The sequence below is a fragment of the Actinomycetota bacterium genome (assembly GCA_040754375.1).
In the GTDB taxonomy this organism is placed as follows: domain Bacteria; phylum Actinomycetota; class Acidimicrobiia; order Acidimicrobiales; family AC-14; genus JBFMCT01.
In genome coordinates this window covers 1-56333 of record JBFMCT010000020.1, presented here as the reverse complement: position 1 = coordinate 56333, position 56333 = coordinate 1, and the positions used below count along the sequence as shown (strand labels likewise).

58 protein-coding genes and 2 tRNA genes (1 of these 60 running past the window's edge) are annotated in these 56333 nt (G+C 71.9%); 46 read left to right on the top strand and 14 right to left on the bottom strand.

The features are described from left to right. The 4 genes from AB1673_10240 to AB1673_10225 all read right to left on the bottom strand — a co-directional run. Positions 1-68: the 5' end (the start) of an ATP-binding cassette domain-containing protein gene (locus AB1673_10240; GenBank protein ID MEW6154350.1), read on the bottom strand. Its footprint begins 871 nt before the window's first position; 68 of the gene's 939 nt are visible here — the first part of the coding sequence; it begins with the start codon at positions 66-68; the stop codon falls past the left edge of the window. A gap of 248 nt (positions 69-316) precedes the next feature. After that, positions 317-754, bottom strand: a complete 438-nt coding sequence (gene soxR / locus AB1673_10235; GenBank protein MEW6154349.1) for a redox-sensitive transcriptional activator SoxR — start codon at positions 752-754, stop codon at positions 317-319. 171 nt (positions 755-925) lie between these two features. Continuing rightward, the gene (locus AB1673_10230; protein MEW6154348.1) at positions 926-3691 is read right to left on the bottom strand and encodes a bifunctional [glutamine synthetase] adenylyltransferase/[glutamine synthetase]-adenylyl-L-tyrosine phosphorylase; all 2766 of its coding nucleotides are present in this window, start codon (positions 3689-3691) and stop codon (positions 926-928) included. Between the two features lie 42 nt (positions 3692-3733). Then, positions 3734-5263: a hypothetical protein gene (locus tag AB1673_10225; protein MEW6154347.1), complete on the bottom strand. Its 1530-nt coding sequence runs from the start codon at positions 5261-5263 to the stop codon at positions 3734-3736. Positions 5264-5337: 74 nt separating this feature from the next. On the opposite strand from AB1673_10225, the gene AB1673_10220 reads away from it, so the two are divergent. From AB1673_10220 to AB1673_10210, 3 genes are all read left to right on the top strand, one after another. Further along, positions 5338-7041: an NAD+ synthase gene (locus AB1673_10220; protein MEW6154346.1), complete on the top strand. Its 1704-nt coding sequence runs from the start codon at positions 5338-5340 to the stop codon at positions 7039-7041. 87 nt (positions 7042-7128) lie between these two features. Beyond that, positions 7129-7590 (top strand): hypothetical protein, encoded by a 462-nt coding sequence (locus tag AB1673_10215; GenBank protein MEW6154345.1) that lies wholly within the window; start codon positions 7129-7131, stop codon positions 7588-7590. 138 nt (positions 7591-7728) lie between these two features. Further along, entirely contained in the window at positions 7729-8664 is a 936-nt protein-coding gene (locus tag AB1673_10210) for a sigma-70 family RNA polymerase sigma factor (protein ID MEW6154344.1), read from the top strand. Positions 8665-8803: 139 nt separating this feature from the next. Here the strand turns inward: AB1673_10210 and AB1673_10205 are convergent. Then, a tRNA-Sec gene (locus tag AB1673_10205) sits at positions 8804-8896 on the bottom strand. A gap of 351 nt (positions 8897-9247) precedes the next feature. On the opposite strand from AB1673_10205, the gene AB1673_10200 reads away from it, so the two are divergent. The 11 genes from AB1673_10200 (at position 9248) to AB1673_10150 (ending at position 20186) form a co-directional block, all read left to right on the top strand. Further along, complete coding sequence (locus AB1673_10200) at positions 9248-9871, top strand: hypothetical protein (protein MEW6154343.1); 624 nt, start codon at positions 9248-9250, stop codon at positions 9869-9871. After that, on the top strand, positions 9871-11088 hold the full coding sequence (locus AB1673_10195) for a CpaF family protein (protein ID MEW6154342.1): 1218 nt from the start codon (positions 9871-9873) through the stop codon (positions 11086-11088). Before AB1673_10200 ends, AB1673_10195 begins: the two co-directional genes overlap by 1 nt. Next, positions 11085-11975 carry a type II secretion system F family protein gene (locus AB1673_10190; protein ID MEW6154341.1) on the top strand — a complete coding sequence of 297 codons (891 nt, stop codon included), beginning with the start codon at positions 11085-11087 and terminating at the stop codon, positions 11973-11975. The genes AB1673_10195 and AB1673_10190 overlap by 4 nt, the downstream gene beginning before the upstream one ends. Beyond that, positions 11972-12766 carry a type II secretion system F family protein gene (locus tag AB1673_10185; protein ID MEW6154340.1) on the top strand — a complete coding sequence of 265 codons (795 nt, stop codon included), beginning with the start codon at positions 11972-11974 and terminating at the stop codon, positions 12764-12766. The genes AB1673_10190 and AB1673_10185 overlap by 4 nt, the downstream gene beginning before the upstream one ends. 42 nt (positions 12767-12808) lie before the next feature. Then, a complete protein-coding gene (locus AB1673_10180) occupies positions 12809-13036 on the top strand; it encodes a DUF4244 domain-containing protein (GenBank protein ID MEW6154339.1) in 228 nt (75 codons plus the stop codon). Further along, complete coding sequence (locus AB1673_10175) at positions 13033-13458, top strand: TadE/TadG family type IV pilus assembly protein (protein ID MEW6154338.1); 426 nt, start codon at positions 13033-13035, stop codon at positions 13456-13458. The genes AB1673_10180 and AB1673_10175 overlap by 4 nt, the downstream gene beginning before the upstream one ends. Positions 13459-13594: 136 nt before the next feature. Next, positions 13595-14878, top strand: coding sequence for a hypothetical protein (locus tag AB1673_10170; protein ID MEW6154337.1), 1284 nt, complete (start codon positions 13595-13597; stop codon positions 14876-14878). Between the two features lie 130 nt (positions 14879-15008). After that, positions 15009-15617 carry a class E sortase gene (locus AB1673_10165; protein ID MEW6154336.1) on the top strand — a complete coding sequence of 203 codons (609 nt, stop codon included), beginning with the start codon at positions 15009-15011 and terminating at the stop codon, positions 15615-15617. Further along, positions 15614-16888, top strand: coding sequence for a fibronectin type III domain-containing protein (locus tag AB1673_10160; protein MEW6154335.1), 1275 nt, complete (start codon positions 15614-15616; stop codon positions 16886-16888). The genes AB1673_10165 and AB1673_10160 overlap by 4 nt, the downstream gene beginning before the upstream one ends. A gap of 26 nt (positions 16889-16914) precedes the next feature. Next, the gene (gene phoU / locus AB1673_10155; protein MEW6154334.1) at positions 16915-17574 is read left to right on the top strand and encodes a phosphate signaling complex protein PhoU; all 660 of its coding nucleotides are present in this window, start codon (positions 16915-16917) and stop codon (positions 17572-17574) included. A gap of 29 nt (positions 17575-17603) precedes the next feature. After that, entirely contained in the window at positions 17604-20186 is a 2583-nt protein-coding gene (locus AB1673_10150) for an ATP-binding protein (GenBank protein MEW6154333.1), read from the top strand. Here AB1673_10150 and AB1673_10145 read toward each other — a convergent pair. Then, positions 20171-20881: a response regulator transcription factor gene (locus tag AB1673_10145; GenBank protein ID MEW6154332.1), complete on the bottom strand. Its 711-nt coding sequence runs from the start codon at positions 20879-20881 to the stop codon at positions 20171-20173. The two genes, AB1673_10150 and AB1673_10145, sit on opposite strands and share 16 nt — an antisense overlap. Before the next feature lie 97 nt (positions 20882-20978). Between AB1673_10145 and AB1673_10140 the strand changes: the two genes are divergently transcribed. The 13 genes from AB1673_10140 to AB1673_10080 all read left to right on the top strand — a co-directional run bounded on the left by AB1673_10140 (position 20979) and on the right by AB1673_10080 (position 32752). After that, positions 20979-21515, top strand: coding sequence for a hypothetical protein (locus tag AB1673_10140; protein ID MEW6154331.1), 537 nt, complete (start codon positions 20979-20981; stop codon positions 21513-21515). Then, positions 21512-23335: an ATPase, T2SS/T4P/T4SS family gene (locus tag AB1673_10135; GenBank protein MEW6154330.1), complete on the top strand. Its 1824-nt coding sequence runs from the start codon at positions 21512-21514 to the stop codon at positions 23333-23335. Before AB1673_10140 ends, AB1673_10135 begins: the two co-directional genes overlap by 4 nt. Before the next feature lie 18 nt (positions 23336-23353). Continuing rightward, the gene (locus tag AB1673_10130) at positions 23354-24562 is read left to right on the top strand and encodes a type II secretion system F family protein (protein MEW6154329.1); all 1209 of its coding nucleotides are present in this window, start codon (positions 23354-23356) and stop codon (positions 24560-24562) included. After that, positions 24559-24993 (top strand): type II secretion system protein, encoded by a 435-nt coding sequence (locus AB1673_10125; GenBank protein ID MEW6154328.1) that lies wholly within the window; start codon positions 24559-24561, stop codon positions 24991-24993. Before AB1673_10130 ends, AB1673_10125 begins: the two co-directional genes overlap by 4 nt. Next, a complete protein-coding gene (locus tag AB1673_10120; GenBank protein ID MEW6154327.1) occupies positions 24990-25535 on the top strand; it encodes a prepilin-type N-terminal cleavage/methylation domain-containing protein in 546 nt (181 codons plus the stop codon). Before AB1673_10125 ends, AB1673_10120 begins: the two co-directional genes overlap by 4 nt. Then, positions 25532-26938 carry a hypothetical protein gene (locus tag AB1673_10115; GenBank protein MEW6154326.1) on the top strand — a complete coding sequence of 469 codons (1407 nt, stop codon included), beginning with the start codon at positions 25532-25534 and terminating at the stop codon, positions 26936-26938. The genes AB1673_10120 and AB1673_10115 overlap by 4 nt, the downstream gene beginning before the upstream one ends. Positions 26939-26966: 28 nt before the next feature. Further along, positions 26967-27302 carry a prepilin-type N-terminal cleavage/methylation domain-containing protein gene (locus AB1673_10110; protein ID MEW6154325.1) on the top strand — a complete coding sequence of 112 codons (336 nt, stop codon included), beginning with the start codon at positions 26967-26969 and terminating at the stop codon, positions 27300-27302. Positions 27303-27381: 79 nt separating this feature from the next. Continuing rightward, positions 27382-28500 (top strand): type IV pilus twitching motility protein PilT, encoded by a 1119-nt coding sequence (locus tag AB1673_10105; protein ID MEW6154324.1) that lies wholly within the window; start codon positions 27382-27384, stop codon positions 28498-28500. A 14-nt stretch (positions 28501-28514) separates the two neighbouring features. Continuing rightward, positions 28515-29549 carry a hypothetical protein gene (locus AB1673_10100; GenBank protein ID MEW6154323.1) on the top strand — a complete coding sequence of 345 codons (1035 nt, stop codon included), beginning with the start codon at positions 28515-28517 and terminating at the stop codon, positions 29547-29549. A 95-nt stretch (positions 29550-29644) separates the two neighbouring features. Next, positions 29645-29992: an STAS domain-containing protein gene (locus tag AB1673_10095; GenBank protein MEW6154322.1), complete on the top strand. Its 348-nt coding sequence runs from the start codon at positions 29645-29647 to the stop codon at positions 29990-29992. A gap of 7 nt (positions 29993-29999) precedes the next feature. Further along, on the top strand, positions 30000-30443 hold the full coding sequence (locus tag AB1673_10090; protein MEW6154321.1) for an ATP-binding protein: 444 nt from the start codon (positions 30000-30002) through the stop codon (positions 30441-30443). Positions 30444-30814: 371 nt separating this feature from the next. Then, the gene (locus AB1673_10085) at positions 30815-31204 is read left to right on the top strand and encodes a hypothetical protein (GenBank protein ID MEW6154320.1); all 390 of its coding nucleotides are present in this window, start codon (positions 30815-30817) and stop codon (positions 31202-31204) included. A gap of 123 nt (positions 31205-31327) precedes the next feature. Beyond that, the gene (locus AB1673_10080) at positions 31328-32752 is read left to right on the top strand and encodes a hypothetical protein (GenBank protein MEW6154319.1); all 1425 of its coding nucleotides are present in this window, start codon (positions 31328-31330) and stop codon (positions 32750-32752) included. A gap of 7 nt (positions 32753-32759) precedes the next feature. Here the strand turns inward: AB1673_10080 and AB1673_10075 are convergent, their stop codons facing one another. From AB1673_10075 to AB1673_10065, 3 genes are read right to left on the bottom strand one after another with little or no spacing between them, the layout of a single operon-like run. After that, a complete protein-coding gene (locus AB1673_10075) occupies positions 32760-33611 on the bottom strand; it encodes a hypothetical protein (GenBank protein ID MEW6154318.1) in 852 nt (283 codons plus the stop codon). Further along, entirely contained in the window at positions 33592-34110 is a 519-nt protein-coding gene (locus AB1673_10070) for a SigE family RNA polymerase sigma factor (protein MEW6154317.1), read from the bottom strand. Before AB1673_10070 ends, AB1673_10075 begins: the two co-directional genes overlap by 20 nt. A 32-nt stretch (positions 34111-34142) precedes the next feature. Continuing rightward, entirely contained in the window at positions 34143-34607 is a 465-nt protein-coding gene (locus tag AB1673_10065; GenBank protein ID MEW6154316.1) for a hypothetical protein, read from the bottom strand. 88 nt (positions 34608-34695) lie between these two features. Here AB1673_10065 and AB1673_10060 point away from each other — a divergent pair, with 88 nt between their 5' ends. The 12 genes from AB1673_10060 to AB1673_10005 all read left to right on the top strand — a co-directional run bounded on the left by AB1673_10060 (position 34696) and on the right by AB1673_10005 (position 46978). Then, on the top strand, positions 34696-35376 hold the full coding sequence (locus AB1673_10060) for a metal-dependent transcriptional regulator (protein MEW6154315.1): 681 nt from the start codon (positions 34696-34698) through the stop codon (positions 35374-35376). Then, entirely contained in the window at positions 35373-37685 is a 2313-nt protein-coding gene (locus tag AB1673_10055; GenBank protein MEW6154314.1) for a sodium-translocating pyrophosphatase, read from the top strand. The genes AB1673_10060 and AB1673_10055 overlap by 4 nt, the downstream gene beginning before the upstream one ends. 62 nt (positions 37686-37747) lie before the next feature. Continuing rightward, entirely contained in the window at positions 37748-40363 is a 2616-nt protein-coding gene (gene topA / locus AB1673_10050) for a type I DNA topoisomerase (protein ID MEW6154313.1), read from the top strand. A 191-nt stretch (positions 40364-40554) separates the two neighbouring features. Then, the gene (locus tag AB1673_10045) at positions 40555-41997 is read left to right on the top strand and encodes an MFS transporter (protein MEW6154312.1); all 1443 of its coding nucleotides are present in this window, start codon (positions 40555-40557) and stop codon (positions 41995-41997) included. Beyond that, a complete protein-coding gene (tmk, locus tag AB1673_10040; GenBank protein ID MEW6154311.1) occupies positions 41994-42602 on the top strand; it encodes a dTMP kinase in 609 nt (202 codons plus the stop codon). Before AB1673_10045 ends, tmk begins: the two co-directional genes overlap by 4 nt. Beyond that, a complete protein-coding gene (locus AB1673_10035; GenBank protein ID MEW6154310.1) occupies positions 42599-43702 on the top strand; it encodes a DNA polymerase III subunit delta' in 1104 nt (367 codons plus the stop codon). The genes tmk and AB1673_10035 overlap by 4 nt, the downstream gene beginning before the upstream one ends. A 167-nt stretch (positions 43703-43869) precedes the next feature. Then, positions 43870-43943, top strand: a tRNA-Thr gene (locus AB1673_10030). Positions 43944-44038: 95 nt separating this feature from the next. Then, on the top strand, positions 44039-44203 hold the full coding sequence (locus AB1673_10025) for a hypothetical protein (GenBank protein ID MEW6154309.1): 165 nt from the start codon (positions 44039-44041) through the stop codon (positions 44201-44203). Between the two features lie 453 nt (positions 44204-44656). After that, on the top strand, positions 44657-45460 hold the full coding sequence (locus AB1673_10020; protein MEW6154308.1) for a class I SAM-dependent methyltransferase: 804 nt from the start codon (positions 44657-44659) through the stop codon (positions 45458-45460). Positions 45461-45537: 77 nt separating this feature from the next. Beyond that, positions 45538-45909, top strand: a complete 372-nt coding sequence (locus tag AB1673_10015) for a metalloregulator ArsR/SmtB family transcription factor (GenBank protein ID MEW6154307.1) — start codon at positions 45538-45540, stop codon at positions 45907-45909. Next, positions 45906-46391, top strand: coding sequence for an SRPBCC family protein (locus tag AB1673_10010; protein MEW6154306.1), 486 nt, complete (start codon positions 45906-45908; stop codon positions 46389-46391). The genes AB1673_10015 and AB1673_10010 overlap by 4 nt, the downstream gene beginning before the upstream one ends. Next, on the top strand, positions 46391-46978 hold the full coding sequence (locus AB1673_10005) for a TIGR03086 family metal-binding protein (protein MEW6154305.1): 588 nt from the start codon (positions 46391-46393) through the stop codon (positions 46976-46978). The genes AB1673_10010 and AB1673_10005 overlap by 1 nt, the downstream gene beginning before the upstream one ends. Here the strand turns inward: AB1673_10005 and AB1673_10000 are convergent. Beyond that, on the bottom strand, positions 46968-47945 hold the full coding sequence (locus AB1673_10000) for a sodium:calcium antiporter (GenBank protein ID MEW6154304.1): 978 nt from the start codon (positions 47943-47945) through the stop codon (positions 46968-46970). The two genes, AB1673_10005 and AB1673_10000, sit on opposite strands and share 11 nt — an antisense overlap. An 80-nt stretch (positions 47946-48025) precedes the next feature. Between AB1673_10000 and AB1673_09995 the strand changes: the two genes are divergently transcribed. Continuing rightward, positions 48026-49270: a hypothetical protein gene (locus AB1673_09995; protein MEW6154303.1), complete on the top strand. Its 1245-nt coding sequence runs from the start codon at positions 48026-48028 to the stop codon at positions 49268-49270. 7 nt (positions 49271-49277) lie between these two features. Then, entirely contained in the window at positions 49278-51599 is a 2322-nt protein-coding gene (locus AB1673_09990) for a fused MFS/spermidine synthase (GenBank protein MEW6154302.1), read from the top strand. Positions 51600-51616: 17 nt separating this feature from the next. On the opposite strand, the gene AB1673_09985 is transcribed toward AB1673_09990, so the two are convergent. The 3 genes from AB1673_09985 to AB1673_09975 all read right to left on the bottom strand — a co-directional run bounded on the left by AB1673_09985 (position 51617) and on the right by AB1673_09975 (position 52284). Continuing rightward, a complete protein-coding gene (locus AB1673_09985; GenBank protein MEW6154301.1) occupies positions 51617-51742 on the bottom strand; it encodes a hypothetical protein in 126 nt (41 codons plus the stop codon). Positions 51743-51852: 110 nt separating this feature from the next. Continuing rightward, positions 51853-51996, bottom strand: coding sequence for a hypothetical protein (locus AB1673_09980; GenBank protein MEW6154300.1), 144 nt, complete (start codon positions 51994-51996; stop codon positions 51853-51855). A gap of 3 nt (positions 51997-51999) precedes the next feature. Next, positions 52000-52284 carry a hypothetical protein gene (locus AB1673_09975; GenBank protein MEW6154299.1) on the bottom strand — a complete coding sequence of 95 codons (285 nt, stop codon included), beginning with the start codon at positions 52282-52284 and terminating at the stop codon, positions 52000-52002. Between the two features lie 115 nt (positions 52285-52399). Here AB1673_09975 and AB1673_09970 point away from each other — a divergent pair, with 115 nt between their 5' ends. The 5 genes from AB1673_09970 (at position 52400) to AB1673_09950 (ending at position 54898) form a co-directional block, all read left to right on the top strand. Beyond that, positions 52400-52966 (top strand): sigma-70 family RNA polymerase sigma factor, encoded by a 567-nt coding sequence (locus tag AB1673_09970; protein ID MEW6154298.1) that lies wholly within the window; start codon positions 52400-52402, stop codon positions 52964-52966. A gap of 11 nt (positions 52967-52977) precedes the next feature. After that, entirely contained in the window at positions 52978-53259 is a 282-nt protein-coding gene (gene rsrA, locus AB1673_09965) for a mycothiol system anti-sigma-R factor (GenBank protein ID MEW6154297.1), read from the top strand. A gap of 74 nt (positions 53260-53333) precedes the next feature. Further along, positions 53334-53522 carry a hypothetical protein gene (locus tag AB1673_09960; protein MEW6154296.1) on the top strand — a complete coding sequence of 63 codons (189 nt, stop codon included), beginning with the start codon at positions 53334-53336 and terminating at the stop codon, positions 53520-53522. A 67-nt stretch (positions 53523-53589) separates the two neighbouring features. Further along, the gene (locus tag AB1673_09955; protein ID MEW6154295.1) at positions 53590-53733 is read left to right on the top strand and encodes a hypothetical protein; all 144 of its coding nucleotides are present in this window, start codon (positions 53590-53592) and stop codon (positions 53731-53733) included. 13 nt (positions 53734-53746) lie between these two features. Next, positions 53747-54898 (top strand): zinc-dependent metalloprotease, encoded by a 1152-nt coding sequence (locus tag AB1673_09950; protein ID MEW6154294.1) that lies wholly within the window; start codon positions 53747-53749, stop codon positions 54896-54898. 18 nt (positions 54899-54916) lie between these two features. Here the strand turns inward: AB1673_09950 and AB1673_09945 are convergent, their stop codons facing one another. Then, positions 54917-55963 carry a recombinase family protein gene (locus AB1673_09945; GenBank protein ID MEW6154293.1) on the bottom strand — a complete coding sequence of 349 codons (1047 nt, stop codon included), beginning with the start codon at positions 55961-55963 and terminating at the stop codon, positions 54917-54919. Positions 55964-56333: the final 370 nt, after the last annotated feature.

Sequence of the window (56333 nt, the reverse complement as noted above, 5' to 3'; positions counted from 1 at the left end):
TGGGCCACCTCGATGGAGAGCCCACCCCCGTTGGGGGCAGGTGTTCGACGGTCGGTTGTCGTCTCCATGACCCCCACCGTAGGCCAAGGTCGTGTCGGACTGTCGGCCTCCATCCCGGGCGGCCACGGTGCCGTGGATTGCCGCTACGGGGCTCCTAGACGCCGTCGGCCTGGAAGTAGAGGCTCGGCGGGGACCCCTCGCCGCCCCCACCCGCGCTGGCGACATAGAGCAGGTCGCGGCCTTCGTCGTAGGCGAGGTCGACAGGCCAGGACGGTCGTCCGAGCGTATGCCAGCCCCCCAACGCTCGCCCGGCCGGTCAGTCCCCCAGCAGGTAGCGGGGACCAGGGCCTTGGCTGGCGGCGGCGTCGCCTGGGTTGCGCAGCCGGCACGACTCCAGCGACAGGCAGCCGCAGCCGATGCAGCCGTCGAGGTCGTCCCGCAGGGCCTCCAGGAGGCGGATGCGCTCGTCGACGAGCGGGCGCCACGAGGCCGACAGGCGGTTCCACTCGGCGGCCGTCGGCCCGTGGTCGGCGGGCAGGGTGGCCAGCGCCCGCCCGATCTCGTCCAGGCTGAGCCCAACCCGCTGCGCGGCTTGGATGAAGGCCAGCCGGCGCAGCACATGGCGGGGGTAGTGGCGCTTGCCCCCGGCCGATCGGTTCGAGCGGATCAGGCCCCGGTCCTCGTAGAAGCGAAGAGCGGAGACCGCCATCCCCGCTCGTTCGGCCACGGCCCCGATCGCCAGCTCCTCCTCCATATCCTCAAGTGTACTTGAGGTTGTGCCTTAGCCGCCTCGGGGGCTGCGCCCCCGGCGCACGGCTGCGCCGTGCTCCCCTATCCCCGCCCGGCTCGCTGGCGCTCGCTCGGTCGGGCGGCGCTTGCATCGACAACAGACTTGTCGATCGGAAAGGCAAGCGCCTACTCGTCCTTACTCGTCCTTGCCGTAGAAGAGGCGCTCGACGACGTGGCGGGCCCGGCGGGTGACGCGGCGGTAGTTCTCGCGGAGGTCGTGGGGCGTGGTGTCGAGGGAGCGGGCCAGGCGGGCCATCTGCTCGGGCCGGCGGGGGAGGGAGTCGTCGGGTGATCCCTTGACGAGGAACCAGCGGTTGCGGGCCCGCTCGCAGAAGCGGTAGGCGTCAGCCAGCACCTCGTGGTCGTCGGCGGCCAGCACGCCGACGTCTCGCAGGCGGTCGAGGGCGGCCATCGTCCCCGTGGCCTGGGTGCGGTGGCGGAGTTGGAGGAGCTGGGCCGTCCACTCGATGTCCGACAGTGAACCCCGGCCCAGCTTGAGGTGGAACTGGGGGTCCTCGCCCGGGGGGATCCGTTCACGCTCGACCCGGGCCTTCATCCTCCGGATCTCGCGCACGTCGGCCTCGGGGAACGGGTCGCGCCATACGTAGGGCTCGACCAGGTCGAGGAACCGGCGGCCGAGGTCGGCGTCCCCGGCTACGAACCGGGCGCGGGTGAGCGCCTGCAGTTCCCAGGTCTGCGCCCAGCGCTCGTAGTACTGGTGGTAGCCGGCCAGGCTGCGGGCCAGCGGGCCGTCCTTGCCTTCGGGACGCAGGCCGAGGTCGAGGGGGTAGACCTGGGTGGCGGGCGTGGGCCCGGAGACGAACCGCAGGAGCGACTCGGCCGCCCGTTCGGCCACCGCGAACTCCTCGGGTGTCGACCCCTCGTAGACGAACAGCACGTCGAGGTCGCTGGCGTAGGACAGCTCGGCGCCACCGAAGCGGCCCATGGCTATCACCGCGAAGGGGACGGCCGGCCCCACGGCGGCCAGGGCCGCAGTGAGGCTGGCCTCGGCCAGCGCCGTGAGCTGGCGGGCGGTGACGACCACCGGATCGTCCCCGTTCGTCGGGCTACCTCGGGGCGCTGCTGGGCCTTCGGTCACCGGTAGGTCTCCGGCCAGCCCGAGGACGTCGGCCGCCGCGATCCGTAGTTCCTCCCGGCGGCGGAACCTCTGTAGGCCCCGCTGGCGGTCCTCGAGCTCGGAGCGCCACGTGAACGACGCGGTGGCCCCGGCCACCATGGCCTCCGACGTCCGGGGCTCGAGGGCCTCGGGAGTGCTGAGGGCGGGGATCAGGTCGGGCTCGCGTTCGAGGGTGGCCGACAGCCGGGCGCTGGTGCCGAGCAGGACGCACAGGCGCCGGGCCGACTCGGGCGAGTCGCGGAACGCGACGGCCAGTTCGGTGGTGCGCTGGCGCCCCGAGGCCAGCTTGCGCAGCCCGAGCAGCCCGAGGTCGGGGTCGGGTGACACCGAGAGCCAGTCGAGCAGCAGGGGCATCAGTTGCTGCATCAGGCGCGACGAACGGGTCAGCCCCCCCGTCAGCTCGACGAGGGCGGCGCGCGTGCGGGCCGCGTCGGTGAACCCGAACGCCGCCAGCCGGTCGACCACCGCCTCGGCGGGCATGGCCGGAGCGGGCACGGTGCCCGCCGGGTGGGCCGAGAGGGCGTCGAGCAGCGGCCGGAAGAACAGGTGCTCGTGGATGGAGCGCACCCCGGCCTGCAGCCGGCGCAGGTAGCTGGACAACAGTTCGCCGGCCGTGGCCTCGACCGTGTCGCGATAACCCAGGACGCGGGCCAGCCGGTCCTGCGCCCCCTTGTCGGTGGGCAGGGAGTGCACCTGCTGCTCGCGTTCGAGCTGGAGGCGGTGCTCGACGGTCCGCAGCAGGTGGTAGGCCTCGTTCAGCGATCGGGCGTCGGCCGCGTCCACATAGCCCGAACGGCCCAGTTCGCCCAGGGCGTCGAGCGTGGTGGGCGAACGGAGGGACTCGTCGTGGCCCCCGTGGACCAGTTGCAGCAGTTGCACGGCGAACTCGATATCTCGGATGCCGCCCCGGCCCCGCTTGATCTCCCGGTCGGTCAGGCCCTTGCGGGCCAGCTCAGCCTCCGACCGGGCCTTCATGGTCCTCACCGCCCGCAGGTCGTCGGCCGTGAACGGCCGGCCCCAAAGGCGTTCCTGGGCGCTGGCCAGGAACGCCTGGCCCAGCTCGGGGTCCCCGGCCACCGGCCGGGCCTTGATGAGGGCCTGGAACTCCCACGTCTGCGCCCACCGTTCCCAGTAGGCCTCGAACGAACCCAGGGTGCGGGTCAGGGGGCCGTCCCGCCCCTCGGGCCGGAGGTTGGCGTCGACCCGGAACGACGCCTCCCGGGCGGCGGCCATCAGGGCACGCGCCGCCCGGTCGGTGTCCTCGTCCCCGGGCCGGGCCACGAACATCACGTCGATGTCGCTGGAGTAGTTGAGCTCGGAGCCCCCGAGCTTTCCCATCCCGATCACGGCCAGCGGGGGTGAGCCGGCGAGCTCGTAGGCCGCCTGCAGGGCGTCGGACGCCAGCGCCGCCAGGTCACGCCCGACCTGGGGAAGGTCGTCCATGCCCAGCAGGTCACGGGCCGCCACCCGCAGCAGTTCGAGTGCCTTCCAGCGCCGCAGGTCGGCGCTGGCCGAGATCGTCCCCATGGGCCGCCGGTCGTCGAGGTTCGCGATGACCTCGACAGCCGCCGGGTCGGCGACCAGCAGCTCGGTCAGGGACCGGCTGGCGGCCGTGACGGCCACCAGGGCCCGGCACAGACCGGGCTCGGCCACCAGCCGGTCCGCCAGCCCCTGGTGGGCCTCCTCCAGCCGTTGCAGGGCAACGGCCACCACGGCGGGTGCCGCCGAGCGGTCTATCGCCTCCTGGACGGCGGTGGCGGCCACGGCCAGCAGTCTCGCAGCCCCCGGCCTCTCCTCAGGGCTCGTTCAGGTTGTGCAGCGAAGGGTCAGCCTGACGCTGGTGATCGATTCGTTGCCGGCACCGTCGGTGGCCGAGACCAGCACGGGTAAGGCGATCTCCTGGAGGTGGGCGTTCAAGGCCTTGAACGGTCCGAGGGTCGCCGAGTAGCTGCCCGCGCCGGAAGCGGTCATCGTCCTCAGCGACTCTGGGTCGGTCGACAACATGGCCGTGACCGAGCTCACACCGGACGGATCGCTGGCCGTCACCGTGACGGTGGTCTGCATGGGGTCGGCGTTGGTGCACGTGCCATTGGGGCGCACGGTCGACGGGCTGACGGACAGGCCGGTGAGCGACGGCCCGTCGACGTCGGGCGGCACCGTGGTCGTCGTGGTCGTGGTGGTGGCGACCGTCGTCGCGGTGGTGCCCGTGTTGCCCCCTCCGGTCCCGCCCCCGCCGGTCCCGGGGCCACCGCCACCGCCACCGGTGCCGCCCGTCCCGGCTCCCCCGGTGCCCGCGACCACTATGGGACGGCCGGTGGTGGTCGAGCCATCGGGCTCACCCTCATCGCCTTCGGGCATCGTCGTGGTGGGGGCCACCGTCGTCGTGGCGCGCGACGTCGTCGTCGGGACGGCGACCGTCGTGCCCACGGCCGCCACCCGCTCGCCGCCCCCGTCGTCGCGGGTGGCGATCAGGGCGCCGGCCCCGAGAACGAGCACCAGGGCGGCAGCCACGGCCACGGGCCAGCGCCGAGGCCCGGCCATGGGCAGCGGTGGCGGGAACCCGCCCCGGCGGGCCGGCCAAGGCCGGCCGCGGTGGGACGCCAGCTCGGCTCCTTCGAGCACCTGGCCGGCGATCTCAGGCGAGGGCGGCCCCGCGGGCCCCACTCGCATGAGGGTGCCGGCCGCGAGGTGGCGCCGGCGCCGGGGGCCGCACGTCGGGCAGTCCCACGCGTGCTCGGAGACGAGGCGCCGTTCGGAGGCGGTCAGGATCGCCCCCGCGCCCACCAGCACGCCGGCGAGCTCGTCGCAGTCCTGGCGGCCCAGGTAGGCCACCACGTTCTCGGCCAACGCCTCCTCGGCCTCGTGGGTCAGCCGGTCGGCCATGGGCCCGGCCTGGCTGGGCGAGGCGCCGAGGATGTCGGCCAGGTCGTCGTCGTCAAAGCCTTGGCGGCACCGCAGGTCCAAGATCGCCCGGTCCCGGGCCGGGAGCTGCTCGCCGACGGCTCGTACCACCTCCACCAGCTCGCCCCAGCTCGCCCCGGCCCCCGTGGGCGGGGCCGGCGTAGACGAGGCCGGGGCCGGACGGTGGCGACCGGCCAGGGCCTGGCGGCTGGCGATGGCGAACAGCCAGGTGCGGAGCCGTTCCGGCTCGACCAGCTGATCGGCCCGGGCGGCCGCCTCTATGAAGGTGTCGTAGAGGGCGTCGTCCGCTTGGTCGCGGTCCTGCAGGACCCACCACAGATAGTCGTGGAGTCGGCCGGCGTAGCGGTCGTAGACACGAGCGAGAGCCGCCGTATCACCCGTAGCTGCCCGCTGGACGAGCTGGGCATCGTCCATCGAGGTAAATGCTACGCCTTTTCACCATCGGTAGGCTCGTCACGCACGACTGGCCCCGATCGCGAGGAGGACAACTGGCCCGACTGCGGGTTGCCGCCTGCCAGATCGACACCGTCGTCGGCGACCTCGACGGCAACGTCGAGCGGGTGCTGGGCGCCCTGTCGGAGGCCGAGGCCGAGGGCGCCGACCTGGCCGTGTTCCCCGAGCTGGCCATCTGCGGTTACCCGCCCGAGGACCTCCTGCTCAAGCCCGGCTTCGTGGCCGACAACCTGGTCGCCCTGGAGAAGCTGGCGTCGCGTACGGGCCGGTGTGCCGCCGTGGTGGGGTTCGTCGACGCCCGCCGTGACCTCTACAACGCGGCGGCCGTGTGCGCCTCGGGGACGGTGCGGGGTGTCTACCGCAAGCGCCTGCTGCCGAACTACTCGGTGTTCGACGAGCAGCGCTACTTCACGCCCGCCTCCGGCCCGCTCGTGCTCTTCGTGGTGGCCGGGGTGCGGGTCGGGGTGACGATCTGCGAGGACGTGTGGGCTCCCGCCGGGCCTATGGCCGAGCAGGCCGCCGGTGGCGCCGAGCTGGTGGTCAACCTCAGCGCGTCCCCTTATTACGCGGGCCGCTTGCCCGAGCGCGAGCGCATGCTGGCCACCCGGGCGGCCGACGCGTCGTGCGAGCTGCTCTACGTGAACGCCGTGGGTGGCCAGGACGAGCTGGTGTTCGACGGGGCATCGCTGGCCGTGTCGTCCATCGGCGAGATCGTGGCCCGGGCCCCCCAGTTCGCCGAGCACACGATGGTGGTCGACCTCGACGTGCGTCCCGTCTTCCGCAAGCGCCTGCTCGACCCTCGGGGCCGGGCCCCGGCCCAGCCGCTCGACGAGGTGCTGGTGAGCCCCCCGCGGGCAGCCGACGCCGCCTTCGGTCCTGCGGCGCCGGCGGTGCTCGCCCCGGTGCTGGCCCCTGTGGCCGAGGTCCACCGGGCGCTGGTGGTGGGCACCCGCGACTACGTCCGCAAGAACGGCTTCACCGACGTGGTGATCGGCCTGTCCGGTGGCGTCGACTCGTCGCTGGTGGCCGCCATCGCGGCCGAGGCCCTCGGGCCCGAGCACGTGCACGGGGTGCTGATGCCGTCGCGTTTCACCAGCGACACCTCGACCGCCGATGCCCTGGAGCTGGCCGCCAACTTGGGGATCGAGAGCCGGGTCGTGCCCATCGAGCCCCTGCACGCCGCCGCGCTGGCCCAGCTGGGCCCCTCGTTCGAGGGCCTGGCGCCCGACCTGACCGAGGAGAACGTCCAGGCCCGTGCCCGGGGCCTGCTGCTGATGGCCCTGTCCAACAAGTTCGGCTGGATGGTGCTGGCCACGGGCAACAAGAGCGAGATGGCGGTCGGGTTCTCCACGCTGTACGGGGACCTGGCGGGCGGGTTCGCGGTGATCAAGGACGTGCCCAAGACCCTCGTCTACGCCCTGGCCCGGGAGGCGGCGGCCATCCCCGCCAACGTGCTGGCCAAGCCGCCCACGGCCGAACTGCGGCCCGACCAGCGCGACGACCAGTCCCTGCCGCCCTACGAACAGCTCGACCCCGTGCTGGAGGCCTATATCGAAGGCGATTCCACGGCCGCCGACCTGGTGCGGGCCGGGTTCGACGCCGACCTGGTGCGCCGGGTGGTCGACCTGGTCGACAAGGCCGAGTACAAGCGGCGCCAGGCCCCCCCGGGCGTGCGGGTCACCCCCAAGGCCTTCGGCAAGGACCGCCGCCTGCCCATCACCAACCGCTACCGCGGCTGACCGGGGCAAGCGAGCGGGGGGACCGCCGACCCGGCGTCACCGAGTGGGCATCGAGTGCCGGGAGCAACGCTCCTACGCTATGCGACGATGCCGCTGCAGCCCCTGGAGGCCACCGCCCGCCGGTACGCGGCCGTGGAGCGGCGGCTGTTCGAGGTCGTGGGCTCGTGGGTCCCCGCCACGCCTGATGCCGAAACCAAGCTGGTGCTGAGGGAGGCCTCCTTCCGCCACGGTTGGCACTCGGGGCTGTGGGAGGGGTTGTTGCCGGTGGGGTCACCGGCGGCGCCCGAGGGGTCGGACGCCCTTGCCCTGCCGGCCGGGGCCACGACCACCGAGCGACTTGAGGCGCTGTACGGAGTGGTGCTGCCGGCGCTGGTGGCGGACTACGAGCGGCTCCTCATCGAGGCGGAGCGGGACGTGGCTGCCGGTGGGCCACTGCGGCGCGTGCTCAGGCTGGCCCTGGCGGACGACCACGCCGAGCTGGCTGTCGGGAAAGCACTGCTAGGGCGCATGGGACCGCGAGAGCCGTCGATGGGCGACGATATCCACTGAACGGTCCGGGGGACTTGACCGCCCGGGTATGCTTCAGGGCGACAGCAGCCAAGTCCGACCGGGTCCAGCCGGAATCATCGCGTCTCCGAGCGCGTTCTCCTTGGATGGTCGGTCTACCACAGAGCTAGAGGTTTCGAGTTGCCCAAAGAGCGCGTGGAACGGGACGAGGAAGACCTCGTCCGCCTGTACCTCACCGACATCGGGCAGTACCCACTGCTCACCAAGGACGACGAGGTCCGGTTGGCCAAGGCCATCGAGGCCGGCAATGAAGCGCGCACCCAGATAGATACCGAGAGCGGCCTGTCGCAGGGCAAGCGCCGTGAGCTACGCCGGGTGGCCAACGAGGGCCAGCTCGCCCAGTCGACGTTCGTGAAGTCCAACCTCCGGCTGGTCGTCTCCATCGCCAAGAAGTACCAGGCGTCGGGACTTCCCCTGCTGGACCTCATCCAGGAGGGCAACCTCGGGCTCATGCACGCCGTCGAGAAGTTCGACTGGCGCAAGGGCTTCAAGTTCTCCACCTATGCCACCTGGTGGATCCGCCAGGCCATCACCCGGGGGATCGCCAACACGGGCCGGACCATCCGTCTGCCGGTACACGCGGGCGACACCCTTGCTCGCCTCCAGAAGGCGCGCGCCCGCCTGGAGCTCAAGCTGGGCCGTCCGGCCACCCTTTCGGAGCTCTCGGCCGAGGTCGAGATGCCCGAAGACAAGGTCACCGAGGCGCTGCGGTTCGCGGCCGAGCCTCTCTCGCTCTCGGAGCCCCTGCGTGAGGACGGGGACGCCGAGCTGGGCGACGTGGTCGAGGACCGGTCGGCCGAATCGCCCTTCGAGGTGGCAGCCACCGCCCTGCTGCCCGACGAGATCGCCAAGCTGCTGGGGCCCCTCGACGAGCGCGAGCGGGAGATCCTGCGCCTGCGCTTCGGCCTCGACCGGGGCGAGCCCCGCACCCTCGAAGAGGTGGGCGAGCATTTCAACCTGACCCGTGAGCGCATCCGCCAGATCGAGGCAAGGGCCATGTCGAAGCTGCGCCACCCTTCGAGCGACACCGGCGCCCGAGACCTGCTGGCGGTCTGAGACCGGCGTGCCCGCCTCCCGGCGCAGCTCGCGGCGGTGGTTGGGGATGGCCCCGACCGAGAAGCTGGCCGGGCTGCGCCAGGCCAGGTCTGCCGGAGGGCACACGGGCCAGGGCCCGGGTGCCCGCCCGACAGCGGAGCGGAGGTGGACGGGAATCGAACCCGCCAGACGGGGATCACCCGTCTCAGCCGCTTTGAAGGCGGTGGGGCCCACCAGGCGCCCGGACACCTCCGACGAAGAAGCTAGCGCCCTTTCCGCCGGGCCCGGCCCCCGGGTAGGCTTGTCGCCCATGAAGAAGCTCCTGTTGCTCGCGGTCCTTGTTGCTCTCGGCGTCGTCGCCGCCAAGAAGGTGAAGGGCGCCAACTAGACCCTGGTTGCGGGGATGCCCGGTCTGCCGTGAGGTAGGCCGGGCATCTTCTTTTTCCGCGTCCGGCGCCAGCACTCGCAGATTGTCTGTTGCCTCCTGTCGCGGGGTCTGCTAGTATTTGATCATCTTCTCTTCCCCCTCGTAATACAAGACGTTACGAGGGGAGGTCCGGTGCTGGTTGCGTGCTGGTCACCGAAGGGGGGAAGCGGCACCACCGTGGTGTCCGTTCTCCTGGCACTGCTATGGGCGCGGGCCAGCGCGGGCGGAGCGGTCCTCGCCGACCTCACCGGCGACGTGCCCGCCGCCCTGGGCGTGCCCGACGCGGCCGGGCCGGGGCTTCTCGACTGGTGGGGGGCGGCCGGCGGGGTAGACGCCGTTGCCCTCGGGCGCCTCGAGGTCGAGGTCGGGCGCTCACTGCGCCTCCTTCCCTGCGGCGGGTCGTTACCCGGCGGTGGTGGGGCCGATCGAGCCGACATGCTGGCTGCCCTGCTCGGGGCCGATCCCCGGCCGGTCGTGGCCGACTGCGGCACGGCCGGCCGCTCACCGGCCCGGGAGCTGGCCGCCGGCGCGGTGCTGTCCCTGGCCGTGCTCCGACCCTGCTACCTCGCCCTGCGCCGGGCGCTCGACGCCGACATCCGCCCCAGCGGGGTGGTGCTGGTCACCGAGCCGGGCCGGGCGCTCCAGCGCCGTGACGTGGAAGACGTGCTCGGGGCCCCGGTGTGGGCCGAGCTGCCCCTCGACCCGGCGGTGGCGCGCGCCGTCGACGCCGGCCTGCTCGGCTCTCGCGTCCCCCGCTCGGCCGAGCGGGCCTTCGACCAGGTCCTCGGGGCGGTGGCGTAATGAGAGAGGGGTCGACGACGGCCCGGGTCCACGCCCGGCTGCTCGAGAGCGGCGGGGAGGGTGACCTGTCCAGGCGGGTGGAGGCGCTCGTGGGCGAGGAGGCCCCGCTCCTGGCACCCCGCCAGCGGGCTCGGATGGTCGGTGAGGTGCTGGCCGCCGTCGAGGGGATGGGCCCCCTGCAACCCCTGCTGGCCGACCCCGCGGTCACCGACATCATGGTCAACGGCCCCGGTCCCGGCCGGGTGTGGGTCGAACGATCGGGAGTCCTCAGGCGTGTGCCCCTCGACCTGGCGGCTTCGACGATCGAGCACCTCATAGAGAAGGTGGTGGCGCCCCTCGGGCTACGAGCCGACCGGGGCAGCCCGCTGGTCGACGCCCGACTGCCCGACGGCTCCCGGGTCAACGCCGTGGTCCCCCCGCTGGCCGTCGACGGGCCCTGCCTCACGATCCGCCGATTCGGCGCCCGCACGCTGGCGGTTGAGGCGTTCGCCCCCCCGCCCGTGGCCGCCCTACTGACGTGGGCGGTCGTCGCCCGGCTCAACGTGCTGGTCTCGGGGGGGACCGGGGCGGGCAAGACCACCCTCCTCAATGCCCTGGGCGCCCACATCCCACCGGGCGAGCGGGTGGTCACGGTCGAGGACGCGGCCGAGCTGCGCCTCCCGGGAGACCACGTCGTCCGCCTCGAGGCCCGGCCCGCCAACGCCGAGGGGGCGGGCGAGGTCAGGGTGCGCGAGCTGGTCCGCAACGCCTTGCGCATGAGACCCGACCGCATCCTGGTGGGGGAGGTGAGAGGGCCGGAGGCCCTCGACATGCTCCAAGCCATGAACACCGGCCACGAGGGGTCACTCTCGACATGCCACGCCAACAGCCCGGCCGACGCTCTGCGGCGCGTCGAGACCATGGTGCTCATGGGCGACCTCAACCTCCCCCTGGCTTCGGTACGCGCCCAGATCCGCTCCGCCGTCGACCTCGTGGTCCAGGTGAGCCGGCGCCCCGACGGTGCCCGGCGGGTCACGGCCGTCGCGGAGGTGGAGCCGGTGGGGCCCGCGCCGAGCGGCGGGGCCGACGGCTCCCCCGGCGACCGCCTATGGGCGCCCGGGCCCGACGGCGACGGCACCCGGCTCCTGGCCGGTCCCGACGCGGTCGTCTCCCTGCCCTCGAGGGGCCCGAGGGTGCCGTGGGCGCCCCCCGCCGACCCCGCGTGGTGCTCGCCGTGAGCTGGCTTGCGGCCGCCCTGGTCCTCGTTACCGCTATGGCGGCGCGCCAGGCTGTCCGGGCCACCCGGGCCCAGGCCGGCCGCCGCCGTATGCGGGCCCACGCCGGTCCCCACGACGGTCGGGGCCTGGCCCTGCTCGCCCTTCCGGCGCCCCCGTGGTTGGAGCGCTGGCTGGAGCGGGCTGGGTCCGAGCGCCCCGCGTCCAGCGTCTGGTCGGTGTGGGTCGTCTGCGGGGCCGCCGGCCCTGCCCTGGCCCTGGCCGTGGCGGGCGCTGCCGTGGCCGTACTGGTAGCGGCCTGCGCCGTCGTCATACCGGTGGTCGTGCTGCACACGCGCCGCCATCGCGGTGGTGCCCGGCTGGAGGAGGGCCTGCCTGGGGCACTGGAAGCCATGGCCAGATCGCTGCGGTCGGGCGCCGGCCTGCGCCAGGCCGTGGGCGAGGCCGCGGTGGCCACTGCGGGCCCACTCGGGAGAGAGCTGGGCCGCGTGGCCCGCCAGGCCGGCCAGGGAGCCAGCTTGGTCGAGGCCCTCGAGGGGCTCGCAGCCCGCCACCCCATGCCCGGGTGCCGCCTGGCGGTGGCCGCCCTCTGTCTGGGAGTGGAGACCGGAGGCGCCCAGGCCCGGGCCGTCGACGGGGTGGCCGCCACCCTCCGGGACCGCCTGGCCGTCACCGCCGAGGTCAAGGCCTTGGCTTCTCAGGCCCGGGTGTCGGCCATGGTCATCGGGCTGGCACCACTGGCCTTCGGGGCCTTCGCCGTCACTACCGATCCCCGTACCGGCGACTTCCTGTTCAACACCCCGGTCGGCATCGCCCTTCTGACCACCGGCGTCGTCCTCGACGGTCTGGGGTGGCTGTGGATGCAGCGCCTGACTCGCGTGGCGCTGTGACCGGCACCCTTCTGGTCCTGGCCTGGGTGGCGGTCGTGGCCCGCGTGGCCTGGCCCCACCGGCCCGCTCCCGCCCGGGCTCGTGCCATGGTGGAAGCCGCGCGTCGAGAGGGCCCGACGGCGAGGAGGCCCGGTGATCGGCGCGGGCCGGTCGAGGCCCTGGGGTGGTGGGCGCTGGGGTGGGCCGGGCGTTCCCCGACACCCGAGGGCGCGCGCCGGTTGGGGACCGCCCTGGTGGCCGCACTGTTGTGTTTGGCCGTCGTCCCTCCGGCGGCCGTCCCGGCCGCGCTCGTGGCCTGGGCCCTGCCCGCGACCCGCGCCCGCCGAGCCGAACGTCGCCGGTTGGCGGCCCTGGCTGCCGACCTGCCCGACGTCGTCGACCTCCTCGTCCTGGGGGTGAGCTCGGGCCTTACCGTCCACCTGGCGGTGGCCCGGGTGGCCGCTCGCGCCCCTGGCCCCCTGGCCGAGGAGCTGGCCCGGGTGATGCACGAGGTGGGCCTCGGCCGTCGCCTGTCCGACGCCCTCGACGACCTGCCGGTCCGCGCCGGTGAGCCGATGAGGCCGGTGGTGGCCGCCCTGGTGGCCTCCGAGCGCTATGGCGCCCCCCTGGTGGCCGGTCTCGAACGGCTGGCCGACGAGGTCCGTCGCGATCGCCGGCGCCGGGCCGAGGAGGCCGCTCGCAAGGTCCCCGTCAAGCTCCTCTTCCCCCTGGTGCTGTGCACGTTGCCGGCGTTCGGCCTGCTGACGGTCGCACCGCTGGTGGCCAGCGCGGTGCGTTCGCTGCACCTGTGACTTCCCCCTCCGCAGTCAACCCCATCCTCAAGGGAGCCAACGTTGTCCGACATCTCGATCCACCTCTACCTCTTCCTCACGACTCTGGCCGGCCGGGCCGGCCGTCGCCTGGTGCCCGACGAGCGCGGGCAGGCCTCCGCCGAGTACGCGCTGGTACTGCTGGGGGCGGCGGCCGTCGCCCTGCTCATCGTGGCCTGGGCCACGAAGACCGATCTCGTCGAGCAGCTCTTCGAGAAGGTGATGAAGGCCATCACCGGCAAGGTCTCGTGACGAGGCGATTTCGTGAGCGAGCCGGCCCGGCCGGCTCGCTCACACCCCGGCCGGGCCGTGTCCCGCGGGGCCAGGCAGCCGTGGAGCTGGCCCTCGTCCTGCCCCTGGTCGTCATGCTTCTCCTGTTGGTCGTCCAGGTGGGGCTGCTGGCCCGCGACCAGGTGCTGGTGGTGCACGCCGCCCGAGAGGCCGCACGCGAGGCGGCCGTCGACCCCGCCCCCGAAGCGGCCCGTACGGCCGCCGAGGCGTCGTCGGGGCTGGACCCCGGGAGGCTCGACGTCGAGGTCACCGGCCGGGGCGCCCCGGGTAGCCGGGTGAAGGTCACAGCCCGCTACCGGTCACCCACCGCAGTGCCCGTGGTCGGGGCACTGGTGGGGGAGCTTCGCCTCCAGGCGTCGGCTACCATGCGTGTCGAACGGTGATCGTCCGGCCACGGAGAGGATTCTTCCGTGGCTCTGGCGAAATCCTTAGAAGCGTGGTAACTGTCTTTCACAAGCGGGACATGCTGGGGACTATTCGTTGAGCGGCTGCTCAATTATTGGGAGGGGCACGAAGCGCATGTCCAAGATCCGTCGAGCGGGTGCGGCCGTTCTGAGCTCCGTCGTCGCCGGGGCCTTCCTCGTGGCCGTCCCGGCAGGTGCCCAGGGTTCCACGACTACTGTCACGGCCGCCGAGGCCTTCATCGCGTCGGCGTCGGCGCGGGGCCTCGACATCAACCTGCTGGGCACCCACGTCAGCGTGGGCCACTCCAGCGCGCTGGTGCAGTCCGGCCAAGCCGGCCCCAAGGCCCAGGCCCAGGGAGCGGGGGTCTTGCTCGTGGCCGGCACGGTGGCCAACGCCTTGGCCGAGGGCAACAACGTGACCGACACGCCCGACCCCGCCTGCCTTCTCAACCTTCCCCTGCTCGGGCTCCTCACGTTGGCGACGGCCTGCGGCGAGGCGGCCGCCACCACGGCCAACGGCCTGCCCCAGGCGGCGGCCACCGGCACGGTGGCTGAGATCGACCTCGGGGGCAGCCTGCTCACCCCGCTGCTCGACGCCGTCAGCGCCCTCGTGGGCCAGACCGTGGGCGCCGTGGTCGACCCCCTCCTGGCCCTTCTGGGCAACCTTCTCAACCCCCTGCTGGGGGCGCTCAACCTCAACGTCAACAGCCTCGTCGACGACCTGCTCGAGGGTCTCGAGCGGGCCACGTCGGTCCTGTCGGTCAGTGTCGGCCCGTCGGCCTCTCAGGCCTCCACGTCGGCAGGTTCGGTCAAGTCGCTGAGCGTGGCCGAAGGGGCCGTGATCCGGGTCCTGCCCGGTCTGTCGCCCCTGGGCGCGCCGCTGGCCACCATCACGGTCGGCAAGGCCCAGGCTGCGGTCGACGTGACCCGCCCGGGCCCGAGCGAGGTCGGCGCCGTGAACGCCACCGCCGTCCCCTCCTTCCAGGCCGCTCTCGTCCAGGTCGACCTCGGCATCCCCCTGCTGGGCAACATCACCAGCATCCCGGTCTCGCTGGGCGAGCCCCTGACGCTGCTGGCCGGCACCCCGCTGGAGTCGACGATCACCGTCGGCGGCGGCTCGGTGTCCGACGGCCCCAACGGCTCCAAGCTGGCCGTGGCCGACGGGGTCAGCCTTCAACTGCTCAAGGGCCTCAGCGGGGGCATAGGGATCGCCCTGGCCCACGCCGAGGCGGCCGGAGGTGGGCTCTCGGCCCAGATCTCGGTCCAGCAGGAGCAGATCATCCCGGTGCCCCAGCCGGAACTGGCCAAGACCGGTAGCGACGCTTGGCTGCCCATGCTGGGCGCCGCCCTCCTGCTGGCCGCCTTCGGCACCCGGCGCCTGCTGCTGGTCCGCCGCTGACGGGCCAGGGCCCCGAGCCCTGCCCGTCGGCTCCGCCTTCACCCGCCCCCCGTCGCTGACGATCACCCAGCCCGACCTTCGGTAGCCTTGAGGCAGCCATGACCCAACGTCGTAACCGTGGGCGGCCCCAGTGCTAGAGCTCCTGCGCACCAAGCCCGCCGTCCGCCGCAGCATCTCGGTGCTCTCGGTCCTGCTGCTCTTAGGAGGGCTCGCCCTGGTGGGCTACCCCTTCTACACCAACATGTGGCAGTCCCGTCTGCAGAGCCAGCTCACCAAGCAGCTGGCCAGTCCCGAGTTGGTGCAGGCCTACCGGGAGCGGGCCGTCGAGACCGGTGACAGCCTGACCCGGGTACGTATCCCCGCCCTCGACGTCGACACGGTGGTCGTCGAGGGCATCACGCCCAGCGCACTGCGGGCGGGTGCCGGCCACTACCCCCAGACCCCGCTGCCGTGCGAGGCCGGCAACGTGGCTATCGCCGGGCACCGCACGACCTACGGCAAGCCGTTCGGCAACATCGACCGGCTCAAGGTGGGTGACACCATCGAGCTGACCACCCCCATCGGCGGGTGCGTCTACCAGCTCACCAAGGCCCCCTTCATCGTCGAACCCACGGACATGTCGGTCCTCGACCCGACGGCCGAGCGCACCCTCACGCTGACCACCTGCCACCCCCGTGGGTCGGCCGCCCAGCGTCTGATCGTGCAAGCCACCTGGGTCAGAGACCTCCCGGCGGCATGACCGGCCGTAGACGCCGGGCCCTGCCGCTGGTCGCCGGCCTAGCCGTGTCGTTGGTGATGGCCTTGGGCCCGGTCCCGGTGGCGGGGGCGGCTGCCGGCCTGTCGGTGGACATCGCCACCCCCGAACCTGGGGAGTGGTTCACGTCCTCGGGGAGGGTGACCGTCACCGGCGAGGCCAGCGCGGCCACGCTGTTCGCGTCGGTAGGGCGGGTGAGCGTGCGCTTCTACCGGGGCGGGGGCATGGTCGAGAGCGGTGACGCCTGCAACCCGTGCTCGTCCGACCCGACCGTCCCGTTCAGCTACACGTCGGGAGTACTCGACCACAACGGTCCCTACACCGTCGAGGTCGTGGCCGTGGGTCACGTCCTGCTCAGCGGGCTCCGAGTCGACGGGTCGGCGACGCGCGACATCGTGGTGGCCGTCCCCCCGGCGCCCCCGACCGGCCTCAAGGCCGAGCCCCAGCCCGACCGCACCGTCAAGCTCTCGTGGACGGCGCCGGCCATGAGCCCCGACTTCCTGGGTTACGCCATCTACCGCAACAGCGACTCGCGGGGCTTCGTGGGCCTGCACACCACCGTGAACACGACGTTCACCGACCAGGGTGCGGCCCAGCTCGGGGGGGCCGTGCAATACCAGGTGGCTTCGGTGCGCCGCGGGCCCGTCCCCGACGATCCCCGCGAGGCCCTCCAGACCCGCTCGGCGGCCGTGGTGGCCAACCTGCCGGCCCTGCCCACGACCACCACCTCCAGCGTGCCCGGCGGGACCAGCGCCCCTCCCACGACGGCCGTTCCCGGAGGTGGCCTCCAAGACGGAGGGGCGGCCGAGCTCGACTTGGGCTCGCTCCTGCAGCAGTCACCGGTGGACGTACCCCGGCTCCCGGCCCCCACGCCCCCGACCCTGCCCGACACCGGCTTCGACGCCAACCTGCCCTTCCCGTCCACGTCGGCGCCGGCGTCCTCGCCCATCGAGGGACGCCAGCAGGGAAGGGCGGCATCGTCCACCGGTACGGGCGAGCTCGGGGCCGAGGGCGGCGACGACTCCAACCGTCGCGCCCTGCTCGTACCCGTGGCCGCCGGGTCGGTCCTCTGCGTGACGGCCCTGCACCTGCGCTGGCTCAACCGGCGCTTGGCCACGGGGGCGGCCGCGGTGGTGACCGGGGGCGGGGCCGCCGCGGGCGGCCCGGGCCCGTTCGACATCGCCGAGCTGGAGCCGCTCGGGCCCGAGCCCGAACACGTCGGGGCCGGCTCGGGGGCGTCCGGACGCCTACGCTGACCCGACCCGAATAGGGTCGAGGCCCAGTGGAACTCCGCAGCGCATTCCATCGCGAGCTCGAGGTCGTCGACCTCCAGGTCCGGCGCCTGTTCGCCCTGGTCATCGAAGCCATCGGCGGGGCCACCGACGCCCTGCTGGCCGGGGACCGCCAGGCGGCCCGCGACCTCGTGGCCCGCGACGACCTGCTCGACGCCTTATACGTCGACGTCGAGAAGGTGGTCCAGCGCCAGTTCGCCCTCCAGGGGCCCCTGGCCACCGACCTGAGGTTCCTGCTGTCGGTGCTGCGCATAGTGCCCGAACTGGAGCGCAGCGGTGACCTGGCCGAACACATAGCCCAGTGCGCGGCCCGGGGCATCACCAGCGAGCTGACTCCTCGGTTACGGGGGCTGATCCAGCAGATGGGACGCGTGGGCGTCAGCCTCTGGCAGGAGTCGGCCCGGGTTTACGACAGCCGGGAGGCCGGGGCCGGCGAACGCCTCCGCGACCTCGACGACGAGCTCGACGACCTCCACGTGAGCTTCATCGCCGAGCTGGCCAGCGGCAAGGTGAGTGTCCCGGTGGCCATCGAGCTGGCTCTCGTGGGCCGGTTCTACGAGCGGCTGGGCGACCACGCCGTCAACATCGGCGGGCGGGTCGACTACATCGCCACCGGCGGTTTCAAGCCCCGGCCGGGCGACGAGACCTGAGCCCGGCCGGAGCGTAGGGGCGCAGCCAAGTGGGCGGGGAGCGGGCCAAGCCGCAGGGGCAAGCCGACGAGCACCCGGACGGCCGTTACGCCCGCCTGGAGATGGCCGCGGACCATGCCCGCCGCCACTTGGCCCTCGTCCAGGCGGCCGGGGCCGTCCTGGAGGCGGTGGTGGACGATGCCGATGTCGCCCTTGCCCGCGTCTTGGACGTGCTGGTGCCCGAGTTCGCGGACTGGTGTGCCGTGGACGTTCCCGACGGCGACCGCGTGCGCTCACTCGGTTGGCGGGTTTCCGAGAGCCTTGGCCCCGGCCCGCGGGCCGAGGCGGAACGGCTGCGGGCGTCGTGGTCGGGCCCGGCCGCCGGGGTGATCGCCAGCGGCCAGGCCGCCCTGTACATCCCGGGGACGACGCCCCCCGACCGCGCCCGCGCCCTCGGCTCCCCGCCGGCTGGCCCTGGCGGCGCGGGCTCGGCCCTGGTGGTGCCGGTGAGGCTGCGGGGCCTGACCATGGCGGCCATCAGTTGCGGCACCGTGCCGCCCCGCCGGGGCTTCCGCCCGTCGGACGTGGCGGCCGCCGAGGAGGTCGCCGGTAGGGCCGCCTTCGCCCTCGAGCGGGCCCTGTTGTTGCGCGAGCGCCAGGAGAGGGCCGAGGAGGCTGGGGCCCGGGCCGCTCAGCTCCGCCGGCTCATGGAGGCCGCCCTGGCCGTCCGCTCTCGTCACTCCCTGGCCGAGGTGCTCGACGTGGGAGCCGAGCAAGCTCGCCGGGTTATGGGCGCGAGCGCGTGCGTGGCCCTGGTGAGGCCCGACGACGGCCAGGCCGGCGACGGTGAGACCGCGAACGATGCCATGGGCGGTGGCCTGGCCGTCTCTCGGGCCGTCCCATGGCCCCCCGAGGCGGTTGTCGACCGTCTTTGCCAGCGGGCACGGGCGTCGGCCGCCCCGACACCCGAGCCCGGCCCCGCGCCTGGCGTCCCCCCTCGCCCCGCGGGCCCCGGGGACGGGCCGGGAGCGGTGCTGACCGACACGTCGGGTACGGTGCTGGGTGCCATCGTCGTCGGTGAAAGGGCGGACGGCCGGCCCTACGCCGAACACGACGAGACCCTGCTCGTCTCTCTTGCCCAACTCGTCTCCGAGGCGGTGGAGGGCGCCCGCCTCTACGAGCGGGCGCGAACGAGCGAGGCCCGCGCCCGGGCTCTGGTGGACGCCTCTCCCCTGGCCATAGTCGAGCTCGGCCCCACCGGTGAGGTCCGGGACGCCAACGCCGCGGCCGTGCGCCTGCTGGGGTGGTCCGGTTCGGTGGAGCCCCGCCGGTTCCCGGTGCTCTACCCGCCCGAGGGCGGCGCGGTGGACCTGGCCGCCGAGGTGGCGGAAGGCCCGACGATGGTGGACCGTCGGCTGGTCCTGCAGTCGGCGGCCGTTGTCGAACTGTCGGTGTCCACGGCCCCGCTGCCGGCCGCGGGCCTGCTGGTGGTGCTGGCCGACGTCACCGAACGGCGCCGCCTCGAGGCGGAGATGGCCAAGACCAAGCGCATGGAGGCGGTCGGGCGGATGGCGGGGGGCGTGGCCCACGACTTCAACAACCTCCTCACCGTCGTACTGGGCCACAGCCACCTGCTGCTGCGGTCCATGGACGAGGGGGACGGCGGCCGCGCCCACGTCGAGTCGATCAAGGAGGCGGGCGAACGGGCGGCCAGCCTGTCGGCCCAGCTCCTCACGATCGCCCGGGGCCAGATCGTCACCCCCGCCCTGGTCGACCTGAACCACGTCGTCGAGTCGATGAACGTGGTCGTGCGGCGGCTGTTGCCCGAGGACGTCGAGGTCCGTGTCAGCACGGCGCCCGGGGTACCGGCGGTAGTGGCTGACGCCGGCCAGCTCGAGCAGGTCCTGCTCAACCTGGCCGTGAACGCTCGTGACGCGGTAGCCGGCGGCGGCCTCGTGGAGATCGCGACCAGCGGGCGCCCCGGCTGGGCCGTACTGCGGGTGTCCGACGACGGGGAGGGCATGACCGCCGAGGTGAGAGAACGCTGCTTCGAGCCCTTCTTCAGCACCCGCCGCCGGGCCAGTGCCGGTCTGGGCCTGGCCACCGTCTACGGCATAGTCACCCAGGCCGGCGGTCGGGTGGAGGTCGACAGCGCGCCCGGCCAAGGCACGACGTTCACAGTGGAACTGCCCGCTGCCGCGGGGACGCCAGCCGTGCCGGCCGCCTCGCCGGCGGCCGCCCCCGGAGGTCGCGAGCGCGTGTTGCTGGTGGAGGACGACCCGGCGGTGCGCTCACTGACCAGGGACATGCTCGAGCGGGAGGGCTACGGCGTGACGGAGGCACCGGGAGGGGCCGAGGCGCTGCGCCTGGCCCGTGCCGGCGAGCGGTTCGACCTCCTGGTGACCGATGTCGTGATGCCCGAGGTCGACGGCGTGAGCCTGGCCGCCGTTCTGGCCGAGCTGTGTGGGCCCCTGCCGACCCTGTTCATCTCCGGTTATCTGGACACGTCGGCGGGGTGGTCCGAGGGGCTGCCCGAGGGTGCCCAGTTGCTGGCCAAGCCGTTCGGGCCCGGGGAGCTAGCGGCCAAGGCGAGAGAGGCCATCGCCGGCCGGGGCGCTCAGGGTTCGAGGTAATAGCCGACCCCCCGGACGGTCTTCACCCAGCGGGGGTTGTCGGGCTCGGCCTCGATGTGGTGCCGGATCCGGCGCACGTGCTCGTTGACCGTGCGGGGGTCCTGCCAGTCGCCCGACGAGCCCCACACCTGGTCGAGCAACTGTTCCCTGGAGAAGACCTGGCGGGGGGAGCGGGCCAGGAAGGAGAGCAGGTCGAACTCGCGGGCGCGGAGGGCGACGGGTCGTTGACCGACCAGGACCTTGCGGGCCGCCAGGTCGATGCTCAGGCCGTCGCCCATCTCCAGCAGCGGCGGCCGAGACCCGGTGGCCCGGCGCAGGACCGAGTTCACCCGGGCGGCCAGCTCGGGCGGCGAGAACGGTTTCACGACATAGTCGTCGGCTCCCAGCTTGAGCCCGATGATCCGGTCGGGCTCGTCCCCCTTGGCGGTCAGCAGGATGACAGGCACGTCACTCGTGCGCCGGACCCGGGCCAGGAAGTCGAGCCCATCCTCGCCCGGCAGTACGACGTCGAGCAGGACCAGGTCGGGTGAGAACCGGCCGAGGGCCTCGAAGGCCTGGGGGGTGTCGGCCGCCTCCTCGGTGTCGAAGCCCTCGGCCGACAGGTAACGGGCGATCAGGCGACGGACCGAACCCTCGTCGTCGACCACCAGCACCCGCCGACGTGGGCTCACCCCCGGCCGTTCGTGCAGTTTCATCGCCAGCCCTGATGCTACCGGCCGGGGGCTGCGGGAGTTGGCCGAGCGTTGGCCGTGGCCCGTCCGCCTGTTGGCCTGGACGGTTCACCGTGGGGGCGTGGAACGACTAGGTACCCCAGACCGGCCCTCCCTCAACGTCCTGGTCGTGGGTACCGACGACTGGGCTGTCGACCAGGCCGTGGCCGCCCTGGGGGCCAGGGGCCACCGTGCCCTGACCTGCCACCGCTCCGGAGAACCGGCCTTCCCGTGCAACGCCTTGGTCGAAGGCCGCCACTGCCCCCTCGACGTGGGCTTCTCGGTGGTGGTCACCGTCAGGGCCCGCATGAGCCGCCAGCCCGCCCAATCCGAGCTGGGCGCGGTGTGCGGGCTGCACGCCGGCGCGGCGCTGGTCGTCGCCGGGGTGTCGGCCGACAACCCCTTCCAGCCGTGGGCCCGCTCCGTCGTCGAGGCCGGTGGCGACCTGGTGACCGAGTGTGAGCGGGCGGCCACCGATGTGGCCTCGGCCCATCCGTTCAGCTCCGTTGGGCCCACCGAGGTCGGGACCTTCGGCCCTGGGGGCCCGGCGGGCACAGGCCGATCATCTGTACTTGTGGAGGGGAACCGTTCGACGGGGCAGGCCGGGGCCGACCGATGAGCCCTCGATCGACATCGCCGCGGACGGGCGTGATGGCCCGGCTGGCCGAGGCGGCCACCGCGACCGGCCTGCAGCAGGCCAACGGCCACGGTGCGGCGCCCCGTCCGGTGGGCCCCGCACTCCGGACCGCGCCCCGGCCGGGCTCCGGGTTGCTGGGTGAGCTGCTGGTGGCCAACGGGCTGGCGACCGCGGCCCAGGTGGAGGGTGCCCTCCGCCGCCAGCGCAGCTCGGGCCGGCGGATCGGCGAGCTCCTGGTGGAGGCGGGCATCGTCGACGAGCGCGACGTGGTGTCGGTCGTGGGCGAGCAGCGAGGGATTCCCGTCGTCGACCTGCGCCACACCAAGGCCGACCCCGCGGCCCTCGCCCGGCTCCCCGAGGAGGTGGCCCGCCGGCTCACCGCCATCCCCCTGAGAGTGGCCGGGGGGGCCACCGAGATCGCCGTCGCCGACCTGCCCGGATCGACCGCCGCGCCCGAGCTGGCGGCCGCCACCGGCGGCCCGGTCCGGCTGGTCCTGGCCGCGTCCAACGACATCCGCCGAGCCATCGACTCGTCCTACCGGGCGCTCGACAACGTGGCTCAGCAGGTCAAGGCGTTCGAGGCGGCCGCCGCGGCCCGCGAGGTCCGCGAACCGGCCGCCGTCGAGCGGTCCGACGAACCCGACGCCCCCGTCGTCGAAGTGGTCAACGCCATCGTGGCCCAGGCCCTTCGTGACCGGGCGTCGGACATCCACGTCGAGCCGCAAGGTGACAGGACCCGGGTCCGTTACCGGGTGGACGGGGCACTTCACGAGGTCCTCTCGCTCCCCCCGGCGATGGGCCCGGTCCTGGCAAGTCGCATCAAGATCATGGCGAACATGAACATCGTCGAGCGGCGGCGGGCCCAGGACGGCCAGTTCGCCACCGTCATCGACGGCCGGGCCCTGGACGTGCGGGTGGCCACCAGCTCGACGATCAAGGGCGAGACGGTCGTCATGAGGCTGCTCGACAAGAGCAAGAGCCTGTTCGAGCTCAGCGAGCTGGGCATGCCCGAGGGCACGAGCACCGAGTTCACCCGCCTGGTGCGCTCGCCCTTCGGCATGGTGGCGTGCGCCGGCCCGACGGGCAGCGGCAAGACCACGACCCTCTACGCCGCCCTCGCGGAGATCAACACCCCCGACCGCAACATCGTCACCATCGAGGACCCCGTCGAGTACGTGGTGCCGTCGATCAACCAGACCCAGATCAACAGCTCGGCCGACGTCACCTTCGCCGGGGGGCTGAAGGCGATCCTGCGCCAGGACCCCGATGTGATCCTGGTGGGCGAGATGCGTGACGCCGAGACGGCCCGCATCGCCGTGCAGTCGGCCCTCACCGGCCACCTCGTGCTGTCCTCGATCCACGCCACCGACGCCGTGTCGGCCCTGTTGCGGTTCCTCGACATGGGCATCGAGTCGTTCCTGGTGGCCAGCTCGGTCATCGGGATCGTCGGCCAGCGGCTGGTGCGGCGCACGTGCACGGAGTGCCGGGCGCCCTACCGGCCGAGCGCCGAGGAGATGGCCTACTTCCGCCAGTTCGGCGGCCCGGCCAAGAACCGCTTCTGGAAGGGGGCGGGCTGCAACTTCTGCAGCCAGACCGGTTACCAGGAGCGCATCGGCGTCTACGAGCTGCTCACCGTCGACGAGGCCATGCGCGAGTTGATCGTACGGCGGGCACCGGCCCCCGAGCTGCGCGAGCTCGCTCGCGCCCAGGGCATGAGGACCCTCCAGGACGAAGGCGTCCGCCTCGTACGGGAGGACGTCACCACCATCAGCGAGATCGTGCGAACGGTCTACGTCGCCTAAGGCCAGGGAGCACCGCCGATGACCGTCTACGTGTACAAGGGACTGGCGGCCGACGGGACGAAGTCCCGGGGCCAGGTTGAGGCCAGCAGCGCCTATGGGGCCAAGGCCCAGCTCGCCCCCTACCAGTTCACCCAGGTGCACCTGCGCGAGCAGAAGGGGATCCTGCACGCCGAGATCACCCCCAAGAAGGTCAAGCCCCTGGAGGTCATGCACTTCTCCCGCCAGCTGGCCGCCTTCATCCGGGCGGGCGTGCCCATCGTCGACGCCATCGGGGTGATCGCCGAGGAGACGACCAACGACCGGTTCCGCACGGTCTTGGCCGAGGTGCGCGACGCCTTGCGGGCGGGCGAGACGTTCTCGTCGGCCATGGGGGCCAACCCCGACGTGTTCCCCCGCTACTACCTGGAGATCCTGGCCTCGGCCGAGCTCACCGGGAGCCTCGACAGCGTGCTCGACCAGCTCGCGGGCTACATCGAGCGGGACGAAGACGGCCGGCGCCGGATCACGGCCGCCCTCATCTACCCGGGGATCGTGCTGGCCATGTCGCTGGTCACGGTGGCCGTGCTGGCCGGGTTCGTGCTGCCCCGCTTCAAGGACTTCTTCAAGTCGTTCGACGCCACCCTCCCGCTGCCGACGCGCATCATGATCGCCCTCGGGGACTTCGTGTCGAACTTCTGGTGGGCCATCCTGGCGGTGGCTGCCATCGCCGGTGCCTACGTCTTCGCGACCCTTCGGACCGAGGTCGGCAAGCGCCGCCGCGATGCACTGGTCCTGCGCATCCCGGCGGTCGGCGACGTCGTGCGCTTCGCCGTGCTGGAGCGGTTCTGCCGGATCCTGGCGGCCATGACTCGCTCGGGCGTGCCCCTTCCCGACGGCTTGGCCGTGGCTACCGGAGCGGCCGGCAACCGGGTCTTCCAAGAGTCGCTGGTCGGGGTGCGCGAGCGCATGGTCAACGGCGAGGGCCTGTCCGAGCCCCTGGAGGCGACTGGCCTGTTCCCGGGCGTGGCCAACCAGATGGTCCGTGTGGGCGAGGAGACGGGCACCCTCGACCAGCAGCTGGAGACGGCGGCCGAGTTCTACGAGATCGAGCTGGAGTACAAGGTCAAGCGGCTCACGACCCTGTTCGAGCCGGCGGTGATCGTCATGGTCGGCCTGCTCGTCGGGTTCGTGGCCATCGCTCTGATCTCGGCCATGTACGGGATCTTCAACCAGGTGCAGGTGCAGTGAACGCCACCGCGCGGGAGGCGGGCACCACGCTCGTCGAGGTCGTGGTGGCCGTGGCCATATTGGGCATCGCCATCACCACGATCGTGGGCGGCATGGGCACCTCGATCATCGCCTCGGACCACCACCTCAAGCAGTCCCAGGCCCACACGGTGCTCGTGAGCGCCGTCGGGGCCGTCAAAGACGCCACGGCCAACCCCTACCAAAGCTGTGCCGACGCCTCCACCTACGACCCGGCGGCCGGTGTAGCCCTACCCGGCGGCTGGACGGCGGCCGCCGTGGCCGTCACCGGCGTGGATCACTGGGACGGGTCGGCGTTCTCGCCCTCGTGCCCGGCTCCTGACGGCCGGCTCCAGCTCGTGACCGTGACCGTGACCACACCCGACAGCCGGGCCACCGAGTCGGTCTCGTTCGTCAAGAGGGACCCGTCGTGAACCGCGGCCAACAGGGCTTCACCCTCATCGAGGTCGTCGTGGCCGTCGCCATCCTCGGCATCGTCATGGTGCCGCTCACCTCGGCCATGGTCGTCGGGCTGCGGACCAGTGACCGCACGGCCTCGGTGCTGGTGAGCTCGGCCGACCGCCAGCTCCTGGCCGTCCACCTGACCCCCGACATCGAGTCGTCTTCGGGCCCGGTCGGCACAGACCCGGCCACGCCCACGGGCTGCGCCGGGGCCAGCGTGGGCACCAACGTCCTCCACCTGCAGTGGCGGGAGTTCTCGTCGGCGGGTACCCCGCCCACGACCGCCGTCTCGAACTACTCCGCCTCGTGGCGGGTCGTGGCCGACGGCAGCCGTTGGCACCTGGTCCGGTTCGCGTGCACCACCGGCGGCCCGGCCACCGAGACCCTCGTGGGCCGGGCACTGGCGGACGGCTCGGCGGCCACCGCCTCGGTGTCGGGGGCCACCGTGTCGCTCACCGTCACCGACCACCTCGGCGCCCAGTACACCGTGTCGGCTTCGCGGAGGACGCCGTGACCGCCCGCCGGCTTCGCGACGAGCACGCCGACGAGCACGGCGACGAGCGCGGCGCCGCGCTGCTGATCGCCCTCGGGTTCCTGTCGCTCTTCGGGCTGTTCATCGCCACCCTGCTGGCCCAGACCGAGGTCAACCTGAAGGCCACGGGCGTGACCCGGGCCGTCAACGACCGGTCGTACGCGGCCGACGGCGGCCTCGAGTGGGGCATCGAGGCCCTGCGCACGTCTGACGCCAACTGCGCCGACGTAGCCGCCGGCGAGCAGGTGCTGGCGGGCACGCCCGACATCAACGGTCGGACCGTGACGGTCACCTGCCGGGCCCTGGCCGGCTCGGCGGCCTCGCCCGCGGCCGGCCCCTGGTCGGTCGTGACCACCAGCGGGGCGGCCGACAGCTTCTCGGTCGTGGGAGGGGCGGCCGCGCCCGTGGGCATCAACGGGGGCGACGTGTACGTGACCGGCGACATGGCCCTGGCGGGCACCGTGGCCGTGACCGGAGGCGACGTGGCCGCGGCCACAGCTGGCTGCACCCAGCCGCCAGGTGTGTCCATCGGCGAGCCCGACCTGTGGTCGTGCGCCGCCGGCCCCGCGCCCACGGTCGTCGCCCCCCTGCCGCCAGCCCCGCCGATCCGGTCGTTGCGCACCTCCTTCCTCTGCGTCTCGACCGGCCACACATGGACCATCCACCATCCCGGCAAGTACACGACGGGCCTGGGCGAGACGCTCGACCTCGGGGCCCGCAACTACTTCGAGAGCGGCGTCTACTACTTCGAGAACGTGAACCTCAGCTTCACCAGCCGCACGGCGATCGGCGGCGAGCCCGCCCCGGGGGAGACCAACGTGCTGGCGGCGGCCTGCCCCAACGACTCGTCGGCCGGTCCTCTTTCGGAGGCATCGGGCAAGGGCGTCGTGTTCATCCTCGGAGGGACGTCGACGATCACCCTCAGCGACTTCGGGGCGGGCGCCACCCAGGTCGAGCTGTTCACCCGCACGCCCACCGGCGGCGGCCCGGCGAACGGCTTCTCGATCATGACCGTGCCCTCACCGGCGCCCGCAGGTTACGTGGCCCACAGCGCGGCGGCGGCGCTGACGGTCAACCAGGGGACTGCACGGTTTGCGGTCCACGGGCTGGTGCACAGCCCCGACGCCTCGGTCTCGGTGTGGGCCACCAGCGCCCAGCCCCCGCTCATGGCCGGGGTGGTCGCCTCGAGGTTCGTGGTGCAGACCAACCCGGGTGCCACCGGGCCTCTGGCGGCGGTGGCCGCCCAGGGCCGGCGCACCGTGCTTCTCACCTCGTCGGCGGCGGGTGCCGCCCCGGGGGAGGTCGCGACCGTCCGCCGGGCGGTCGTGAAGATCGCCAACGATCCGGGCCGTTCTCCGACGGTCCGGTCGTGGCGGGCCCAATAGCAGAGAACCAAACAGGAGGAACAAGAAAGTGATCAAGCGCATAGTTGCCAAGAGGGACCAGCAGGGTTTCACCCTGATCGAGATGCTGGTGGTGATCGTGATCCTCGGGATCCTGGCCGCCATCGTCGTGTTCGCCGTGAGCGGCCTCGGGGACCGGGGCCAGGGTGCGGCGTGCGACACCGACTTCAACACGCTCGTGACCGCCGAAGAGGCCAACTTCGCCATGAACGGGGCCTACACGACGGAAGCCAACCTGGTGGCCAACGGCCTGCTGGCCCGGCAGTCGACCCTGCACGACATCACCCTCGGCGGCGGCGGTACCAGCTACACGGTCACCGCTGTGGCTGGCGGCCCCTGCGTCTGACCTAGTCCGCCGGGAGGGCCCGGCGCCGGCACGCTGACCGCCGGGGCCCGGGCCCTCCCGGCTCGCCAAGGAGCCCCACATGCCCAAGACCACCCAACAACTCATCGAGCGCCACCTCGCTTCCCTGTGGGAGCTGGGCGGCACCGACCTGCTCCTCACCCCGGGCTGCCCGCCCCTGGCCCGGGTCGACGGCGAGATGGGGCCCCTGGAGGGGGAGCCTGCGCTCGCACCCCAGGACACGGCCCGGATGGCCGACGCCCTGCTCACGCCCGAGCAGTCGGCCGCCCTCACGAGCGAGCGGGAGGTCGACTTCTCCTTCGCGTGGCGCGACCTGGCCCGCTTCCGGGGCAACTGCTTCCACACCCGGGGCGAGGTGGCCGTGACCCTGCGGCTCATCCCCCGCGAGATACCCAGCCCCGAGGTGCTCGGGTTGCCGGCGGCCGTCTCGGCCTTCGCCCGGCTCCACCAGGGCCTCGTGCTGGTCACCGGCCCCACCGGTTCGGGCAAGACCACGACGTTGGCCTCGGTCATCGACTGGGTGAACAAGAACCGGGCGTGCCACATCGTCACCCTCGAGGACCCCATCGAGTACCTGCACGAACCCCGCATGGCGGCCGTCAGCCAGCGCGAGATCGGCACCGACAGCCTGTCGTTCGCCCGGGGCCTGCGGTCGGCGCTGCGCGAGGACCCCGACGTGCTGCTCGTGGGCGAGATGCGCGACACCGAGAGCATCCAGACCACCCTGACCATCGCCGAGACCGGTCACCTGGTGTTCGCCACGCTGCACACCAACGACGCCGCCCAGGCCCTCGACCGCATCGTCGACGTGTTCCCGGCCGAGAACCAGGACCAGGTGAAGGTCCAGCTAGCGGGGTCGTTGGCGGGCGTCGTCAGCCAGCGCCTCCTGCCCCGGGTGGACGGCGGCCGGGTGGCGGCCTTCGAGGTGCTGGTGGCCACCCACGCCGTCCGCAACCTGATCAAGGAGGGCAAGACTCGCCAGATCCGCAACGTGATCCTCACCGGTCGTCGCCAGGGCATGCGGACCTTGGAGAACTCGCTGACCGAACTGGTCGAGCGCGGCCTGGTCTCCTACGAGGAGGCCGTCAGCCGTAGCCTGTTCCCCGACGAGGTCCACCGGCGCCCGCCCAGTGGTCAACCTGCGATGATGGCCGCGGCGGCGACGGCCAACGCCCGCTGACGGGAGGCGGACAGATGTCCTGGGAGCAGCGCAGTGAGATGACCAAGGCCCTGGCCTTGGTCCCCATCGTGGCCTTGGTGGCCGCCCTCGGGGTCTGGTTCGCGACAGCCAGCGACTCCGACGTCGTGGGAGGGCCGGTGGCCGTGTTGGGCATCGACGCCGAGGACGGAGGGGTGGGCGCCCACGGCCCGGTGTCGGCCTACGCCGGGCTCGTGGAGGACATGCTCACCAAAGTGACCAACGGGGGATCGGGCATCTTCGTGATCGGCGGGGGCAAGTTCCCGACCCCGCCGCTGGTCGACGAAGTGACCGCGTTCTGGAGCGCCCTCGACGTCGAGGTGCTGACCACCACGATGGGCTACGTCAACGGCGCCGCCGCGATCGCGGCCGCCGACTTCACGGGGTGGGCCATGCTGGCCGTCGTCAGCAGCGAGACCGAGTCGCCCAGCGGCGGGCTCACCGACGAGGAGAACGACGCGCTGGTCGGCCGGGCGGCCGACATCGCCGACTTCGTCAACAACGGGGGCGGCCTCATCGGCCTGACCCAGACCGGCTTCGCCTCTCCTTACCTCTACCTGGGGGGGATCGGCGGCTTCACGGCCATCTCGGGGCTGGAGTTCGACGACATCACCGTGCTGCCCGCCGGCCTCGAGGTGGGCCTCAGCGACGACCTCGACGTGTGCTGCTGGCACGACGAGTTCATCGAGTTCCCGTCGTTCCTAAGTGCGCTGGCGGTCAACCCCACCACCGGCAACCCGGTCGTGCTGGGCGGGAGCCAGGTGATCATCGAGCCGCCGACGACCACTACCGAGCCGCCGGCCACGACCACCACGACCGGTTTCCCGCCGGGCCAACCCACCACCACCGTGCCGTCGAGCGGGCCCACCACGACCACGGTCCCGACCACGACCACGACCGCGCCGAGGGCGACCACCACCACTGTGGCCCCGAGCCCCACCACGACCGTTCGGGGCCCGACCACGACCACGACCCGCCCGGTCAGTACGACCATACCGGCCACCCCGTCACGCCCCCGCTTGACCGGTTAGGTTTCGTCGCCGCCGCTCCGGCGGTACAAGCCTTGCGGTCCGAGGCCCTTGACGGCTCGTGGACAGGCTAGGTTTGAACCGGAACAGGAGGGTCAATGGATCTCGGTCTCGAGGTGACCGAACGCAACGGTTACTCAGTCCTGAGCGTGCGGGGCGAAGTCGACGTCTATACCGCGCCGAAGTTCCGCGAGCGCCTGATCGAGATGGTCAGCGAGGGCAAGCACCAGATCATCGTCGACCTCGAGGGCGTCGACTTCCTCGACTCCACCGGGCTGGGGGTCCTGGTTGGCGGCCTCAAGCGCCTCCGCAGCCACAACGGCGACCTGCTCCTGGTGTGCACCCAGAGCCGGATCCTCAAGGTCTTCGAGATCACCGGTCTGACCAAGGTGTTCTCGATACACGACTCGGTTGAAGCCGCCACCGGGTCGCCGGCCCAGAACTAGGCGTTAGTTGTCCGAGGTCGTCGAGCTCGAGATCCCCGCTCGGCCCGAGTTCGTGGCCTTGGCCCGGCTCATGGTCTCGGCCATGGCGGCCAGCGAGGCATCCCTTTCCGATGACCAGGTGGACGACCTGAAGATTGCCGTCTCCGAGGCCTGCACGAACGCCATCGAAGCGCACGGCTCGGTCGAGGCTCCCGACGGGGTCGTGCTGCGTTGCTGGTCCGACGACCGGGCCCTGCGGGTGAGCGTCGAGGACAAGGGCCCGGGCTTCGACCCGGCGTCGCTGCCCGATCACCCGCCTCCGACCGACCCCGACCGGCTGAAGTTCGAGCGGGGGCTCGGCATCCCCCTCATACGGGCACTCGTCGACGAGGTAGACATCAGTTCCTCGGGTGACGGCACCGAGGTGCGGCTGGCCATGTGGCATGGTCCGGTGCGGACGGTCGGCTCCTGACAGGGAGCCATCTCGTGCGCCTGCAGGGCGGCTTGCTCTGAGCGGCCCGATCGGCTAATGGCCAATTATGAGCCAGGGCACCGGTGTCCTCATTTCACGGCGGTGGTTGGGGTCAAGATCGGCTTTGGCTTCCCTTGGCCGGAGAACGCCTTTGAGGATGTCCGGTGTCCTGTGCTGGTTCATGTACCATTAGCGCGTCACACCGTGCCCGACAAGCATTGGGTCCGGCGGTAACCCTATAGGTAGTGGATATCGGCTTCAGCCGATGGTCCGGCCAGTGCCCTTGGGCTCCGGGGTGGTCCGAAACGACAAGGAGGATCCCAGGAATGCCGAAGAAGGCTGCCGCGGCAGCGGCCAAGCCAAGCCGGACGATGAGCGACGAGCACAAGGCGGCATTGGCGGAGGGCCGTGAGCAGGGCAGGGTGGTCCGGCGGTACCTCGAGGCCCTCGACAGCCACCGTCCCAAGCGGGGCCGCAAGCGCACCACCGAGACGGTGTCCAAGCGCCTGGCCGACGTCGAGCAGAAGTTGGCGACCGCCGACCCGCTGTCTCGTCTCCACTTGACCCAGGAGCGCATGGACCTGCAGCAGCAGCTCGATGCGTCGGGTGAGGGGGGCGTCGACCTTGCGGGGCTCGAGTCGGAGTTCGTCGCGGTGGCTGCCGGTTACAGCCAACGCAAGGGCCTCACCTACCAGGCATGGCGCGAGGCGGGCGTTGAGCCCCGGGTCCTCAAGGCAGCCGGCATCGGCCGCGGGAGCTGAACGCCGCCCTTTCGGGCGTTTCGACGAGGACCGGCCCTTGGGCCGGTCCTCGTTCGCGACCGGTGTGCTTCAAAGGGCCAGCGGGCGGGCCCCCGGCGGTGCCGGTAGATAGCCTCTCGTCCCATGGCCGACAGCCCGGGGACGGTGTGCGCCCGGCACGGTACCGAGACCCGACTGAGCTGTGTCGAATGCGAGCAGCCCATCTGCCCGTCGTGCGCCATCCGTACCCCGGTCGGGTTCAAGTGCCCCGACCACGCCACCGCACCCCGCCGGGCCCGGAAGAGCTCGGCCTGGCCGCCCTTCATGGTGCTGGTCCTGCTGGCGGTGGCCATCTGGTGGGTGCGTGACCGTCCCGCCCAGCAGACGGCCGCCGGGCCCACGTGCCCCACGCGGGCCGCGCCCGACGTGGGCATCGGGCCCGACGGCGGCGGCACGACCTGGACAGAGCTAGAGCGCTCGCCTCTGTGCGGGCGGTTCTCGGCCGTCTCGGTGTGGACGGGCCAGGAGCTGGTCATCTGGGGAGGCCAGAACTGCGCGGGCGCCGAGTGCCCCTCGCCCCGGGCCCCGAGGATGGCCGACGGGGCCGCCTTCGGGCCGTCGCGGAACACGTGGCGCACGGTGGCGGCCGCCCCGATCGACGGCCGCGACGGCGCGGCCGCCGCCTGGACGGGCACCGAGGTGGTCGTCTGGGGCGGGAGCAACCAGTTGGGCCTGCTGGCCGACGGCGCGGCCTACGACCCGGCCCGCGACGAGTGGCGCACGGTGGCGCCCGCACCGATCAGCGCCCGGGGCGAGGCGGCCGCCGTCTGGACAGGCCGGGAGCTGGTGATCTGGGGGGGCAGCGGCGAGCCCCACTCGGACGGGGCGGCCTACGACCCGGCGACGGACTCGTGGCGCCCCCTGGCCCCGGCTCCCGTCGAGGGCCGGGCCGCCCCCGCCTCGGTGTGGACCGGGCGGGAGGTGCTGGTCTGGGGCGGGTCGGCGGGCGGCGAGGACCGGGCCGACGGCGCGGCCTACGACCCGGCCCGAGACTCCTGGCGGGCCCTGGCGCCCTCGCCCCTGCCGCCCCGCAACGGGGCCGCCTGGGTGTGGAGCGGCCGGGAGCTGATCGTGTGGGGCGGGGCCAGCGGCACCGAGCTGCTGGCCGACGGCGCGGCCTACGACCCGGCCACGGACCGCTGGCGGGAGCTGCCGGCCGCGCCCGTCGTGCCCCGGGCCAGCGCTCTGGCCGTCTGGTCGGGCCAGGAGATGCTGGTCTGGGGTGGCCTGGGCCTGGCGGCCGACAGCGGAGGGGACTCGGGCGTGGTGGTCGGCCCGGTGGGGGGGCGGCGCCTGGCGCCCGATCTCATCGTCCCCCGGGGCGACGGTGCGGCCTACGACCCGGCGTCGGGTTCCTGGCGGCGCCTGGAGCAGGTGGCCCTGCTTGGTAGGGCCTACCCGGTGGGGGCCTGGGACGGCGAGGCCATGGTCGTCTGGGGCGGCGTCGTGCTGGTGGACAGCCCGGCTTCTGCGGCCGACGGCGCCCGCTACACCCCCCGGCCGGGGTGAAGCTCGGTCAGGGCACCACCACGGTGATCTTGCGGTCGCCGTAGCTGCCGTACGGGTCGTGGCACAGCGAGTGGAGCGAGCGAGCCGAGAACGACACCGTGTATGTGCCAGGTTCGGCGTAGGTGTGGCTGACCGCCGCCTCCACCCGGTCGGGCTCGGGTACGGGCGGCGTCCAGGGCCCGTAGGCGGCCAGGCAAACGGCCACCACGCAACCGGGGCTGCTCCCGGTGTAGGTGGTGTTGCCGTCCCCGAAACTGACGCCGCGGCAGCCGTCGTCGACGGGCGCGTCGGGGTCGGTGTAGACGACGGCGAAGTCGAAGGTGCGGGGGTCGTCCGGTCGGGGCGTGGCCGTCACGTCGATGGTCAGGGGCTGGTTGGGCTCGGGCTCGGGCTCCCACCTGAACGGCCCGCACGCCTCGTCGGTGCTGTTCAGGCAGATCGGCCCAGCCACGGTGGTGGGCGGGGCGGCGGTGGTGGCGGTCAGCGGCGTGGTCGTGGTCACGGGCCGGGCGACGGTCGTCGGGGCCAGGGGGCGAGCCGGCTCCAGGGCCACGGTCGTCGTCGGCTCGGCCACCGAGGTGGTCGTCGCCTCCCCTCCCCCTTCGGCCCCGCCCGGGCCGGAAGCGGGCCACCCGGGGGCGGCGGGGGCCGTAGCCCCCCGGGTCGCCACCTGCTGCGGCGTGCCCGCGGGCAGACCGGCCATCACGGCCGCGCCCACGGCCAGGGCGGCGACGGCGGACAGGCCCACGCGACCTGCCCGCCGGCGCCGCCGGCGCCGCTCGCCTTCGGAGTAGATGTGGTCGAGCAGTTCCTGGCGCCCGCGACGCCGGGGAAGCTCCTCAGGCTCGATGGAGGGCAATGGAGATCTCCTCGTCGTCGTGGAACTGGCGGCGGAGCCGCTGGGTGGCCCGGTGGGCGTGGGCCTTGACCGTCCCGGCCGAGATGCCCAGCAGGCGGGCCACGTCGTCCTCGCTCTGGTCGGCCAGGTAGCGCAGGACGACCACGGCCCGCTGGCGGGCGGGCAGGGCGGACAGGGCGGCCGCCAATGCCGAGCGCAGCACCACCGCTTCCTCCATGTCGGCCGCGAAGCCGGCCTCGGGGACCGGTCGCTTTCGCCGGACGGTGTCGATGGCCAGGTTGGCCGTCACCCTCAGCACCCAGCCGACCCGACCGGGTTCTCCGCGCAGCCGGCCCCAGCGGGCGTAGAGCCGCACGAAGGCTTCAGCCGCTAGGTCCTCGGCCACGAAGGCGTCGCCCACGATGCGGTAGGCGACCCGCTGGGCCATGGGGAAGGTCGACTCGAACAGCGCCTCGAAGTCGGGGTCCCGGTCGGGGGTGCGATCGGGGGTGCGGTCCACACCCCTACCAACGTTGCGAGGGCCCCGGGGGTTTACCCCGCGGCCCAGGGCTCCGGTGCCTGCCCGTCGATCTGGCGCACGAACTGGTCGAGGAACCACCTCCGGAAGGCCAGCGCCCGGGGCGGCGTGGCCAGCGTCAGGAGTGCCCCACCCCGCCGGCAGTACTCGTCGGCCTCGTCGAGCATCTGGCCCAGGGCGACGGCCGCATCACGTGCGGCCGCCGGCACCAGGTACTCGAGGTCGATGCTCGTCACCCCGCGGGCCACGGCCGCGGCCAGGGCCGCCTCCTGGTCGCCAGTGAACCCCTGGAACTGCCGGCCCAGGCGCTCGACGAGGTCGAGCAGCCGCCGGGGGACGTCGGGTGCGCCGTCGGTGGACGGATCGCGGATCAGGGCGAACTCGCGCATCAGCCCGTCGGTGTGCTGGGCGGCCTCCTGATAGGCGTCGAGGGGGAGGCCGACGATCCTCACCTTCACCAGCTCGACGGTCCCGCTCATCGGGCACAGTCTACGAACTGGCTCGCCGCGATGGCCGGCGGTACCAGCGTTCAGGCCGCCAAAATCGTGGTTATCATGAGCCGAAACCATGGAGCCGTCGCTTACGAAGTCAGAGCGCGAGACCCTGAAGGCGATCTACCGCCTGGCCCACAACGGCCAGGACGCCCATACCGGCGCCCTGGCCGAGTCGCTCAAGCTGTCCCCCGGGACGGTGACGGCCACCGTGAAGCGGCTGGCCGAGAGGGACCTGCTCGACCACGAGCTGTACAAGGGGGTCAAGCTCACCGCCGCCGGCCAGCGGGCGGCCGTGGCCGCCATCCGCCGCCACCGGATCGTCGAGCGCTTCCTGGCTGACATGCTCGGTTACGCCTGGAACGAAGCCGACCGCCTGGCCGGTACGTTCGAGCACGACCTGCCCCGGGAGGTCGAGGACCGGCTCTACGTGGCTCTCGACCGGCCCACGGCCTGCCCCCACGGCTTCCCGATCCCCGCGCCCGAGGTCGTCGACATCCCGACCATGCCCCCGCTCTATGACCTCGAGGCCGGAGACGTGGCCGTCGTGGCCGTCCCGGGGTCGGTCGACCCCGCGGTCGTGGAGTTCCTCGACACCCTGGGCGTGCGGCCCGGGGTGGTCGTCGAGGTCCTGGAGAAGCACCCGTTCGACGGGCCCCTGGTGGTCCGGGTCGACGGGCATGCCCGCACGCTGGGTGACAAGGTCGCCCGCCAGATCTACGTACGAAAAGTGGAACGAAGGGAGCAGTCGGCATGATCGTCGCCGCGGAGGGCGGGTACCAGGCGTTCGAGTTGGGCGGCGCAGAGTGGTTCTGGCTCCTGTTCTCGGCCTTCACGGCCCTGCTGGCGCTGGGCGTGGGCTTCCTGCTGATGAAGGGGGTGCTGGGGGCCGACAAGGGCACCCCCAAGATGCAGGAGATCGCCCTGGCCATCCAGGAGGGGGCCATGGCCTACCTCCGGCGCCAGTTCCGCACGATCGCTTGGATCCTTGTCCCTCTGGTGATCATCGTGTTCATCACCTCGACAGCCGTGCTCCGGCCCGATGGCTCCGAGGCCTTGTCGTTCTTGCAGTCCGGGGCCTTCCGCACCCTTTCCTTCCTGGCCGGCTGCCTGTTGTCCGGCCTCACCGGGTTCATCGGCATGGGCCTGGCCGTGAGGGGCAACGTGCGTACCGCCGCGGCCGCCCGGTCGGGCTCGCTGCCTGCCGCCCTCAAGGTCGCCTTCCGCACCGGTGGCGTGGCCGGCATGTTCACGGTGGGCCTGGGCCTGCTCGGTGCCACCGTGATCATCATGCTTTTCCAGAACACGAGCTCGGCCATCCTGGTCGGGTTCGGGTTCGGCGGGTCGCTCATCGCCCTGTTCCTGCGGGTGGGCGGGGGGATCTTCACCAAGGCGGCCGACGTGGGCGCCGACCTCGTCGGCAAGGTCGAGGCCGGCATCCCCGAGGACGACCCCCGCAACCCGGCCACCATCGCCGACAACGTGGGCGACAACGTGGGCGACTGCGCAGGGATGGCCGCCGACCTCTTCGAGAGCTACGAGGTCACCCTGGTGGCCTCGATCATCCTGGGCGTGGCCGCCTTCGAGTCGATCGGCATGAACCCCGCCCTCGGCCTCGTGTTCCCGGTCGTGGCCCGGGCCGTGGGCGTGCTGGCCTCGATCGTGGGTGTGTACGCCGTGCGGGCCACTCCCAAGGACAAGTCGGCCATGGCTCCCATCAACCGGGGCTTTCTGACGGCCGGGCTGCTGACGGTGATCGGCACGTTCCTGGTGGCCCAGTTCTACGTCGGCAACCTGCGGGTCTTCTGGGCGGTGGTCATCGGCCTGGTCCTGGCCCAGGTCGTGAGCCGCATCACCGAGTACTTCACGTCCACCGAGACGGCGCCCGTCCAGGAGATCGCCGAGTCGGCCCGCACCGGCCCGGCCACCACCGTGCTCTCGGGGATCTCCTCGGGCCTGGAGAGCTCGGTCTGGGCCATCGTGGCCATCGCGTCGGCCATCGGGGTGGCCATCGCCCTGGGCGAGGGCAACATCCAGTTCACCTTCTACCTGGTGGCCCTCACCGGTATGGGCATGCTGGCCACCACGGGGGTGGTCGTGTCCGAGGACACCTTCGGCCCGGTAGCCGACAACGCGGCCGGCATCGCCGAGATGTCGGGTGAGTTCAGCGGCGAGCCCGAGCGCATCATGGTCAGCCTCGACGCCGTGGGCAACACCACCAAAGCGGTGACCAAGGGGTTCGCCATCGGGTCGGCGGTCATCGCCGCCGTGGCCCTGTTCGCCAGCTTCATCGAGACGATCGGGGCCGAGACCCTGGGCACGGCCGCACTGAGAGAGCTGGAGGAGGCGGGCCAGACCGTGTTCGACGTGATCCCCATCAACGTGGCCGACCCCAAGACGTTCATCGGGTTGCTCATCGGGGGCTCCATCGCCTTCCTGTTCTCGTCCCTGGCCATCCGGGCCGTGGGCCGCACAGCCGGCACGGTCGTGCAGGAGGTACGCCGCCAGTTCGCCGACGGGCTCATCATGGCCGGCAAGAAGCGGCCCGACTACGGCCCCGTGATCGACATCTGCACGGCCGCCTCGTTGCGGGAGCTGGCCACGCCCGCCCTGCTGGCCACCCTCACCCCGGTGATCATCGGGTTCGGGATCAACGTCTACGCCCTAGGGGCCTTCCTGGCGGCCGTCATCCTCACCGGCCAGCTCATGGCCAACTTCCTCTCCAACTCCGGGGGGGCGTGGGACAATGCCAAGAAGTACATCGAGGACGGCCACGAGGGGGGCAAGGGGAGCGAGGCCCACAAGGCAGCCGTCATCGGCGACACGGTCGGAGACCCGTTCAAGGATACGGCCGGGCCGGCCCTCAACCCGCTGATCAAGGTGATGAACCTGGTGTCGCTGCTGATCCTGCCGGCCGTCATAAACCTGTCCGACAACGACCCCGCCCGGTTCACCGTGGCCGGCCTGGCCCTGGTCGTGCTGATGGGCGCCATCGCCTTCTCCAAGCGCAAGGCGCCCGCCATGATGACGGCCGCCCCGCAAGAAGCGGGTGCCGCCGGGGGTTGACCAGTTGACAGGGGGTCCCCTGTCTGAACAACCTCTGGCGCTGACTGCGCTAGGAAGGAACCGTGGCCAAGCCCCTCGTCATCGTCGAGTCCCCTGCCAAGGCGCGCACGATCGCGCGCTTTCTGGGGAACGGTTACGTCGTCGAATCCTCGGTCGGCCACATCCGTGACCTGCCCCGGGACACCAAGGACATCCCGGCGGCCTACAAGGGCGAGCCGTGGGCCCGGCTGGGGGTCGACGTCGACAACGGCTTCAAGCCGCTCTACGTGCTCCTCAAGGAGAAGAAGGACGTCGTCGCCAACCTCAAGCGGCTGCTCAAGGAGTCCGACGAGCTCTACCTGGCCACAGACGAGGACCGTGAGGGGGAGTCCATCGCGTGGCACCTCCTGGAGGTGCTGTCGCCCCCGGCCCGCATCCCGGTCAAGCGCATGGTCTTCCACGAGATCACCGCCACGGCCATCCGCCAGGCGGTCGAGCAGTCCCGAGAGCTCGACCGGCGGTTGGTCGACGCCCAGGAAGCCCGGCGCATCCTCGACCGCCTGTACGGCTACGAGGTCTCGCCCGTCCTGTGGAAGAAGGTGCTCCCCCGGCTGTCGGCTGGCCGGGTGCAGAGCGTGGCCACCCGCGTGCTCGTCGATCGTGAGCGGGCCCGGATGCGGTTCCGGTCGGGGACCTACGCCGACGTGGAAGGGGTGTTCGACAAGGACGGGGAGCGCTTCGGGGCCACGCTCGTCTCCCTCGACGGGGCCCGCCTCGCCACCGGCCGGGACTTCGACGAGACCGGGGGCCTCAAGGCGGCGGCCAAGGACAACGTCCGGCTGCTCGACGGGGCCGGTGCCCGGCAGGTCGCCGACGGACTGGCGGGGGCCGACTTCGCGGTGCGCACGGTCGAGGAGAAGCCCTACCGGCGCACCCCCTACGCCCCCTTCATGACCTCGACGCTCCAGCAGGAGGCCGGCCGCAAGCTGCGGTTCTCGGCCGCTCGGGCCATGAGCGTGGCCCAGCGCCTCTACGAGAACGGCTACATCACCTACATGCGGACCGACAGCACCACGCTGTCGGAGACGGCCATCGCGGCCGCTCGCAACCAGGCGGCCCAGCTCTACGGGCCCGACTACGTGCCCGAGAAGCCCCGGCGCTACGAGAAGAAGGTCCGCAACGCCCAGGAGGCTCACGAGGCCATCCGCCCCGCGGGCGACACGTTCCGTACTCCCGACCAGGTGGCGGGCGAGCTGGCGGCCGACGAGCGCGCCCTCTACGACCTGATCTGGAAGCGCACGGTGGCCTCGCAGATGGCCGACGTCCGGGGCCGCAGCCTCCAGGTGCGGCTCGGTGCCAAGACGGCTACCGGCGAGGATGCCGAGTTCTCCTCGGCCGGAAAGGTCATCGAGTTCCCCGGTTTCCTGCGGGCCTACGTCGAGGGCTCAGACGACCCCGAGGCCCAGTTGGAGGACCGCGAGGTCCGCCTGCCCCAGCTCGCACCGGGCGACAGGGTCACGGCCAGCGAACTGGTGCCCCGGGAGCACGCCACCCAGCCGCCCGCCCGGTTCACCGAGGCCTCGTTGGTCAAGGCCCTCGAGGAGCTGGGCGTGGGCCGGCCCTCGACCTACGCCACCATCATCGGGACCATCCAGGACCGGGGCTACGTATGGAAGCGGGGGACGGCGCTCATACCGTCGTTCATCGCGTTCGCGGTGGTGGCCCTGCTCGAGCAGCATTTCTCCGAGCTGGTCGACTACGAGTTCACGGCCCGTATGGAGGATGAGCTCGACCACATCGCCACCGGCCGCGAGGAGTCGCTCCCGTGGCTCTCGCGGTTCTACTTCGGCAACGGCCGGCCGGGCCTCAAGGCCCTGGTGGGGGACCGCCTTGGTGACATCGACGCCCGGGAGATCAACTCGATCCCCGTGCCCGGGGCCGACGGCGTGGTCGTGCGGGTCGGCCGCTACGGGCCCTATGTACAACAGGGCGAGCAGAAGGCGGCCGTTCCCGAGGACCTGGCACCCGACGAGCTGACGGCCGAGAAGGCCCAAGAGCTGCTGGCCGCGCCCAGCGGGGACCGCGAACTGGGGGTCGACCCCGAGACGGGCCTGGCGGTCATCGCCAAAGCGGGCCGGTTCGGGCCCTACGTCCAGCTGGGCGACGGCCCCGCCGACTCCAAGAAGAAGCCCAAGACGGCCTCGCTGTTCAAGGACATGTCGATCGAGACGGTCTCGCTGGAGACGGCGCTGGAGCTGCTGTGCCTGCCGCGCGTGCTCGGGGCCGACCCAGCCGACGGGGTCGAGGTCACCGCCCAGAACGGCCGGTTCGGCCCCTACGTGAAGAAGGGGGCCGAGACCCGCAGCCTCGACTCCGAGGCCCGGCTGCTGACCGTCACCCTCGACGAGGCTCTCGCCCTGCTGGCCGAACCCAAGCGGCGCGGTGGCCAGCGGGCAGCCGCCGCCCCCCTGCGGGAACTAGGGCCCGACCCCGTGTCCAATGCCCAGGTGGTGGTCAAAGACGGCCGTTTCGGGCCCTACGTGACCGACGGCACGACCAACGCCTCGCTCCGCAAGGGTGACGACGTGGAGGAGATCACGATCGAGCGGGCCGCCGAACTCCTGGCCGAGCGCCGGGCCAAGGGCCCGACCGCACCCCGGAAGCGGGCAGGGGCCAGGCGCAAGGCCTCCGGGGCCTGAGCGCCCTGCACGAGGAGATGCGCCCGACAGGCACCGGCCTCCTGGGCGACCGGTGCGATTGCCGTCCGGCTCTCCGCGTCCGGGCGGTCGAAATGCCCCTGACCAGGGCATATGAACCGCGAGCGCGAAGCGAACCGGGCGGCCGCCCACCAGATGAGGGCTCTGACACCGGTCACCTAGCCTGAACGACCGTGCCTGAGCCCCCTGAGAACAGAGCGTCACGGGGTTGGCCCCGGCGCCGGCGGCCCAGGCCCCTGCGGGGTGAGCTCATGCCCACCGGTGCCGAAAGCGAGACGGCGCCGGTGGCAGCCGTCCCCTCACCCGGTCCCGACCTCCCAGGCCCGCGCCTGCTCGGTTCCAGCTCGTTCTTCCGGCTGTGGCTGGCTCAGGTGGTGTCCTCCATGGGCGACTGGATCGGCCTGGTGGCCATCTTGTCGTTGGCTGCCCGTATCGGGGGTAGCTCGCCCGAGGCGGCCATCAGCCTCGTCATGTTCGCCCGCATGGTCCCGGGGTTCTTCTTCGGGTCGGTGGCCGGTGTGCTGGTCGACCGGTGGGACCGCAAGCGGGTCATGGTGTCCTGCGACGTGGGGCGCGGCTTCGTGCTGGCCACGCTCCCGTTCATCAACTCCATCTGGGGGCTGGTGGTCGCCTCGCTCTTCCTCGAGGTCCTCACCTTGCTGTGGGCGCCCGCCAAGGAGGCGTCGGTCCCCAACCTGGTGCCCACCAGCCGCCTCACGACCGCCAACTCCCTGTCGTTGGCCGCGGCCTACGGCACCTTCCCCATCGGCTCGGCCCTGTTCGCCTCGTTGACCAAGGTGGCCGAATGGCTGGGCCAGCACGCCGGCGCCCTCGGCTTCCTCGAGCTGAACCAGGAATCGCTGGCCATCTACGTCGACGTCCTGACGTTCTTCACCTCGGCCGCGCTGCTCTCGACGGTCGCCCTGCCTCACAACCCCAGGCGCAAGGGCCGGATCGAGCTGGGGCGCACCTTCACCGAGCTCAAGGAGGGCTGGAAGTTCATCGGCACCAGCCCGGTGGTGCGCTCGGTGCTGGTCGGGCTGGGCACCGGGCTCATCGGCGGGGGCATGGTCGCCCCCCTCGGCCCCACGTTCGCCGAACGGGTGCTGCGGGCCGGCCCGGCCGGTTTCGGCCTGCTGCTGACGGCCCTGGGCATGGGGCTGGCCGTCGGCGTCGTCGGGGTCTCGACGATCCAGAAGCGGGTACCCCACGCCAAGGTCTTCCCACTGGCCGTGCTCGGCGCGGGGGCGGCCATGGCCGTGGCCGCGGCCATGTCGAGCCTGGCTCTGACCATGCTGTTCATCGGCTTGATGGGCGTGTGCGCGGGTGCGGTGTACGTGCTGGGGTTCACCCTGCTGCAAGAGAGCGTGGAGGACGAGTTGCGGGGCCGGATCTTCGCCACGCTTTACACCCTGTCGCGCCTGTGCCTGCTGATCTCGCTGGCCTTCGCGCCTCTGGCCGCGGGCCTGCTCGACAGCCTGCCCACGTCGGTGCCCGGCGTCCGGATGACCTTGTGGATCGGGGCCGCCATCATCCTGGCGGCCGGCGTGCTGGCCGCCCGTGCGCTGGCACCGCGGGCGCCGGCCCTCCGTCCCGAGGGGAGGGCACCCGAGTGAGGGGTCGTTTCGTCGCCTTCGAGGGCGGGGAGGGGTGCGGCAAGTCGACCCAGGCCCGCCTGCTGGCCGAACGGCTCGGGGCCGTGCTCACCCACGAGCCCGGTGCGACCGAGCTGGGCCGGCGGGTCCGGACGCTCGTACTGGGCCCCGCTGTGGGTAGTGCGACCGTCGATGCCCGGGCTGAGGCCCTCCTGATGGCCGCCGACCGCGCCCAGCACGTGGCCGAGGTGGTCCGGCCGGCCCTGGAGAAGGGCTTAGACGTCGTCACCGACCGGTTCTCGGGCTCGACGCTGGCCTACCAGGGCTACGGCCGGGGCCTTCCCCTGGACGACCTGCGGTGGCTGACGCGGTGGGCGTCGGGGGGACTGGAACCGGACGCGGTGGTGCTCATCGAGGTCCCCGTCGAGGTGGCCATGGCCCGGGCCCGGGCCCGCCCGGGCGAAGGTCCGGACCGCATGGAGGGCGAGGACCGGGAGTTCCACCGCCGGGTCGAGTCCGGTTACCGGTCCCTGGCGGCCGCCGACCCCGGCCGCTGGGCCGTGGTCGACGGGGCCGGCGACGTCGACGAGGTGGCGGCCCGTGTGGCCGGGGCCCTAGGACTGTGACCGGCGCGACCGGGGAGGGCCGCGTGTTCGGCACGCTGGTGGGCCAGGCCAGGGCCGTCAACGCCCTCCGGGCCGCAGCCCGGGCCCCGGTCCACGCATACCTGTTCGTCGGCCCTCCGGGCGGGGGCAAGCGCCCCGCGGCCCGCGCCTTCGCAGCCGCTGTCATGTGCCCCCAGGGCGGCTGCGGGCAGTGCGAGACGTGCCGGCGGGTACTGGCCGACGTCCACCCCGACGTGGTGACGGTGGAGCGCGACGGGGCCTACATCAGCGTCGGCCAGGCCCGGGAGATCCAGCGGCTGGCCATGCGCACCCCCAACGAGGGTCACCGCAAGGTGCTGGTGCTCAACGATTTCCACCTGGTGCGAGAGGCGGGGCCCACCCTGCTCAAGGTGATCGAGGAGCCACCCCCGAGCACCATCTTCTTGGTCCTGGCCGATCACCTCCCCCCCGAGCTGGTGACGATCGCCTCCCGGTGCGTGCGCATCGAGTTCGGGCGCCTGAGCCAGCACGAGATCGAGGCTGCCCTGGTGGCCGAAGGCGTGGGGCCGGACCGGGCGGCCGAGGCGGCCGAGGCGGCTGAGGGGCGCCTCGACCGCGCCCGCATCTTGGCCTCCGATCCCGGCCTGGAGGACCGCCGGCGGCTCTGGCGCTCCGTGCCGGCCCGCCTCGACGGCACGGGGGCGACGGTGTCCCGGCTGGCCGGTGAGCTGGTGGTCATGCTCGGGTCGGCCGCCGTCGGCCCTCTGGAGGCCCGCCACGCCGAGGAGCGAGCCGCCCTGGAGGCCCGTATCGAACGTTCGGGTGAGCGCGGCGGGGGCCGCAAGCTCCTGGTCGAGCGCCAACGCCGGGAACTGCGGCGCCTGCGGGCCGACGAGCTGCGCTACGGCCTGGCCGTGTTGGCCGGCACCTACCGCGACGCCCTGGCCGCGGGAGTTGTCGAGGCCACGGCCTTCGAGGGTCCCGGCCCCGCCCGGGCCCGTGAGCTGGCGGCCTCGGTGGACGCCCTCCAGGACGCGGCCGAGGCCATCGTCCGCAACCCGAGCGAGAGCCTGTTCCTGCAGGCGCTCCTACTGCGCCTGGCACCACTGGGCCGACCATGACGAGGGGGGACTTGAACATCGACGAGGCCATGGGCCCCGTCGAGGTCGACCGCCCTGACCGGCTGCAAGCCGTCGCTGGCAGCCGACTACGTCGAACGTACCCCCGCCCCCGCGGTCACCGGCCCCGCTCCCGGCCCCGGCCGTAGCCCACTAACCTGGGCTGTCCCGCCCGGGTAGCTCAGTTCGGCAGAGCAGCTCACTCGTAATGAGCAGGTCGTCGGTTCGAATCCGACCTCGGGCTCGCACGCAGGTGCTGTGAACGAGGGCGTTGGACAGCCTCCTCGCCCGATGCTCGGGTACGTCCGGTTCGGCCGATCTGGCTGAGGAGCTGTGTCAGTGCGCACGGATGGAGGCCCACCCTGGCTGATGGTCCTCGGCCAGGCCGGTTTCTTCGATCGGTTCACCGTGGTGATGAGCCGGCTGTCCCAAGCGCTCGCCATCGAGGACCAGGAGCCCTTCGACCGCCGGTACGGGGACCTCGTCCCACTGGGCGCCGGATGACCTTCACGACAACAGATAACTCTGCCGGTTCAGCTCGCCGCTGTGCCCCCGCAAATGTGAGTCCTCCAACCGCCCACTTGGTCGGCGTGAACGGACTCATGGCTCAAGAGTTCGTCGCTCACGTCCTCATCGCCGGTAAGGAACACGCCCCCGATCCTGACCCCGCCCCGTGGCCCGTAGCCGCCAGTCATGCCGGAAGTTCGAAGCATGCGCGGTGTTCAGCCCGCTCGCCACGTGGTCCACGACCACCTTGCACAGAGCTTCCCCCGCTCCATCGGCCCGGGCGTTAGGTACCCGAACTACTTTCGTCGAGCTGAGCGCGGACCTGGTGGGTCGTGAGCGAAGCGACCGGCGGGCCCCACCAGTGCTCCGTGCTACCACGGACGACGGGGGTAGATAATACCTCCTGGACGGCGGGTGTGGCCACGATGGGTGCGCAGGGCGGGGGGAGGCATGAGCGAGTACGCATTGAGGCTCAGCGAGGCGGAGCTGGCCCGCTATGAGCTCATGGCCGAGATCGCGGCCGAGGCCGAGGGCCACCTGTGGGCCGCGGCCGGTGTGGTCGAGGGCGCGGCGGTCGCCGATGTCGGGTGTGGCCCCGGTGCCGTGTCCGCACTCCTGGCCCGCTTGGTCGGAGCCACCGGCTCGGTCCGGTCAGTCGACCGTGACGCCGAGGTGATCGAGGCGGCCCGGACGGTCGTCGGCCGGGCCGGGGTCGCCAACGTGACCTTCGGCGTGGGCGAGGCCCACGACACCGGTATCGCGCCCGGCAGTGTGGACCTCGTCATGATCCGCCACGTGCTGGCCCACAACGGTTCGAGGGAGCAGGCCATCGTCGACCACGCCGCCTCCCTCGTCCGCCCGGGCGGTGCCGTCTACCTCGTCGACATCGACATGACGGCCTTCCGCTTGCGCCCGGCCGACAGCGATGTCGCCGATCTCGACTCCCGCTACGAACGCTGGCACGCGCAACAGGGCAATGACCTCACCATCGGTCTCCGCCTGGCCGAGCTGCTGGCCGGGGCCGGCCTCGTCGACGTGGAGCACCACGGCCGCTACCACATCCTGCCCGTCCGGCCCGGCTTCCGCCCGCCGAGCTGGGCGGCGCGAGCCGCGTTGGTGGCCGCCGGTCTGGCGACCGAGGCGGATGTCGCCCGCTGGGACGCCGCTTTCGTCCGGCTCGACCAGGCCGCCCTCCGGCCGACGCTGTTCGTCCCCCAGTTCTTCGCCTTCGGCCGGCGCCCGGCGCTCGACTGACCTTTCTAAACCGATCGGTTGACAACGCCGGGACCAGAGCGTACCTTTATCAACCGATCGGTTGATAAAGGAGCGTCTTGGCCGACGACCAGCTTTCGAGGATCTTCGCGGCCCTGGCCGACCCGACGCGGCGCGACATCGTGGCCCGCCTGGCCGAGGGCGACGCCACCGTCGGGGAGCTGGCCGAGCCCTATGGCGTGTCTCTCCAGGCGGTGTCCAAGCACGTCAAGGTGCTGGCCGAGGCGGGCCTGGTCACCCAGACCCGAGACGCCCAGCGCCGGCCGTGCCGCCTGGAGGCCCAGGTCTTCGACCTGATGACCAAGTGGGTCGAGCGCTACCGGCAACAGGCTCAGGAGCGCTACGAACGCCTCGACGCCGTCCTAGCCGAGATGCGGGGCGAGAAGCCGATCACCTACCCCACGACCAGCCAGAGAGGAGCAGCGTCATGAACCCCACCAGCAGCCGTCACCAGGTGACGATCGAGGCCGACCCGACCGTGCCGATCATCCACATCACCCGCGACTTCGACGCCACCCCGGCCCAGCTCATGCGGGCCCACACCGACCCGGAGCTGTTCGCCCGGTGGGTCGGCCCCGACGGGATGGAGACCACCATCGTCGAGTGGGAGGCCACGACGGGGGGCCGGTGGCGCTACGTGGCCAGCCGCGACGGCGAGGATTACGGCTTCCACGGCTCGTTCCACGAGGTGGGTGAGGACCGGATCGTCCAGACCTTCACCTTCGACGGTGTGCCCGACGGCGTCGCCCTCGAGACGCTGTGGTTCGAGGACTTGGGGGGCGGGCGCACCCGCCTGCACGCCCAGTCGCTCGTCGACAGCTTCGAGGGCCGCGACCAGTGGATGGCCAGCGGGATGGAGACGGGCGTGGAGCAGGGTTACGCCAAGCTCGACGCCTTCGTGGCCGAGCTCTGATGGGCCGGGCCCCGATGGGTGGCGCCGACGAGTACCGGGGCGTCGCCGGCGCGTTCACGGCCACCGTCGAGGGCGTACGGCCCGAGGATTGGGACCGGCCTGCGCCGCCCGAAGGCTGGGTCGCCCGTGACGTCGTCCGCCACCTCATCGACTGGTTCTCGGCCTTTCTGCGCGGCGCTACGGGGATCACGCTCCCGGCCGGCCCCCCGGTCGACGAGGACCCGGCCGGTGCCTGGCGCACCCACAGCGACGCCGTGCAGGCCCTGCTCGACGACCGCGAGGCGGCCGATCGCGAGCACGACTTCCCCCACATCGGCCGCATGGCGCTCGGGCAGGCAGTGGCCATGGTCTACACCGGTGACGTGTTCCTCCACCGCTGGGACCTGGCCCGGGCCACCGGTCAGGACGAGGTCCTGGACCCCGGGAGGTGCGCCGAGATGCTGGCCGCCATGGTGCCCATGGACGACGCCCTCCGCCACAGCGGCCACTACGGTCCGCGTGTCGACGTGCCCGACGACGCCGACGTCCAGACCAGGCTCCTGGCGTTCATCGGCCGGGACCCGTTCGGGCCCAGTCTCAGCGGATGAGGTACAGCGTGGCGGCGTAGGCGACCAGCAGGGCGATCCCCTCCCAGCGCTGCAGGCCTTTGCCGAACTTTCCCAGGAAGAGCCAGGCCAGCGCGCCGGCCCCGACCATGGCCCCGGTGGCGACCAGCGTCAGGCCCGTGTCGTCGATGGGACCGGGGCCGATGAGCCCGGCCGTGCCGGCCACGATCGTGCTGTTGAACACGTTGCTGCCCAGGACGTTGCCGGCCAGCAGGGCCATCTCGTTGCGCCGGGCCGACTGTATGGAGGTGACCAGTTCGGGCAAGGAGGTGCCCACGGCCACCAGGGTCAGCCCGACGAACCCACCGGTCAGGCCGATCTCGGCCACGATCCGCTGGGCCCCGACCACCAGCAACTGGGCGCCGGCCACGGTGGCAACCAGACCTACCACCACCCGCCCGGCGTCGCCCTTGGCCGAGCCTTCGGAGGTGCCGGCACCTTTGTGGGGCCCGTGCTCCAAGCGCTCCTCGAACTCGGCCAGGTATTCGGCGTCGGCCTCACTGGGCGGCTCGGCCGGTGGCTCGCTGGCCCGGAGCATCAGGACGAGAGCGCCCGCCAGTCCCGCGATCAGGGCGGCCGCCTCCCAGCGGGAGACGCCGTCGCCTTGCAGGACCACGGCCAGCAGCACGACGCTGCCCAGGGCGAGCGGGGCCTCGAGGCGCACCACTCGGGGGACCGGGTGGGGCCGGGCGATGATCCCGGCGATACCCAGGACGAGCGTGACGTTGGCCAGGTTGGAGCCCACGGCGTTGCCCATGGCGATGTCGAGCGATCCCCGGGCCGCGGCCAGGGCCGAGACGAGCCATTCGGGGGCGCTCGTACCGAACCCGAGCACCACCGCCCCGACCACCACCGGGGAGACCTTGAGGGTGACAGCCAGCCGGGCAGCCCCGGCCACGAACACGTCGGCCCCCTTGGCCAGCACCAGGAGGCCGACGACGATGAGCACGATGTTCAGGGCGATCGCAGATCGTCGCGCACCCCGGGCCCCCTCCGGGCCCCTTCGTCCAGGCCGTTATCCTCCAGCCTGTGAACAGGGGGGATCACGAACGCGTCAAAGTCGGCGGCGGGTCGCCTCCGGCCGCCCCCGCCCCCTCTTCCCCGACCACCGACGAGCCTGGGCCACCGGTCGGCCAGGGCTTGGAGCCGTCGATCGTAAGGCGGGCGGTGGTCCTCTACCTGGTCCTCGCCGCCGTCCTGGCCTTCGTGGTGGCGGCCTCGCTGGTCCTGCTGCCCTACACCCACCAGCACACCCGGCCCACGTTCTTCCGGCGCCAGCCGTGGTTCGACGGGTGGTTCCGCTGGGACGGGGCGTGGTACTTCAACATCGCCGAGCGGGGCTACTGGCACCACCCCGAGACGGGCCAGAGCCCGGTGGCCTACTTCCCGGCGTACCCGCTGCTCATGCGGATGGGGGAGCGGATCTTCGGGAACGTGGTCGTGGCCGGCATCGCCGTCACGATCGCATCGGGGGCGGCCGCCGCCGGGCTGTTCGCGTCCTGGGCCAAGCGCCAGCTGGGGTCGGTGACGGCCGCGTGGACGGCCGTCCTGCTCCTGCTGCTCTACCCGTTCTCGTTCTTTCTCTACGGCGCGGTGTACGCCGACGCCCTCTTCGTGGCCGCCATGGTCGGTGCGTTCCTGCTGCTGGAGCGGGACCAGCCGGTATTGGCGGGCCTGGTGGCCGCCGTGGGCACCGCGGCCCGGCCCATCGGTGCCCTGGTCGTGATAGCCCTCGTCATCCGGGCGGTCGAGCGCCGGGGGGGCCTCAAGGGGCTCAAGCCCAAAGACGCAGGGGTCCTGCTCGCCTGTCTCGGGGTCGGGGCCTTCAGTGCCTACACGTGGGCTCGTTTCGGCAGCCCCCTGGCGTGGGTCGAGGCCCAGGAGGGGTGGGGCCAGGAGCCCGGGCCCCAGACGTGGTTCAAGACCGACTTCTTGCGGGGCCTGGAGATGTTCTCCCACAACTCCCACGACCTGATCGCCTACCTGCTGCACCCGATCACCACGATCGGGTGCCTGGCCCTGGTCCCGGCCGTCATACGCCGCTTCGGGTGGGGCTACGGGGTCTACGTACTGCTGGTCGTCGGGGTGGCCGCCATCTCGACAAAGAACTTCTTCGGTATGGGCCGTTACACGCTGGCCGCCTTCCCCTGCTTCGCGGTCGCCGGGGCCGCCCTGGCCAAGTGGCCCGAGGCCAGGGTCTACGTACTGTTCGTAAGCGGTGCCCTGATGGTGGCCGGCGCGTCCTACTTCGCCCGCGGCTTCTATCTATCCTGACCGCCTCGTGACCACCCGTTCAAAGGCGATCCTGTTCGCCCTCTTCGCGGCGACAGGGTTCTCCGCCCTGACCCTCCAGGTCGTCTGGCAGCGGGTGATCTCGATGCACGCGGGCGTCGACCTCTTCTCGTTCACCACGGTCGTGGCCGCCTTCCTGGCCGGCTTGGGGATCGGCACGATCGTCGGGGGCACGGTGGCCGACCGCCTCGGCCCCAAGAAGGCGTTGCTGGCCTACGCGGCGGCCAACGCCGGCATCGGGGTCTTCGCCTGGTTCAGCCTGTGGCTCTTCTACGACTACTACCAGTCGGTCGTGCCCGGCCTGGGTGGCACCCTGGCTTCGTTCCTGTTCCACTTCGTCCTCCTGGTCGTGCCCACGGTCCTGATGGGGATCTCCCTGCCGGTGGTCGCCCGGGGCGTCGTCGACCGCATCGAGGACGCCGCCCCCCTGGTGGGCCGCCTCTACGCGGTGAACACGGTGGGCGCGGGCCTGGGCGCGGCCGTGTCGGGCTGGCTGCTGGTCGGCAACCTGGGCTTCGTGGCGACCGTCCGCCTGGCCGGCACCATCAACCTGTTGGCGGGCGCGTCGGTCTTCCTGCTGTGGCGGGCCGCGGCCCGGGCACGGGCGGCCGCGCCCGTCCCTGCGCCCGCGCCGACGAGCGGCGTCTCGGAGGTGGCCGCCCCACGGGCGTGGCCCTGGTACCTGCTCTACGGCACCACCGGGGCGGTGGCTCTGGGGATGGAACTGATCTTCTTCCGGGTGATCGACACCCTCATGCGCTCGAACTCGTACACGTTCGGCCACGTCCTGATGCTCTACCTCGTGCTGTTCGGCACGGGCACGGCGATCGCCTCGTTGTTCGTCGCCAAGGTCCGGCGTCCGCAACGATGGTTCCTGGGCCTCCAGTTCGGCGTGGGCGTGGCTGCCCTGGGCGGCCTGTTGCTGCTCGTCGAGGGGCCGGGCCTGCTGGGGATCGACGGGCCCTTCACCCGCCACTTCACCAAAGACGGCTACAACCTCGGCCAGTACCAGTTCTGGCCGCTGCGCGAGCTGGGGCGCATCACCTTCGTCCACGTCCTCGGCCCGCTGGCCGTAATGGGGCTGCCCGTCCTGCTCATGGGGGCCGCCTTCCCGTTCGTCCAGGCCCTGGTGGCGGGACGCTTCGACACGCTGGGCCGGCGCACGGGGCGCCTGCTGTTCTCCAACGTGGTCGGCAACGTGGCCGGCATCCTGCTCGTGGGGTTCGTCCTGATCGACCGGCTGGGCACCTCGGGCAGCCTGCGCCTGCTGGCCGGCGTGCTCGTCGTCCCCGGAGTGGCTTGGGCGCTCCTGGCCAGCACGCAGTCGCGGCGTGTCGCCCTGGCTGCGGGGGCAGTCTCCGTGATGGCGCTCGCCCTCGTGCTGTTCCCCTCAAACCGCGAGCTGTGGTCCTTCTTCCACGCGGCCGACGGGTTGCCGTTCAAGCTGGAGGAGGACCGGGCGTGTGTCAACGCCATGCGGCCCGACGAGGCCGGTGCCAGCCTGCTGTTCATCAACGGAGCGTCCCAGAACGCCTATCCCTACGACGACTACCACGTGCTTATCGGTCTGGTCCCGGCTCTGCTGCACCCGGGACCCGACCGGGCCCTGTCGATCGGGCTGGGCATCGGGGCCACGCCCTACGGGATGTCTCTCGACGAGCGTCTGTCGGCCGTCGACGTGGTCGAGCTGTGCGGCAAGGAGATCACCCTCCTGGAGGGGCTGGCGGCCGAAGGGTCCCAGGAGAACCAGCGCATGTTCTCCGACCCCCGTGTCGACATGCGCACGGGCGACGGGCGCAAGGCCCTCATCGCCGCCGACGAGCCCTGGGACGTGATCACGGTCGACGCCATCCGCCACCAGAGCGCCTTCAGCGGGAACCTGTACTCGGTCGAGTTCTACGAGCTGGTCCGCAGCCGCATGGGCGCCGGCGGGATGATGGCCCAGTGGATGCCCACGCCCCGCACGGTCAACAGCGCCACCGAGGTGTTCGACTACGCCTTGGCCTTCACGGTGGAGACCTACGGCAACTCCCAGTTCTTCGTGGCCAGCTCCCAGCCCATCGCCTTCGACCGCGACGTGCTGCTGGGCCGGGTCGACGCCCTGATCCTGGAGGCCGAACGGCGCTTCGTCCTGCCACCCGGCCAGCTCGAGTCGATCCGCAACTTCTTCGCCACCGTGCAGCCCGTCGTGCTCCAGTTCGGGGGGCCGGCGGCCGATGTCCCAGAACGCGCCCTCAACCGCGACCTGTTCCCGCGCGACGAGTACTTCCTCAACAACCCGGTGGCCGTCGAGAACCGGCCCCGGCCCTGAGCGAGCCAGTCGACGAGTCAGTCGACGAACGGGACAGGGAGCCGCTCACCTTGGGCCAAGGCCATGATCCCGGCGAAGAGGGCGCCAAAGATCAGCAGGACGATCAGCCACGCCAGCCAGTCGGTGCGTTCCTTGTCGTGCATCGAGCACCACCTCCAGCCGTTACTTCGGCACGATGGCACCCGACCTGTAGGTCGAACGACCTATTTCTCCCTCTCGTCAAGTATCGGCGCGGGCGGCGCCGAGCTTGAGCTCAGGTAGCGGGCTCGACGCAGCGGCAACGGTCGGTGGGCTCGCCGCAACCGTCGCACGCTGTGCGCCCCGCCTCGTCGAGGTGTACACCCATCCCGCACTGCTGGCACACCCCGCTGTCGACCGGCATCTCGGTGTTGCTCATGGCTCAGTGCCCCCCGCCGGGCCCGAAGCCGTCACCGATGGGCTCGGAGCTGTCCTGGGCGTCGGCGAGGGCCTCCTCGAAGCTGGCGCCGGTTCCCTGCTTACGCCGCCCGTCCTCGTCGGTCGTGGTGACTACCACCACCTCGTTCCCGGCGCCGTCGAAGATGGACTGCTGGGCCACGCCCGTCTCGTCCACCGACGGTGCCCGGTAGCCCTCGTCGTCGTCGGCGCGGTGCTGGGGGTGGTCGGACGAACCGACCCGGTCGTCAAGGAACCTCTGCTCAGACATATCAAGCCTCCTCTGTCCCCCAGGTGCCTACCCCGGCGGGGCCCGGGCCGAACACGGTGCCCGCCTCTGGGCCCGCCGACCGGTCCCTGCCCCCGACCGAGTACCTTGAAGGCACATGGCGGACCGAGAGCGCTTCGAAGAGCTGGCCATGGAGCACATGGGCTCCCTCTACACGGCCGCCCTGCGTATGACCCGCAACCCCTCCGACGCCGAGGACCTGGTGCAGGAGACCTACCTGAAGGCCTACCGGGGGTTCGGGGGCTTCCAGGAGGGGACCAACCTCAAGGCGTGGCTCTACCGGATCCTCACCAACACGTTCATCAACTCCTACAGGGCGCGCAAGCGGCGCCCCGAGGAGAGCGACATCGACGACCTGGAGAACCTCTACCTCTACCGCAAGCTGGGTGGCCTGGAAGGGGCGTCGGCGGGCCGGAGCGCCGAGGACGAGGTGCTCGACCAGTTCACCGAGGCGGAGGTCAAGGAGGCCATCGAGGCCCTGCCCGAGCAGTTCCGCCTGGCGGTGCTGCTGGGCGACGTCGAGGGGTTCTCCTACAAGGAGATCGCCGAGATCTTGGATATTCCGATCGGGACGGTCATGTCTCGCCTCCATCGCGGAAGAAGGGCGCTGCAGAAGCGGTTGTACGAGTTCGGGCGCCAGCGAGGGCTGGTCCCCCGTGCGTGAGGGCTCCACGTATGCATGACAAACGCAACTGCACCGAGGCTGTCGAGGTCTTGTACCACTACCTCGACGGTCATCTCACCGAGGAGCGCCGTATCCTCATCCAGCGCCACCTCGACGACTGCCCGCCCTGTCTCGACGCCTTCGACTTCGAGGCCGACCTGCGGATCGTCATCGCCCACAAGTGCCGCGAACACGTCCCCGAGAAGCTGCGCATGAGGGTGGCCGAGGCCATCCGGGAGATGCGTGACGGAGGCGGCCGCGGCGGCGGGTTGGGCGAGCCTCCCCCCTTCTGACGGTTCCGGCCCCCGTCCCGGCGGCCGGCTCGCTAAAGCGGAATACCCCGCTCGCCGATGAGGTTGCCGTGAACATGTCAGAGCAATCGGTGGGGGCCCAGCCCCTCAGCGGGAGCCACCGCCCCTCCAGGGCCTTCAAGGCCGGGAGGGTGTGCCGGCACCCGGGTTGCGGCACCGTCCTGTCCATCTACAACGACGGCAAGTTCTGCTATAGCCACGAGCCGATGGTCGTGCCCCGCATGCGGGGCAAGAAGATCGCCTGACGCCCGCGGACCAGGGTGGCCGGCCGCCGGTTGTCGGTGTCGGCCATGGGCGGTTTACCATCGTCCGATGGACCTCATCCTCGCAGCCACCAAGCCGTGGACGTACCAGTTGGCGCTCCCGGTCATGGTCATGAGCGTGCTGGCCGTGCTCGGGGTGTTCCTCGCGTACCTGCGAAAGGCCGTCGCCGCCAAGTACCCCAAGCAGCCGTGACCCGAGGGGGCCAGTGACCGCACCCGCCATCGACTCTCCTCCTGGGCCCCAGGACCGCCCGAGCCGCCCCCCCGACCCCGTCGCTTGGGACGTCGCCGAGCGCATCGCCCGGCGTGTCGCCGGGCGCGACCCGCTACAGGAGTCCTACCACTACTCGTCGCTCGAGCCCGACTTCCGCGAGTTCACCGAGCTGGCCGAGAAGCTGGTCGAGAAGGAGACCGGCCTACGGTCGCTGGCCGGTCCCGCCCGTGCACGAGTCACCGACCGCCAGGGCTGGGTGAGGGCCAACATCGCGTCGTTCCGCCGGCTCCTGCGCCCGCTCACCGACCGGCTGGGCGAGCGGCTGGGCTCCACTCGGGCTGCGGGTGCGGGCCGCTCGATCGCCGGTGCGGAGGTCGGCGCCCTGCTGGGTTGGATGTCGACCCGGGTGCTCGGCCAGTACGACCTGCTCGTCATCGAGGACGAGGACGCCGACGAGCAGGACATCGTCTACTACGTCGGCCCCAACATCTTGGCCCTCGAGAAGCGTTACGCCTTCCCGCCTCGGGAGTTCCGGTTGTGGCTCGCCCTCCACGAGGTGACCCACCGGGCGCAGTTCACGGGCGTCCCGTGGATGCGGGGCTACTTCCTTTCGCTGGTCGAGCAGAGCCTGGACGCCTTCGACCCCGACCCCAAGCGGTTCGTGGAGGCCCTGCGGCGAGCCGTGGCCGAGGTGAAGGCGGGCCGTAACCCCCTCGACGAGGGGGGCATCGTCTCGTTGTTCGCCACCCCCGAGCAGACGGCCGTGTTCCGGCGCATCCAGGGCCTGATGAGCCTGCTCGAAGGCCACGGCGACCTGGTCATGGACCGGGCTGCAGTTGACCTGGTCCCCAGCGCCGGCCGGTTCAAGGAGGTGCTGCACCAGCGCCGCCAGTCGAGCGGTGCGACCCGGGCCTTCCAGAAGCTGGTGGGCCTCGAGGCCAAGCTCCGCCAGTACCACGACGGCGAGCAGTTCCTCGAGGCCATAGAGAAGGCGGGGGCCGGCAACGTCGACCTCTTGTGGCGGGGCCCCGAGAACCTGCCCTCGATCGACGAGGTCCGTGACCCCGGCCGGTGGCTGGCCCGGATGGGCGAGGCGGCCGCAGCCGACGGCCGGGCCGCGGTCGAGGCTGTCACCTCTGACTGAGCGGAGCTGACGAGCGAGTCAGTGGCGCCAGACGGCGTGGAGCCGTTCGGGACGGAACTTGCCCCCTGTGCCGCCCACGGGTTCGACGACGACGTGGTCGACGAGCGTGCGGATCAGTTCGCGGCGGTTATCGACCGAAGTGGAGGACCATGCGGCCGCCAGTTCGTCTCCCGTCCCCACCAGGTCCAGGAGCGCCTTGGCCTCGTCGAACTGCCGTAGCCGGGCCTCGTTGACCTCCAGGCGGCGGGCGATGTCGGCTCGGGCCGGCTGCCACTCGGCCCAGGTGATCTGGCGGTCGGCCCACAGCACAGCCAGCTCCTTGAGCCGTTCGAGGTCGTCGCGTACGGCGTCGGCCGCCTCCTGGACGGCCGCCCGCACGTCCTCGACGGGCTCGAACGCCGACCTCACCGACCTCGTGAGCTCGGGGGAGCCGACACGGGCCAGCACCAGGTGCTTGACGTGGTCCTCGACCAGGGTGGCCTTGACGATGACCCCCGAACAACCCCCGGCGGCCGGCGCCGGGCAGCGGTAGTACTGGTTGGCGTCGCTGCGGTAGAGGAAGTGGAGGCTCCCTTTGCACCGGCCGCACCGGAGAAGGCCGTTGAGCAGGGAACGGCGAGGGGGGCGCCGCTGCAGGCCGCGCGACGACCGGAGGGCCACGAGGGCCTGGTGGGTGTCGATGTCGACGACGGCCGGCCACTTCTCCACGAGAGTGCCCCGGCCGTTGACGTCTAGGCCGGCCAGGCGGGGCTGGATCAGCAGGGCGGACAGGCTGTTGACTCGCCACGGCCCCCCGGTGGTCGTCCGCAGTCCCCGGCTGTTCCACTCCTGCACGACCGACGAGAGGGTCTGGCCGCCGAGCACCCGCCGGGCGGCGTCCCGAATGGCGGCCGCCTCCACCTCCACGGTCCTCGACCGGTCGTGGACGTGCCCGAAGCCCCGCGGCCCGAAGTTGGCGGTCGTGGCCCGCCGCCGGGCGGCTCGGTCGCTCTCGATGTTGCCCAGCACGGCCCCGACCTCGGCGAGCACGCTGGCGGTGGCGTCTGGTGGCTGGGGGTGGGACATCCTGCGGCGGCCCGCTTTCCTCGGCGCTCGTGGCACCCCGAGTACGGAGTGCCGGTCCGGCCGGGATGAGCGCTGGGGCCGGCGGCCGAAAAAAAGAGGGGCATTGCAACAGGAAAACCGCTCGGCAACGCCATGACAGGGCGCCGGGGCTTCCATAGAGTCCCCGGCGCTCACAGGGCCAGCTTCTTTCGTCACACCCCTACGCCGCCTCACCAGCAGGATCCCGAACGAAGGGCCCACACGTCAGGGGGGAGAGAACATGCAGCGGTGGAGGTCGGCCAGATCACAAGCTGGCCAGGCCACGTTTTCGCTGGTCATCGTCGTCGTAGTCGTTGCGATAGCAGTCGTACTGCTCTATCGCACGGCTTGG

Coding starts and splice junctions, on each gene's coding strand:
- soxR (MEW6154349.1), bottom strand. CDS start 754: ATGGAGGAGGAGCTGGCGATCGGGGCCGTGGCCGAACGAGCGGGGATG.
- AB1673_10225 (MEW6154347.1), bottom strand. CDS start 5,263: ATGGACGATGCCCAGCTCGTCCAGCGGGCAGCTACGGGTGATACGGCG.
- AB1673_10215 (MEW6154345.1), top strand. CDS start 7,129: ATGCCGCTGCAGCCCCTGGAGGCCACCGCCCGCCGGTACGCGGCCGTG.
- AB1673_10195 (MEW6154342.1), top strand. CDS start 9,871: ATGAGAGAGGGGTCGACGACGGCCCGGGTCCACGCCCGGCTGCTCGAG.
- AB1673_10170 (MEW6154337.1), top strand. CDS start 13,595: ATGTCCAAGATCCGTCGAGCGGGTGCGGCCGTTCTGAGCTCCGTCGTC.
- AB1673_10160 (MEW6154335.1), top strand. CDS start 15,614: ATGACCGGCCGTAGACGCCGGGCCCTGCCGCTGGTCGCCGGCCTAGCC.
- AB1673_10145 (MEW6154332.1), bottom strand. CDS start 20,881: ATGAAACTGCACGAACGGCCGGGGGTGAGCCCACGTCGGCGGGTGCTG.
- AB1673_10135 (MEW6154330.1), top strand. CDS start 21,512: ATGAGCCCTCGATCGACATCGCCGCGGACGGGCGTGATGGCCCGGCTG.
- AB1673_10130 (MEW6154329.1), top strand. CDS start 23,354: ATGACCGTCTACGTGTACAAGGGACTGGCGGCCGACGGGACGAAGTCC.
- AB1673_10105 (MEW6154324.1), top strand. CDS start 27,382: ATGCCCAAGACCACCCAACAACTCATCGAGCGCCACCTCGCTTCCCTG.
- AB1673_10100 (MEW6154323.1), top strand. CDS start 28,515: ATGTCCTGGGAGCAGCGCAGTGAGATGACCAAGGCCCTGGCCTTGGTC.
- AB1673_10095 (MEW6154322.1), top strand. CDS start 29,645: ATGGATCTCGGTCTCGAGGTGACCGAACGCAACGGTTACTCAGTCCTG.
- AB1673_10085 (MEW6154320.1), top strand. CDS start 30,815: ATGAGCGACGAGCACAAGGCGGCATTGGCGGAGGGCCGTGAGCAGGGC.
- AB1673_10080 (MEW6154319.1), top strand. CDS start 31,328: ATGGCCGACAGCCCGGGGACGGTGTGCGCCCGGCACGGTACCGAGACC.
- AB1673_10065 (MEW6154316.1), bottom strand. CDS start 34,607: ATGAGCGGGACCGTCGAGCTGGTGAAGGTGAGGATCGTCGGCCTCCCC.
- AB1673_10060 (MEW6154315.1), top strand. CDS start 34,696: ATGGAGCCGTCGCTTACGAAGTCAGAGCGCGAGACCCTGAAGGCGATC.
- AB1673_10055 (MEW6154314.1), top strand. CDS start 35,373: ATGATCGTCGCCGCGGAGGGCGGGTACCAGGCGTTCGAGTTGGGCGGC.
- AB1673_10020 (MEW6154308.1), top strand. CDS start 44,657: ATGAGCGAGTACGCATTGAGGCTCAGCGAGGCGGAGCTGGCCCGCTAT.
- AB1673_10010 (MEW6154306.1), top strand. CDS start 45,906: ATGAACCCCACCAGCAGCCGTCACCAGGTGACGATCGAGGCCGACCCG.
- AB1673_10005 (MEW6154305.1), top strand. CDS start 46,391: ATGGGCCGGGCCCCGATGGGTGGCGCCGACGAGTACCGGGGCGTCGCC.
- AB1673_09985 (MEW6154301.1), bottom strand. CDS start 51,742: ATGCACGACAAGGAACGCACCGACTGGCTGGCGTGGCTGATCGTCCTG.
- AB1673_09980 (MEW6154300.1), bottom strand. CDS start 51,996: ATGAGCAACACCGAGATGCCGGTCGACAGCGGGGTGTGCCAGCAGTGC.
- AB1673_09975 (MEW6154299.1), bottom strand. CDS start 52,284: ATGTCTGAGCAGAGGTTCCTTGACGACCGGGTCGGTTCGTCCGACCAC.
- AB1673_09970 (MEW6154298.1), top strand. CDS start 52,400: ATGGCGGACCGAGAGCGCTTCGAAGAGCTGGCCATGGAGCACATGGGC.
- rsrA (MEW6154297.1), top strand. CDS start 52,978: ATGCATGACAAACGCAACTGCACCGAGGCTGTCGAGGTCTTGTACCAC.
- AB1673_09960 (MEW6154296.1), top strand. CDS start 53,334: ATGTCAGAGCAATCGGTGGGGGCCCAGCCCCTCAGCGGGAGCCACCGC.
- AB1673_09955 (MEW6154295.1), top strand. CDS start 53,590: ATGGACCTCATCCTCGCAGCCACCAAGCCGTGGACGTACCAGTTGGCG.
- AB1673_09945 (MEW6154293.1), bottom strand. CDS start 55,963: ATGTCCCACCCCCAGCCACCAGACGCCACCGCCAGCGTGCTCGCCGAG.